General features: G+C 45.6%; 49 protein-coding genes and 1 riboswitch. Of the genes, 37 read left to right on the top strand and 12 right to left on the bottom strand.

The genetic code is table 11. The features are described 5' to 3' along the window. Positions 1-659 precede the first annotated feature (659 nt). The 6 genes from ABDZ72_RS13955 (at position 660) to ABDZ72_RS13930 (ending at position 8,576) form a co-directional block, all read left to right on the top strand. Positions 660-2,375 (top strand): hypothetical protein, encoded by a 1,716-nt coding sequence (locus ABDZ72_RS13955; RefSeq protein WP_343754208.1) that lies wholly within the window; start codon positions 660-662, stop codon positions 2,373-2,375. After that, positions 2,372-3,391, top strand: coding sequence for a membrane dipeptidase (locus tag ABDZ72_RS13950; RefSeq protein ID WP_343754206.1), 1,020 nt, complete (start codon positions 2,372-2,374; stop codon positions 3,389-3,391). The genes ABDZ72_RS13955 and ABDZ72_RS13950 overlap by 4 nt, the downstream gene beginning before the upstream one ends. Further along, positions 3,373-4,179, top strand: a complete 807-nt coding sequence (locus ABDZ72_RS13945; RefSeq protein WP_343754204.1) for a DUF3726 domain-containing protein — start codon at positions 3,373-3,375, stop codon at positions 4,177-4,179. Before ABDZ72_RS13950 ends, ABDZ72_RS13945 begins: the two co-directional genes overlap by 19 nt. A gap of 36 nt (positions 4,180-4,215) precedes the next feature. Next, positions 4,216-5,679 carry an aldehyde dehydrogenase family protein gene (locus tag ABDZ72_RS13940; RefSeq protein WP_343754202.1) on the top strand — a complete coding sequence of 488 codons (1,464 nt, stop codon included), beginning with the start codon at positions 4,216-4,218 and terminating at the stop codon, positions 5,677-5,679. 345 nt (positions 5,680-6,024) lie between these two features. Continuing rightward, positions 6,025-7,587 carry a BCCT family transporter gene (locus tag ABDZ72_RS13935; protein WP_343754201.1) on the top strand — a complete coding sequence of 521 codons (1,563 nt, stop codon included), beginning with the start codon at positions 6,025-6,027 and terminating at the stop codon, positions 7,585-7,587. Between the two features lie 251 nt (positions 7,588-7,838). Then, positions 7,839-8,576, top strand: coding sequence for an IclR family transcriptional regulator (locus ABDZ72_RS13930; protein WP_343754199.1), 738 nt, complete (start codon positions 7,839-7,841; stop codon positions 8,574-8,576). A 159-nt stretch (positions 8,577-8,735) separates the two neighbouring features. On the opposite strand, the gene ABDZ72_RS13925 is transcribed toward ABDZ72_RS13930, so the two are convergent. From ABDZ72_RS13925 to htpX, 3 genes are all read right to left on the bottom strand, one after another. After that, the gene (locus ABDZ72_RS13925) at positions 8,736-8,861 is read right to left on the bottom strand and encodes a hypothetical protein (RefSeq protein ID WP_343754197.1); all 126 of its coding nucleotides are present in this window, start codon (positions 8,859-8,861) and stop codon (positions 8,736-8,738) included. A 36-nt stretch (positions 8,862-8,897) separates the two neighbouring features. Next, positions 8,898-10,352, bottom strand: a complete 1,455-nt coding sequence (locus ABDZ72_RS13920) for an aryl-sulfate sulfotransferase (protein ID WP_343754195.1) — start codon at positions 10,350-10,352, stop codon at positions 8,898-8,900. Positions 10,353-10,440: 88 nt separating this feature from the next. After that, positions 10,441-11,358, bottom strand: a complete 918-nt coding sequence (gene htpX, locus ABDZ72_RS13915) for a protease HtpX (protein WP_343754193.1) — start codon at positions 11,356-11,358, stop codon at positions 10,441-10,443. Positions 11,359-11,625: 267 nt separating this feature from the next. Here htpX and ABDZ72_RS13910 point away from each other — a divergent pair, with 267 nt between their 5' ends. The 3 genes from ABDZ72_RS13910 (at position 11,626) to ABDZ72_RS13900 (ending at position 14,818) form a co-directional block, all read left to right on the top strand. Next, entirely contained in the window at positions 11,626-12,558 is a 933-nt protein-coding gene (locus tag ABDZ72_RS13910) for an aldo/keto reductase (RefSeq protein ID WP_343754191.1), read from the top strand. 339 nt (positions 12,559-12,897) lie between these two features. Next, positions 12,898-13,488, top strand: coding sequence for a ribonuclease H1 domain-containing protein (locus tag ABDZ72_RS13905; RefSeq protein ID WP_343754189.1), 591 nt, complete (start codon positions 12,898-12,900; stop codon positions 13,486-13,488). A gap of 214 nt (positions 13,489-13,702) precedes the next feature. Further along, the gene (locus ABDZ72_RS13900) at positions 13,703-14,818 is read left to right on the top strand and encodes an NAD(P)/FAD-dependent oxidoreductase (RefSeq protein WP_343754187.1); all 1,116 of its coding nucleotides are present in this window, start codon (positions 13,703-13,705) and stop codon (positions 14,816-14,818) included. Between the two features lie 202 nt (positions 14,819-15,020). On the opposite strand, the gene ABDZ72_RS13895 is transcribed toward ABDZ72_RS13900, so the two are convergent. Next, positions 15,021-15,932 carry a DMT family transporter gene (locus ABDZ72_RS13895; protein WP_343754185.1) on the bottom strand — a complete coding sequence of 304 codons (912 nt, stop codon included), beginning with the start codon at positions 15,930-15,932 and terminating at the stop codon, positions 15,021-15,023. A 126-nt stretch (positions 15,933-16,058) separates the two neighbouring features. Here ABDZ72_RS13895 and pdxR point away from each other — a divergent pair, with 126 nt between their 5' ends. Continuing rightward, complete coding sequence (gene pdxR, locus ABDZ72_RS13890) at positions 16,059-17,468, top strand: MocR-like pyridoxine biosynthesis transcription factor PdxR (RefSeq protein WP_343754183.1); 1,410 nt, start codon at positions 16,059-16,061, stop codon at positions 17,466-17,468. 80 nt (positions 17,469-17,548) lie between these two features. Here pdxR and ABDZ72_RS13885 read toward each other — a convergent pair whose 3' ends face one another. Further along, positions 17,549-18,418, bottom strand: a complete 870-nt coding sequence (locus ABDZ72_RS13885) for a LysR family transcriptional regulator (protein WP_343754181.1) — start codon at positions 18,416-18,418, stop codon at positions 17,549-17,551. Between the two features lie 177 nt (positions 18,419-18,595). Between ABDZ72_RS13885 and mmgD the strand changes: the two genes are divergently transcribed. From mmgD to ABDZ72_RS13865, 4 genes are all read left to right on the top strand, one after another. After that, positions 18,596-19,702 (top strand): citrate synthase, encoded by a 1,107-nt coding sequence (gene mmgD, locus ABDZ72_RS13880; protein WP_343754179.1) that lies wholly within the window; start codon positions 18,596-18,598, stop codon positions 19,700-19,702. Between the two features lie 91 nt (positions 19,703-19,793). After that, positions 19,794-21,230, top strand: a complete 1,437-nt coding sequence (locus tag ABDZ72_RS13875) for a bifunctional 2-methylcitrate dehydratase/aconitate hydratase (protein WP_343754177.1) — start codon at positions 19,794-19,796, stop codon at positions 21,228-21,230. A gap of 15 nt (positions 21,231-21,245) precedes the next feature. Then, on the top strand, positions 21,246-22,157 hold the full coding sequence (prpB, locus tag ABDZ72_RS13870) for a methylisocitrate lyase (RefSeq protein WP_343754175.1): 912 nt from the start codon (positions 21,246-21,248) through the stop codon (positions 22,155-22,157). 167 nt (positions 22,158-22,324) lie between these two features. Continuing rightward, a complete protein-coding gene (locus ABDZ72_RS13865; RefSeq protein ID WP_343754173.1) occupies positions 22,325-23,650 on the top strand; it encodes an Rpn family recombination-promoting nuclease/putative transposase in 1,326 nt (441 codons plus the stop codon). A gap of 397 nt (positions 23,651-24,047) precedes the next feature. Here ABDZ72_RS13865 and ABDZ72_RS13860 read toward each other — a convergent pair whose 3' ends face one another. Together ABDZ72_RS13860 and ABDZ72_RS13855 are read right to left on the bottom strand one after the other, a co-directional pair. After that, positions 24,048-25,439 (bottom strand): NAD-dependent succinate-semialdehyde dehydrogenase, encoded by a 1,392-nt coding sequence (locus ABDZ72_RS13860; protein ID WP_343754171.1) that lies wholly within the window; start codon positions 25,437-25,439, stop codon positions 24,048-24,050. Next, positions 25,375-26,805: an APC family permease gene (locus ABDZ72_RS13855; protein WP_343754169.1), complete on the bottom strand. Its 1,431-nt coding sequence runs from the start codon at positions 26,803-26,805 to the stop codon at positions 25,375-25,377. The genes ABDZ72_RS13860 and ABDZ72_RS13855 overlap by 65 nt, the downstream gene beginning before the upstream one ends. Before the next feature lie 189 nt (positions 26,806-26,994). Between ABDZ72_RS13855 and gabR the strand changes: the two genes are divergently transcribed. The 7 genes from gabR to ABDZ72_RS13820 all read left to right on the top strand — a co-directional run bounded on the left by gabR (position 26,995) and on the right by ABDZ72_RS13820 (position 35,813). Beyond that, positions 26,995-28,398 (top strand): MocR-like transcriptional regulator GabR, encoded by a 1,404-nt coding sequence (gene gabR / locus ABDZ72_RS13850; protein ID WP_343754167.1) that lies wholly within the window; start codon positions 26,995-26,997, stop codon positions 28,396-28,398. 214 nt (positions 28,399-28,612) lie between these two features. After that, positions 28,613-29,947 (top strand): aminotransferase family protein, encoded by a 1,335-nt coding sequence (locus ABDZ72_RS13845; RefSeq protein WP_343754165.1) that lies wholly within the window; start codon positions 28,613-28,615, stop codon positions 29,945-29,947. A 75-nt stretch (positions 29,948-30,022) separates the two neighbouring features. Beyond that, positions 30,023-31,354, top strand: coding sequence for an APC family permease (locus ABDZ72_RS13840; protein ID WP_343754163.1), 1,332 nt, complete (start codon positions 30,023-30,025; stop codon positions 31,352-31,354). Between the two features lie 40 nt (positions 31,355-31,394). After that, positions 31,395-32,201, top strand: coding sequence for a carbon-nitrogen hydrolase family protein (locus ABDZ72_RS13835; RefSeq protein WP_343754161.1), 807 nt, complete (start codon positions 31,395-31,397; stop codon positions 32,199-32,201). 224 nt (positions 32,202-32,425) lie between these two features. Next, entirely contained in the window at positions 32,426-33,538 is a 1,113-nt protein-coding gene (locus tag ABDZ72_RS13830; protein ID WP_343754159.1) for a class II histone deacetylase, read from the top strand. A 331-nt stretch (positions 33,539-33,869) separates the two neighbouring features. Continuing rightward, a complete protein-coding gene (locus tag ABDZ72_RS13825) occupies positions 33,870-35,222 on the top strand; it encodes a YjiH family protein (RefSeq protein WP_343754157.1) in 1,353 nt (450 codons plus the stop codon). Positions 35,223-35,363: 141 nt separating this feature from the next. Then, positions 35,364-35,813: a small multi-drug export protein gene (locus ABDZ72_RS13820; RefSeq protein ID WP_343754155.1), complete on the top strand. Its 450-nt coding sequence runs from the start codon at positions 35,364-35,366 to the stop codon at positions 35,811-35,813. 63 nt (positions 35,814-35,876) lie between these two features. Here the strand turns inward: ABDZ72_RS13820 and ABDZ72_RS13815 are convergent, their stop codons facing one another. The 3 genes from ABDZ72_RS13815 to ABDZ72_RS13805 all read right to left on the bottom strand — a co-directional run bounded on the left by ABDZ72_RS13815 (position 35,877) and on the right by ABDZ72_RS13805 (position 37,851). Continuing rightward, positions 35,877-36,191 (bottom strand): DMT family transporter, encoded by a 315-nt coding sequence (locus ABDZ72_RS13815; protein WP_343754154.1) that lies wholly within the window; start codon positions 36,189-36,191, stop codon positions 35,877-35,879. A gap of 2 nt (positions 36,192-36,193) precedes the next feature. After that, positions 36,194-36,532: a DMT family transporter gene (locus ABDZ72_RS13810; protein ID WP_343754152.1), complete on the bottom strand. Its 339-nt coding sequence runs from the start codon at positions 36,530-36,532 to the stop codon at positions 36,194-36,196. A gap of 305 nt (positions 36,533-36,837) precedes the next feature. Next, positions 36,838-37,851, bottom strand: a complete 1,014-nt coding sequence (locus ABDZ72_RS13805) for a prepilin-type N-terminal cleavage/methylation domain-containing protein (RefSeq protein WP_343754150.1) — start codon at positions 37,849-37,851, stop codon at positions 36,838-36,840. A 101-nt stretch (positions 37,852-37,952) separates the two neighbouring features. Between ABDZ72_RS13805 and ABDZ72_RS13800 the strand changes: the two genes are divergently transcribed. The 14 genes from ABDZ72_RS13800 (at position 37,953) to ABDZ72_RS13735 (ending at position 52,542) form a co-directional block, all read left to right on the top strand. Beyond that, a complete protein-coding gene (locus ABDZ72_RS13800) occupies positions 37,953-38,372 on the top strand; it encodes a type II secretion system protein (RefSeq protein WP_343754148.1) in 420 nt (139 codons plus the stop codon). Further along, positions 38,369-38,782 (top strand): hypothetical protein, encoded by a 414-nt coding sequence (locus tag ABDZ72_RS13795; protein WP_343754146.1) that lies wholly within the window; start codon positions 38,369-38,371, stop codon positions 38,780-38,782. Before ABDZ72_RS13800 ends, ABDZ72_RS13795 begins: the two co-directional genes overlap by 4 nt. Before the next feature lie 54 nt (positions 38,783-38,836). Continuing rightward, positions 38,837-40,459: a GspE/PulE family protein gene (locus ABDZ72_RS13790; protein ID WP_343754144.1), complete on the top strand. Its 1,623-nt coding sequence runs from the start codon at positions 38,837-38,839 to the stop codon at positions 40,457-40,459. A gap of 15 nt (positions 40,460-40,474) precedes the next feature. Then, complete coding sequence (locus tag ABDZ72_RS13785) at positions 40,475-41,515, top strand: type IV pilus twitching motility protein PilT (protein WP_343754142.1); 1,041 nt, start codon at positions 40,475-40,477, stop codon at positions 41,513-41,515. A 66-nt stretch (positions 41,516-41,581) separates the two neighbouring features. Next, positions 41,582-42,781: a type II secretion system F family protein gene (locus ABDZ72_RS13780; protein ID WP_343754139.1), complete on the top strand. Its 1,200-nt coding sequence runs from the start codon at positions 41,582-41,584 to the stop codon at positions 42,779-42,781. Between the two features lie 55 nt (positions 42,782-42,836). Then, positions 42,837-42,920: riboswitch (cyclic di-GMP riboswitch) on the top strand. A gap of 28 nt (positions 42,921-42,948) precedes the next feature. Continuing rightward, positions 42,949-43,428, top strand: coding sequence for a competence type IV pilus major pilin ComGC (locus tag ABDZ72_RS13775; protein WP_343754137.1), 480 nt, complete (start codon positions 42,949-42,951; stop codon positions 43,426-43,428). 388 nt (positions 43,429-43,816) lie between these two features. Further along, on the top strand, positions 43,817-44,722 hold the full coding sequence (gene pilM, locus ABDZ72_RS13770; protein ID WP_343754135.1) for a type IV pilus biogenesis protein PilM: 906 nt from the start codon (positions 43,817-43,819) through the stop codon (positions 44,720-44,722). A 13-nt stretch (positions 44,723-44,735) separates the two neighbouring features. Continuing rightward, the gene (locus ABDZ72_RS13765) at positions 44,736-45,281 is read left to right on the top strand and encodes a hypothetical protein (RefSeq protein ID WP_343754133.1); all 546 of its coding nucleotides are present in this window, start codon (positions 44,736-44,738) and stop codon (positions 45,279-45,281) included. Next, a complete protein-coding gene (gene pilO, locus ABDZ72_RS13760; RefSeq protein WP_343754131.1) occupies positions 45,271-45,783 on the top strand; it encodes a type 4a pilus biogenesis protein PilO in 513 nt (170 codons plus the stop codon). Before ABDZ72_RS13765 ends, pilO begins: the two co-directional genes overlap by 11 nt. Before the next feature lie 549 nt (positions 45,784-46,332). After that, the gene (locus ABDZ72_RS13755; RefSeq protein ID WP_343754129.1) at positions 46,333-48,621 is read left to right on the top strand and encodes a YhgE/Pip domain-containing protein; all 2,289 of its coding nucleotides are present in this window, start codon (positions 46,333-46,335) and stop codon (positions 48,619-48,621) included. Positions 48,622-48,660: 39 nt separating this feature from the next. Next, the gene (locus ABDZ72_RS13750) at positions 48,661-49,338 is read left to right on the top strand and encodes a response regulator transcription factor (protein ID WP_343754127.1); all 678 of its coding nucleotides are present in this window, start codon (positions 48,661-48,663) and stop codon (positions 49,336-49,338) included. Positions 49,339-49,355: 17 nt separating this feature from the next. After that, positions 49,356-50,738 (top strand): sensor histidine kinase, encoded by a 1,383-nt coding sequence (locus tag ABDZ72_RS13745; RefSeq protein ID WP_343754125.1) that lies wholly within the window; start codon positions 49,356-49,358, stop codon positions 50,736-50,738. 74 nt (positions 50,739-50,812) lie between these two features. Further along, complete coding sequence (locus tag ABDZ72_RS13740) at positions 50,813-51,862, top strand: ABC transporter permease (protein WP_343754124.1); 1,050 nt, start codon at positions 50,813-50,815, stop codon at positions 51,860-51,862. A gap of 2 nt (positions 51,863-51,864) precedes the next feature. Next, on the top strand, positions 51,865-52,542 hold the full coding sequence (locus ABDZ72_RS13735) for an ABC transporter ATP-binding protein (RefSeq protein ID WP_343754122.1): 678 nt from the start codon (positions 51,865-51,867) through the stop codon (positions 52,540-52,542). 278 nt (positions 52,543-52,820) lie between these two features. Here ABDZ72_RS13735 and ABDZ72_RS13730 read toward each other — a convergent pair whose 3' ends face one another. After that, positions 52,821-53,435, bottom strand: a complete 615-nt coding sequence (locus ABDZ72_RS13730; protein WP_343754120.1) for an RraA family protein — start codon at positions 53,433-53,435, stop codon at positions 52,821-52,823. Between the two features lie 176 nt (positions 53,436-53,611). Between ABDZ72_RS13730 and ABDZ72_RS13725 the strand changes: the two genes are divergently transcribed. Further along, entirely contained in the window at positions 53,612-54,130 is a 519-nt protein-coding gene (locus ABDZ72_RS13725) for a YcxB family protein (RefSeq protein WP_343754118.1), read from the top strand. A 41-nt stretch (positions 54,131-54,171) separates the two neighbouring features. Here ABDZ72_RS13725 and ABDZ72_RS13720 read toward each other — a convergent pair whose 3' ends face one another. Further along, positions 54,172-55,326 (bottom strand): MFS transporter, encoded by a 1,155-nt coding sequence (locus tag ABDZ72_RS13720; RefSeq protein WP_343754116.1) that lies wholly within the window; start codon positions 55,324-55,326, stop codon positions 54,172-54,174. 197 nt (positions 55,327-55,523) lie between these two features. On the opposite strand from ABDZ72_RS13720, the gene ABDZ72_RS13715 reads away from it, so the two are divergent. Next, on the top strand, positions 55,524-56,113 hold a 590-nt coding region (locus ABDZ72_RS13715), incomplete at its 3' end, for an LCP family glycopolymer transferase (protein ID WP_343754114.1).

Here is a 56,113-nt window from a genome sequence, read left to right as displayed (position 1 = left end):
TATTTGATAACCTCCCGCAATTTTTAAAGAAAACATTTCTTGGCAATGAGGAATTTAACGCACAAGCAGCATAGTCAGTTTGGTTTAGATCAAGGCATATCAAGGGTTACAGGCTCATTCTGCGGTGCGAAAGTTGAGTTATTAATTTGGAACCTGGGGTGATTAACGAATTAGGTGTGTTCACACTGGAGGAGGATTTAGCTATAACCGACGATGGCTGTGAACTCCTGTCCGGCGGAAGCAGAGCGCTGCATTCGGTATAACGCTCGATGCCGATTCTCCAAAATGAATGATCCTTCTGAAAAGCTGCCGGTTTCACCAAACTGGCGGCTTTTGTTATGTAACATGGAATTTAAAAAATCAGAAAATTAATGGTAAATAAAATATTGACAATGGTCCTTATTTAATTTATGATAAAGACAAATAACGGTATAGGATTCCGATAAACGGTATAACATGTTTATTTCCTAGGTTCATTTGTTTTCCGTTTTATTATCGTTATTTGTGTAAACGTTTACTTAACGATTTATTACAAATCAAACGAATGGGAATTGAAAAGTGGAAATAAGATGAAGACTTTTTCGGCATGACATGGCCTGATTAACAGTGATTCGATAATAGATTGCCAGTCTTAAGGGGATTTCTGGGAGGTGAACAGCATGATGGCGGTAGAGAATATTGAGCATCCATTACGCCCGGCTTCAGAAGTGATGAAACTGGAACGCATTGGGGCATTCCGACTAACCAGCTTAAGTTTTTTGCGCATTCTGATGCGGCATATGATGCGGGAAAATTGGACCATTCAGTGCACCGCGTTTGAATTGGATGATGACGGGCACGGTCACGCGATTTACCGTATTCAAACACCGACACACGAGTTTTCATTTCTGACCATTTCATCCAATATCAGTGATGAGGAACGAAGCGACCGCGTCATTTCGAAACAATGGGATGTGACGTTTGCTCTAAGTGAAGGCACCATATCAGAAGAGAAATTGAACCGAATGAAAACCAATTTGCCAAAACAAGAAGCCGGACGCGGAGAAGCCTCTGACCTCGTCTGGTCACGGGCGAACAAGAGCAATCGTATCTTTGATTATGTGATCGATTGTTTAACAGCTGGAGAACAACCGGATCCGAAAGTCCTGAATGAGGTTGGGTATTTGCTGCGGACGACAGCGGTTTATGGCAACGGAAAATTCGGGATCGCCCCGTATGAAAAATTGAAGGAAAAACACCCATTCAATGGTCCGTTTCAGGCGCAAATGTTTGCCGTGTATATGCTACGTCATTTCAGCTTTGATTTGGTTGAGCATATTGCCAAGCGGCAACAACCGGAAGCTGTTTCACTTGATCCGGAAGTGAAACGTTTTATCGGAACCGGCAATGCGACAGGTCTTGGGATGGCACCGTTTCTCATATCTCACCCCCGGTTGATCCATCAGTGGATCTATGTGCGAGAGAAGGCGATTGCCAGAGTGAAGGATATCAAACCGTCGCAGGATGATTTGATGCTGCTGATTCATTGGCTGGACCGTGTTGCCAACTATTTCGATGAGTCCCGGTTAATCGACAGACAAATATATGTCAAACCGGAAAAATTAGCTGAGCAAAGCCGCTTTCTTAAACAGCGTGTGTTGGAATATTTGGAGATTGGCACGTTTGCCGGCCTTCCAGTGACCGATGTATGGGAAGGATTATCCGAAACAGCCGTTGAAACGGTTTCGATTGAGATGCAGGAATTATTGCATACTGTCCTGCTTGAAATATACGCCGATCATGTCATTGACCTTGAGGAATGCATGAACGTGGAGGAGACGTATCAAATCGTACCCCGCATGACCATTCAGGAATTGACAGACCTGATTAACCGGCAGTACCAATGGGCGTTCCAGTACAATTTCACCGATCCAGATGAAAAATATTACTTCTGGTATCGTTCGGAGGAAAAAGAGGAACCACGTTTAGGCGTACGCGGCGAAGAACCGGGCGAAGATCTGGAAATGCCTATGAATATTGCCGAACAAGTGCAGGGGCTCTATAAAATGATACAACATGCACCGCCGACCGAGATGGTTGCCACGTTCATTTTAAGACATCCGCGCTATAAAGGAATTATCCAGCGCATTCAATCACTTGACGGATATGAGTACGGGGAAATCCAGGCAAACCTATTGAGCAAAGATTTCATGCCGCTTCACCTATTACGATGCAAGCTATCGTTTTTCGGAGCTGAGCGGTTTAATCCGAAATCCAACCGCTGGGTGCGCATTACCTTGTTTCAAGGAGCACCACTTGTCGAAGAAATCGGGGAGACATTCCCGGATAACTGGGTTTTCCCACACTTACCTACGATGGAGGGAGATAAATCATGAGTTATCAACACGAACAAATCGTTATCGATGCATTGGAGTTAAGCAACTGGGACCGCGACTTCCTGCATTTACTGCAACAAGGTGGTGTCACCTGTGTTCATGCGTGTTGCGGTTTATGGGAAAATGCCCGGGAAACGCTTAGTAAAGTAGGAGCGTGGCATAAATTTTTCAAAGAAAACGACGATTTGGTGATGCAGGTTCATCATGGTGATGACATTTTGCAAGCAAAAAAAGAAGGGAAAATTGGTGTCGTTCTCGGTACGCAAAACACGTCAGCTCTGGAAGATGAACTGTCTCTCGTTTCGGTGTTTAATCAGCTTGGCATTAAAGTGATGCAACTAACCTATAACAATCAAAACCTTGTCGGGAGCAGTTGCTATGAAGCACGCGATGTTGGTCTTTCGCGTTACGGTAAGCTCGTCGTTGAGGAGATGAATCGGGTGGGCATGGTCGTTGATCTTTCCCACGTTGGTGAGCAGACGTCGCTCGATGCTATCCATACCTCAACCAGACCGGTTGCTATTACCCATGCGAACCCGGATTGGATTTATCCGACGAAACGCAATAAATCCCCCGAGGTGCTCGCGGCATTGCGGGATAATGGTGGTGTTCTCGGTTTGTGTGCCTACCCGCACTTGGTCAACGGTCAGCAGACAACACTTGATGAGTTCTCCGACATGATTGTACGTACCATTGACTTTATGGGCATTGATCAGGTCGGCTTGGGAACTGATTTGACGTTGAACATGTCGATCGACTTCCTGCACTGGATGCGAATGGGCCGTTGGACACATGAAATTGATTATGGCGCCGGATCCAAAGATAATCCGTCTTGGCCGGAATGGCCGTCCTGGTTCAAGACACCGGCGGATTTCCCGAATATTGCGAAGGGGTTGTCGCAAAAAGGACTGACGAGCGACGAGGTAGACAAAGTGATGGGAGGAAACTGGTTGCGCTTCTTCACGGATGGTTTCAAAGCCGAAAAGGAGGCGGAACAATGCGTGTATCCTTTGTAGAATTATTTATCCATTGTAAAAAGGTGTTCCGTGCATGCGGCATTCCCTATGGCTGTGCTGATGATGGAGCGGAAGTAGTCACATGGAGTGAATTTATTGGTCTTAAAGGCATGCACGTATTGCAGCAGGAAATTCCAAATATGTACCCACCGGGCATGAGAAGTGTGGATTTGCTTCTGGAAGATGATAATGGGCTGTTTCGTTTTGATGGCAACAAACAAAGCGCCATTATTCTCGGGAAATTAATGGCTGACTATGCTCTCGCGCTGGCGGAAACAAGGGAGACAGTCCGTGTGCACATGACAAACACGACCAGGTCGCATCTGTTGGCACAGCCCGCCCATTACATTGCATCACGAAACAGGGGGTGTCTCATTAATTACAAAACAAAGAATGGCGAGCCGATGTGGATTTTATCCACCCCGGAGATTGCGTATCCGGTTTTTGCAGAAGGAAATAGCGCCGAGGAAATGGTACAGCATAGCCTGACAGCGGAACTTGGGCAGTATGAAACAACCAACTTGAAGTCTGATGATTTCTGGCTTGTATGCACGACCGAAACGAACTTAATTACGTCATGCATACGAAATCTTAGACACGAAGCTAAAAAAGGGGCCATTCATTTAACTGAATCCGCCAAATTAAAAGCAACCTTTGACAAAAATTATAACAACGGTCTGGAAGTGGATGATCAGGCGTGGAAAGAACTGGGTGACATCGGCGATCAAACACTTGTTGAAGCAACTGAGGCATCCAGACAACGCGGTGCAGGCGAAATGGCTCAGTAAATAATATAGATAAACATAATTGAAGGAGGATGTATCATGGCAACAAAAACAGCGACAACATTGAAAAATTTTGTGAATGGGGAATGGGTAACACCATCCGGTGAACTGAAAGAAGGGGTAAATCCAGCCAATACAAGGGAAGTTGTTTCATCGTTTCGCCAGTCTACTTCCGAAGACGTCAAACAGGCGATCGATACAGCTTCAGAAACATTTCAATCATGGAGGAACACGCCCGCTCCACAACGTGGCGACTATTTATTTAAAATCGCCGCATTAATGGAAGAAGAAAAAGACGATCTTGCGAAAACCATCGTGCAGGAAGAAGGGAAAACCTACAATGACGCAGCCAAAGAAGTCGGCTATGCAGCGGGAATCGTCAAGTATTATGCCGGGGAATGCCGCCGCCTGAAAGGGACATTGCAGGAAGCGGATATGCCGAACGTCCAAATCGAGACAAAACCCGACCCACTTGGTGTCGTACTCGTTGTCACACCTTGGAACTTCCCAATGTCGATTCCGGCCTGGAAAACAGCACCGGCCATCGCCAGTGGGAACACAGTGGTCTTGAAGCCTTCATCTGAGACACCGTTAACCGTGATGAAATTTATGGATATTGTTCAACGGGCCGGTGTACCAGCAGGCGTTGTCAACCAAGTAACGGCGCCAGGCAAGCTTGTCCCGGAAATGGTTCATCATCCGGCCGTAAAAGCTGTCACCTTTACAGGATCAAATTCTGTTGGAAAAACGATTTACGAAGAAGCAGCGAAAGGCATGAAACGTTGCTTGTTGGAAATGGGTGGAAAAAATCCGCTGATTGTGATGGATGATGCGGATGTCGATCAAGCTGTGCAGCTGGCCGTAGCGGGTGCTTATGGCCAGACAGGACAGGCTTGTACCGCAACAGGTCGGGTCATCGTTCACGAAAAGATAGCGAAAGAATTCACCGATAAGCTTGTTAAGCGAACCCAAGAATTGAAGATAGGAAATGGATTGGAAGAAGGCATCGACATTGGACCACAAGTTAACCAGTCCGAGCTACAATCCACCCTGGATTTAATTCAGAGTGCAAGAGACGAGGGTGCCACCATTTTAACCGGTGGAAAAGCGCCGGACACACCAGAAACAGAACACGGTTACTTCGTCGAGCCAACGGTCATCAGTGGTGTGAAGCCATCCATGACGATTGCTCAGCAGGAAGTATTCGGTCCGGTCAACAATATCATTGAAGTGAACGATATAGACGAAGCGATTGCGGTTGCCAATAACGTGGATTATGGATTGTCATCGGCTATATGCACCAAAAATCTGGAATATATGAACCAAGCGCTTGACGAAATTGAAGCAGGCGTTATCAAAGTGAACTTAACAACAACGGGTACGTTTTTCCAAGCCCCATTCGGCGGTTATAAGCAATCAAGTACAGGAACCTTTAAAGAACTTGGCAGCGAAGCACTGGACTTTTACTGCCAGTACAAAACCCACTATATCAAAAGTAAGTAAATGATTCTTTAGCATAAGCAGTGCATAAGGCTGTATCGGAGTCTTGTGCGCTGCTTTTTACCAAACAGAGGTTGTCGGAGCGATCAACGAGCAACGACATTCTTCGAAATGAATGATCCCTCTAATGTCGTATGGATCCCAAATGGTCAGAAAAGTGGCTATACATTAAATATTGACAATGGTTTTTATTTAAGTTATTCTGCATAGAATAACGGTATATGATTCCGATAAACGGCATACCGCTTTAATTAGGATTTATACGTTATCTATCTGACTATCGTTATTTGTGTGAACGTTTATTTAACGATTCATACAGCCTTAAAAATTAAGTGAGGAGGAAGGTTATTGGAGAATGAAAAGCAACATAAAAAACAGTCGGTAGATTTGCCGGTTCTAGTGATTAGTGGAGGGTTGTTGCTGATCTTTGTTGTGGCAGCCCTGATTAATCAACAATTCATTACCGACGTCGTCAATAGCTCATTTAGCTTTTCGGTAAAATATTTTGGACCGGTTTATCAGTTGGTTATGATTGGCACGTTTTTCATCGCTTTATATCTTGGTTTTTCCAAATATGGGCGCATCAAGCTTGGGAATTTGGATAAACCGGAAATGAGTACATTTAAATGGGTGTCTATCATCATGTGTACATTGCTTGCCGGCGGAGGCGTGTTTTGGGCGGCCGCGGAACCGCTTAATCATTTTCTGACGGTACCACCCCATTTTGGCGATATCTCTGCCGGATCTGAAAAAGCTGTGACACCGGCTTTGGCAACAAGTTTTGTTGATTGGGGATTTCTGGCATGGGCGATTCTCGGCACACTTGGAACATTCGTATTTATGTATGCACATTATCACAAAGGGGCTCCTCTTAAACCGAGAGCCTTGTTATATCCGTTTTTCGGGAATAAAATCATGAAGAATAGTGCGCTTGGGACATTTGTCGATGCGTTTTCGATTATATCGGTTGCAGCAGGCACGATTGGCCCGATTGGATTTTTAGGGTTGCAGGCAGGTTACGGTGTTAATGCTCTGTTTAATATTCCAAATACATTCTTTGTTCAATCATTGATCATTATTGTTCTAGTGGCTATTGCTGCTATTTCCGCCGTAACCGGTATTCATAAAGGTATTCAATTTCTGAGCCGTTATAATGTTATTTTAGCCTTATTTTTGGTAGGTACTGTATTGGTCGTGGGACCTGGGTTGTTTCTATTTAATTCGTACCTGGAGTCATTTGGTATGTATGTGCAAAATTTCATTACCATGAGTACTTTTCGCGGTGACGGAGCATGGCTGAGTGGTTGGACGGTCTTTTTCTTTGCATGGTTTTTAGGTTATGGACCGATGATGGCCATCTTTGTCGGTCGCATTTCCCGAGGCCGTACTATACGGGAAATCGTAACAGCGGTTGCCGTCATAGCACCGGTGGTTACAACCATTTGGTTTACGGTTGTTGGCGGAACTGGGATTTTTCAGGAAATGGCAAATCCGGGATCGGTTTCGGACGCGTTATCCAGTAACGGTGCACCGGCAGCTATGGTAGCTATTACACAGCAATTGCCATTTGGTACGATACTAGGAATTCTGTTCCTTATCGCAACCATTGTATTTGTGCTTACGACAACGGACTCGATGTCGCTGACCATTTCCATGGCTATCTCCGGGCATGGTCATCCGTCAAGATATCTGCGTGTCTTCTGGGCGATTTTAATGGGTATGGTTGCGACTGTTTTATTAGCGATTGGCGAAAGCAGTATCAGTGCGTTGCAATCCTTTATTGTGGTAACAGCTGTACCGGTTTCATTATTGCTGTTGACCACGTTTTGGACGGCGCCACATGTGTGCAAAATACTGGCTAAGGAACAAGGCATTGACAAATCAAAAAAAGATGAGGACTATGCGGCATAACACTGCCTGATCGATAGTAGTGTTAAATCATTTATGATGATTGCTCAGCAGGAAGCATTCGGTCCTGTATATCAAACGTAAATAAATTTCTTGCATAAGCAGTGCATAAGGTTGTATCGGAGTCTTGTGCGCTGCTTACTTTTATCATGCATAAAACGAGCCGCTACACGCTACCAATCCAGATTCGTTCTAATAGGGAAGACGCGTCATGTTATTATGTTACAATTGTAAAAAATAAACGGGGGGATGCTATGACAGCCAAAACAGATGTTTCTGCAACAGTATTGCGAGCGATTCGTATATTAAATTATTTAAAGGATACCCCCGGGCCGCAAAGTGTCAGTTATATCAGCAATGCATTAGACCTGTCTCCTACCATTGTTCATCGCTTATTGACAACCTTGAAAACGGAAGGGTTTGTTTTTCAGGATGCCCAATCCAAACAGTATTCTCTCGGTGCTGTTTTTTTGGAATATGCGAATAAATTGTTAACGGATTTGCCATTTGCTCCTCTTGTTGAGCCGTGGCTTAGTCATTTACGCAATAGGACCGGAGAAACAGCAGGGTTTTATATACCGAGCGGCAATACACGTGTATGTGTCATGGAATACGAAAGTCAGCAGGAGATACGGCGCTCTGTTGGGGTAGGCAATCAGCACCTGATCCACGCTGGTGCGACAGGTCGGGCGATTCTTGCTTTTCAATCGGAAGACATGCAACAACGTATGCTGGAACGGGTATCGCTGGAAGAACGGGATGCATTGGCGCAAAAATTGCAGGCGACAAGGGATCACGGTTATGCCATTAGCGTCGAAGAAATCAATGCGAATGTGTCTGCGCTATCGGCACCTGTGTTTGATCGGCAGCAGCAAGTGGTTGGTGCTGTTTCCGTTTCGGGGCCGACATTCCGCTTTAACGATGAAATGGTTGAAAAGCATATTCCGACATTGCTTCATGCGACGACCGCGATAACCAACGCGCTGGTATAGTGGTGTCAGATGCGTGATCGAATGAGGATGACTCAGGCAGGACGAGATGTCAACGATCGAAGCTAGCCCGAGGGTAGGAGCGATATTTGAGTCTGACAACGTACTTTTCAAGTCCAAAAGCCTGCTTAGAATTAACAGGCACGTCCGATAGATGGTCTTTCAGGCCGAATCCACTAAAAAAGCTGCTGGTTTCATTATTCCGGCAGCTTTTTTACGGTACATAGGGTTGTCAGTAAAATGACCAACTCTGTCCTGTTGGCTCATCAGCTTTTTCGTCCAACTCATGCGACGTGCCCCTGGTGCACATGTCCGTTCTTCTGATTAAATGGTCAGTCTTGCCGCCCGGAATACGTGTTGTTTGCTTTCCGGTGCAAAACCGGAGATGGTGGCTTCAAACACCTCTTCTCCCGGCTGGTTATTGGTTACTTCGACCACTTTCGACGATCGCCCGTTGCCTGTTTTGATATAGCCGGACGTAATCAGGCGGTTGTTTGTTTCCGGCAGCCAATCCGCATCCCCCACAATGGGTGAAAAGAATGCTCCGCCCCGCTCGTTTCCATACGTCCACACTTCTTCAACCGTTTTGTTTGTTTCATGGATGCGGTATTGCACGGCACGGCTGAATGTCTCACTGACGTGCTGATCTCCCCGCATGAGGACTTTATTGTTGTCAAACAGCAAAATATCAATGGTTTCCGGATTGCCGTCCTGATCAGGAAGTGTCATAACCGCATGAGGTCCACCCGGGTATTTAAAAGAATCGCTTATCGGTGTCAACAAATGGTTTTCCCATGACGCTGGCCAGTTTTCAGGCGAGGCAAGAATCCAATTTATGTCGCCTTCCGGAAAACGGTGTTTCATGACCATATCTTGCTGTCTTGCTGTCATGATAATGGTATGGTCATTCACATCCATCCATATGGAATTGTTATGCAGCCAGTCACCTCCGTTTTGCGACAACGTACCCGGAAAGAGCGATTGATAATGAAGGCTGCGTACGTGTTGACCTGTTTCCCGGTCGACTTCGGTCAGTTTGTCCGCCACGGAATCGGCCGTTTCTTCATGGGTGGTAACAAGCAGGTTGTTGTTGGAAAGTTCCACCGCATCCGTATTAATTGCCGTTTTTGGAATGTTCGGTTTGGAATAGATGGTGTGCGTATTGTAAATCTGACCGAGGAAATCTATCTCCATGATACGGTTATGTTTCGTCTCTTTATTCGTTTTGGCATAGATCAATACATTTCCACCCGCAAGTGGCTTGAAAAGTTGTCGCACATTGATCGTGCTGTACCAGCGGACGTTTCCTTCGTGATCAATAGCAAACGGATAATGGGCGCTCGGCACGATAAACGTGAGCCCGTTTTCCATTCTTTCGGTATCTGCTTTGTTAACATTGACACGCAAAAAGTCTTTTGGCAATGATTGCGTTTTTAACCGAATGGTGTTCGTTTTCGTTTTCCCAGAATGGGTGGTGGATGTAATGGTAATCCGATTTTTCTTGTTCGCGTATAACCCGATAACTGGAATCCGGTGAATGGTATGATAGCCTGGGAACGTTTTTTCAATCGGTGTATCGCCATGAATGGTTAGCGTAATGGACGCAGGCTTTGGTGTGGTGAATTGAATGAGTGCCGTTAATGGCGCAACCTGATATGGATTCAATTGGACAAACGGTTTATCCAATGTGTGGGACCGGTGATTAAATGTTCGTTTTAATCGTTTTCTTATTTGCAGCTGCTTATGCATAGTTGGCGTGTTGCGCTGCGAAATGGCCATTATATCCCCTCCTTAAATGTATCGGTGTTGTTGTAGGTTAAATGCCAGGCACAAGCACCCTATTTTTGGCAGGTGCCTGGCACGAGAATTATTTTTGTTCCAAACGCTTAATGCGGTCATCAATGTCCGGATGCGAGGAAAAGAGCGTGATAAGCGCGCTTTTTCCATTGATTTTCATAGTCTGGACAGCCGCATCATCGTTCTGGTTGTTAAGTTGAGCCACCCCAGTGCGGGATTTTAACGACTCAAGCGCGTGAATCATTTTATCGCGGCCGGCCAAGTCGGCACCGCCATGGTCGGCACGGTATTCCCGGTATCGGGAAAATGCGCTGACAACGATGCTTCCCAGTATGGAAAAGAGAATTTGGAAAACAATGACCGCAGCGAAACGCACAACAAACTCCAGCTCGGAGCGCACCAGACGTGACACGAGAATGGCGGCCACACGTGATAAAAAGACGACGAATGTGTTCACAATGCCTTGCAGAAGCGTCATCGTCACCATGTCTCCGTTGGCCACGTGGGTGATCTCATGAGCGATAACCCCTTCGGTCGCGTTATCATCCAATTGCTGCAATAACCCACTGGATACGGCGACAAGCGACCGTTTTTTCGTCGGGCCGGTCGCAAACGCATTAACCTCTCCTGACTTGTAAATCCCGACTTCCGGCATATGCATAAGTCCCGCAGCACGGGATAAGCGATGCACTTTGTCGACAACAGCACGTTCCTGTTGCGAAAGGGATGCATTTGGATCGAGTACTTTGACGTTCATCATTTTTTTGGCAATCCAGCGTGAGATCGCCAGTGAGAAAAAGGATCCAATAAAACCGACGAGCAGACTGAATAAAAGCAGCGTGCCGTAATTAATGCCCTCCAGGCCGCCAGCGCCGTTTTCAAAGGAACCACTGATTCCTGTGACCGATGTAATAATCGACCACACGATGACAATGGTGGTTAAAACGAGAATGTTGGTTAGTAGAAATAAAAGAATTCGTTTAGCCATTGGTTTCCTCCTCGTTGTTTATTGTTTAGGCAAGATATAAAGAAACGTTTTAGCCGAATGGATTATCCGGTCTATGTTTTAAAAGCATGATTCGAACTTACCCTCATTCTATATTATACATGATTGGGCGGTCATATAGAAGGAAATTGTTTTGCATTATTCATAGGTGTCTTTTATATGGAAGGATTAGCCTCACACCATACGTTTGATAAACAAGAAAAAGTGGGAAATTGATATAGGAGATAGAAAGAGAAAGGAGACGTTGACATGCGTGAACAGGTTAAACTGGGTCAATCAGACATCCGTGTGTTTCCGGTAGGTCTCGGTACGAATGCTGTTGGAGGTCATAACATATATCCCGACATGCTGGATGAAGAACAAGGGAAACATATGGTCCGGGCATCTCTTGATGAGGGGATGAATATGCTTGATACGGCTTATATGTATGGGTTTGGACGTTCCGAGGAGCTTATCGGTGATGTTATGACGGAATATAAACGGGAAGATGCTGTTTTGGCCACGAAAGCCGCACATGAATTCGTCGGTGGAGACGTCATTATGAATAACCGTCCAACGTTTTTAAAACAGCAGGTGGAGAAGAGTTTGCGCCGCTTGCAGACCGATTATATTGATTTGTTTTATATTCATTATCCGGATAACGATACACCGAAATACGAAGCGGTTGGGGTGTTAAAAGAATTACGTGATGAAGGTAAGATCCGCTCAATTGGTGTGTCCAACTTTTCTCTGGATGAACTGAAAGAAGCCAATCAGGATGGTTACGTCGATGTGGTGCAGGCGGAGTATAATCTGCTGAACCGGGAAGCCGAGGATGCGATGATACCTTATACCGCTGAAAAAGGTATCACATTCATCCCGTATTTCCCATTGGAATCCGGGTTGTTAGCGGGGAAATATGACACTTCGTCCACCTTCACTGACATTCGGGCGAACAAGCCGAGTTTTCAGGGAAAGGTGTTCAAGGAAAACTTGAAAAAAGTGGATAAACTGCGTGAGATTGCGAACGACTATGGCGAAGAGGTGGCTCATATCGTGCTCGCCTGGTACTTCTCCCGCCCGTCGCTGGATGTCGTGATTCCTGGTGCGAAACGGACAAGCCAGGTGATCGATAATAAACGTGCCGGAGAGATTCAGCTCACACCGGAAACGATAAACACAATTGATCGTTTATTCAGCTAATGGATCGGTGCTAGGTACACGTGTATGTGCCTAGCATCAGATAAACATTTAAATGTTGGCCGGATACATATGGATGGATTTTAAATAGACGCACGCAAACGGGTGATTTTAGATGATCAATAATTGCTTAAAAAGGCATTTTGACGGGATGGTAAGAGAATTTGTCTAATTGCCCACGATAATTATGCGTGGTATACTTTTCCCGACTTAATACGGAGTTTACTGGAATTTCACCTGTAATAACAATAGGCAAACCACTCACTCTATATCAATTTGTAAAGACAACGACTGCTAAAGCAACCAGTATGAGCCATATAAATCTAATTTGGAGGTTATTAAATGGCAAAGTTTTACGCCGTTCGTGCCGGCAGACAAACGGGCGTGTTTACGACGTGGGCGGAATGCGAAGCCCAGGTGAAAGGGTATAAGGGGGCCGAGTACAAGCGTTTTCCTACCCAAGAAGCGGCCGAGGATTATTTGCGTGGTGGCTCTGGGAAGTCTGAAGCGCAACCATCGTCCGCACCTAAAGATCAAATCGATGTTTATGTCGATGGCAGTTATGCAAAAGGACGCTACAGCTGGGCGTTAGCTGTCTATGACAAGGACGGGCTGATTCATAGTGATGCCGGTATAGGGACCGACGCGAAAGCCGGATCAATGAATAATGTCGCAGGGGAACTAGCGGCAGCCATGCGTGCAGCCAAATGGGCCAGATCCAACGATAAATCCATTGTGATTCATCACGATTATCAAGGAATTTCCAGCTGGGTGGACGGATCGTGGCGGGCAAAAAATGATATGACACAAGCGTATCAATCGTTTATGACCAACTACCGTGATATTGTATCCTTTAACAAGGTTGCCGGACATACCGGTGTGGAAGGCAATGAACTCGCTGATCGGTTAGCCAGAGAAGCACTTGGGATTTGATCGCATACCAGTACCAGTCAATCTTTCAACGCTATGAGAAATTGTACTCGGCTATAACAACCTTGTATCAGGAGGCACCGGACGAATCGTGAACGTATTTTCCTTCCTTGTCACCCCATGTTTCGATATGAGGGTATAGTAGCCCCAATTCCCTCCTTTTTTTCGATAGTAGAGTGACCAAACAAAAAATCATGAACGGAAAAGGTGCTATTTTATGCCAACATTTATTATCATTGGAGCGGGGATTCTCGGTGCTTCTACGGCCTATCACTTAGCAAAACAAGGAGCAGACGTGACATTAATCGACCGGAATGATCCGTCTCAGGCAACAGCTGCTGCGGCCGGGATTGTATGCCCGTGGCTGACCAATCGCCGCAACAAACCTTGGTATCGCTTGGTAACAGAAGGCGCCAAGTATTACCCCGCGCTAATACAAAAATTAGAGAACGATGGGGAAATGGAAACGGGGTATGCCAGGGTTGGAGCGATCAATATTTTCGACACGAAAGAAAAGTTAAATAATAAAATGGATCTAGCCCGTCAGCGCCAAGCGAACACACCGGAAATGGGCGATGTCACGGCATTATCCCCCGCTGAAACCAAGGCATTATTTCCACCAGTGTCCGACGGCTATCGGGCCGTGCACATAAGTGGTGCCGCCCGGGTCAATGGAAGTGCTCTGTGTGATGCCCTGATCCGCGGTGCTGAGAAAAACGGAGCTTCTGTTATTCGTGGCAATGCTTCGCTCATGTCTCAGGGGTCGACAATAACGGGGGCAACAGTAAACGGCGAAAACTATTATGCTGATCAGGTGATCGTAACCGGTGGAGCGTGGGCCAAAGATTTACTGACCCCTCTTGGTAAAAACGTGTTAGTAACCCCGCAAAAAGCGCAGATCGTCCATTTGAATATACCGCATACCGATACCGCATCTTGGTCCGTTTTGATGCCTCCTTATAACCAATACATGCTCACATTTGGAGGCGGAAAAGTCGTTGTCGGTGCTACCCAGGAAGATAATGCAGGATTTGATGAACGGGTGACCATGGGGGCGGTGCACGAAATGTTTGATAAAGCGTTAAAGGTAGCGCCCGGTTTATCGTCAAGTACGTATGTGGAAACAAGAGTGGGATTCAGACCATTCACGCCGGGACATTTGCCGATTATTGGTCCGGTTCCCCATACGGAAGGTTTACTGATCGCCAATGGCCTTGGTGCTTCCGGTTTAACAAGCGGCCCTTATTTGGGACTGGAGTTAGCTAAGTTAGCACTCGGCCAGCCGACCGATTTGGATTTAGACGATTATGACGTGACAAGCGCATTTGGCTAGAAAAGATTATTTCATTGCTATTTGTAAAAAGTGCCATGTGTCGAACCGGATGATGTATGGCACTTTTTTAATTCAATAGACGATGATATAAGTGAGTATCCATTCCTTCAACAGATTTCCTTTTAATGGAATAGCTTCTCCCCTTTCGATAAGAGGCTCGAACCAAATATCCTGTAATCAGGCGGCAAGAAGGTTATCTTTATCAATCAGAAACCGCTTCCCGCTCCTCATTTTCCATCTGTTGCTCACTAGGCATGTTGGATACAAATACGCCCAGCAATGTAATAATGCCGCCTACGATAGCCGATACAGCAGGTGTTTCCCCTAACCAAAACCAAGCGATGAGAAAGGCAAACACTGGCGTTAGGTACAGGGAGCTTGTGGCTTCGGCGGCCCCTGTTTTGGATGTCACATACGCGATGGCAAAGTACGGTATCACCGTCGGAAAGAGGCCCAAATAAACAACGACCATCGTAACGTCCAAGGGAGCCTGGATGATTTCCGAGCCAAGCCCAGGGGAAAAGATTAGCATACAAATCGTGCCGCCCCAAATGGTATACATGGTGAACGGGAAGAAGCCATATTTTGTTAAATACGCATTTTGGAAAACGAAATAGATGCTTTCGGACAGAGCAGCTATCAAGATGAGAATGACGCCTGTATTAAACGACAAGTCACCCAAAGAACCGCCCAAAGAAATAAACGCGACGCCGATGATGGCAATACAGGCGCCAATCCATCCGTGCATTTTAAACCGTTCCCGAAAAAAGATAACCGCCATAATCGCCGTAAAAATCGGTGTTGTGGAAACGAGCAGACTCGCTGGCCCGGCGCTGACGGTTCGTTCGCCATAATTTAGCGCGACATGATAAACGGCAAATGCTAAAAAGCCGAGCAATAGAATGATAGGAACGTCTTTTATTTTCGGTAGAGGAATTTTTATAAACCAAGCAACCACCAGTAAAGCAAGCGACGCAACCAGTAAGCGCAGCAGAGAAACGTGGGTTGGTGTATAAGCTGTGAGCGCCATTCGGATACCGGGAAATGCCGAAGCCCACAGGATAATAATGAGCAAATGGGCGATGATAATATTGAATCGAAATGTCGTCTGCATCGGATTGACCTCCCTCTTTTAGCAACCACTTTATTCAGATATTTCTCATTTTAGGGCGGGTTTGGTAAAATGTCTGCAACCAGTTAATACGTAAAAACCCAACCAGTTACCAAAGGGAGTTCACATATGAGCAAGCCGAAATACGCCGTCATTGTCGAGTATATTAAGGATAAAATTGCGAAAGCGGAATGGGCGATTGGCAGTCAAATCCCGAGTCAGCGGGAACTTGCCAGCCAATTTCAAGTCAACCGGAGCACGGTCATTACGGCCCTGGACGAATTGATGGCTGACGGGCTGATTGAAGGAGTGGCCGGTAAAGGAACTATTATTACCAATAATACGTGGACGCTGATGGGGCGCCACGCTGCTGTTAACTGGAATGACAATGTTGCCTTAGGGATTCATCAAGCCAGCATGAACATGGTACAGGAAATCAATGAGGCGGAATCGGATCCACATTTTATCCAGTTAAGCAAAGGCGAGCTGTCCCCGGACATGTTTCCATTGCAAACAATGAAATCGATTGTTCGGAACGTTTCAGAGAAGCTCATCCCGTTTGGCTATGAGGAACCACAAGGAAATCGATTTCTGCGGGAGTCGATTGCCGATTACTTGAGCGAGAGAGGGGTGGATGTATCCCCGTCGTCCGTTCTAGTCGTATCAGGGGCGCTGCAAGCACTGCATCTCATTTCGATTGGTCTGCTGCAGCAAGGCTCAACGGTGTTTTTGGAGAAACCGTCGTACGTGCAATCTCTGTCTGTTTTCCAATCGGCGGGAATGACCTTGAAGCCGATACCAATGGATGCGGAAGGGTTGCGTCTGGACATGACTTCACCGGTCAAGCAAAAAGGCAAACACGTTTTGTACACGAATCCGACTTTCCATAACCCGACCGGTACCCTAATGCCTGAACAAAGGCGGCGGGAACTTATGGCCGTTTGTGAAAAACAACAGCTGCCCATTATCGAGGACGACGTTTACCGTGATTTATGGATCGATGCGCCACCACCGCCATCATTAAAATCCAACGATAACTATGGCAATGTGCTGCATCTTGGCAGTCTGTCGAAAACGTTGAGTCCCGGTTTGCGCATCGGCTGGGTGGTCGGCCCGGAATCTGTCATTTCCCGGTTGGCGGATTTGAAAATGCAATCGGATTATGGGTCAAGCACCTTATCGCAGCTCGTTGCAGCGGAATGGCTGGCCAGTGGTGCTTACGATGATCACCTCGGTCATGTACGAAACGACCTGACCATTCGCCGTCGCGCTGTTTTGGAAGCGCTGGAAACCTATTTGGGGGATGATGCCGAATGGGAGATTCCCCGAGGCGGCTTTTTCATTTGGGTACGACTCAACGCAGCCCATCACACCGGCCGCTTATTCCAAAAGGCCTATGCCAGGGGGATCATTCTTAATCCCGGAAGCATCTATGCCGCCCCAAACGGGCAGTACATACGAATGTCTTACGCAAACGCCGGGCTCGAGGAATTGGAGGAAGGCATCTACCAATTGGGACAGCTGATGAAACAGGGGTGAGCGAACCTATCGCAGGATGTCGTCGGATAAGGGCCCGGCACGCGGTTGATTAAGACCTCGCCATCCGTTTGTTTCCCTTGTTACAGCACCTTCACATCCAACGTGCGGATAAAGGTGACAAAAGCGTTAATGATATTCATTTGCAGCGAATCTTCATGATAATACATCCACGTTTTGCGTGTGATTGGGTTGCCGGACGGATGATGCAGCGGTTTTACGACCAATTCCGGATAGGGCCGCACAACAAGGTTGGCCAATACCGCATAGCCAAGCCCGTTGATAACCATTTCTTTGCACGTTTCCACCTGGTTGACCTGTATGTTGATATTGGGATGCTGCTTATAGGTGTTGTACCACCAGCTGTCGATGATATGCCGCATTTTGTCGTCGGTGTCATAGTCGATGCGCGGCAAATGGGGCAGATCCTCCCATGTAAATTCCCACGGCGATGCGATGCATATATCTTCTTCGTACAACAAATCTTTATGGCTTTTCCAGCTGTAATCCCCTTTGATGAAGCTTATATGGACGTCATGATTCAGAATGAGCCGGTACATGTCGCTGCTCCAGCCGGTGACGACTTCGAACTCGACATTGGGATACGTTTGTTTGAACAGACGCAGCAACTTGGGCATTTTATTTCGTGCAAAAAAATTGGAAACCCCTACCCTTAACGTACCGGCGACATGCGATTTCATGTTGTTCAGTTTTTCCTCGATTTTCATTTGTTCCTGAAGCATATGTCTCCCGTGACGGGCAAGCACTTCTCCCTCGGGGGTAAAGGCAATGCCTTTTTGTTTCCGGAGGACGAGTTTAACCCCGTAGTATTCCTCAAGGTTTCGAATTCGTGACGTTAATGTAGGTTGGGATAAAAACAGATGTCTGGCGGCCTGTGTGATATTTTCTGTCGTATATAGCGCATCGAGCATTTCCCAATCTTGACGTTTCATGTTAATCCCCCTTGGCTTCACAGGTATAGAAAAACATAATGGCTAATAATTAAAATTATATATTTTTCTGATTGCTATTTCAATTGTATAATAGATTCAACAATTATTTGCCGTAACAGTTGGGGTTTCTTTTTGTGACGTGAAAAGGGGTGCAACAATAAATAGAGGAGGTTCATCATGCAAAAAGATGATGCTTTTGTACCAGGATTGGAAGGCGTTATTGCGTCGGAAACAGCTATTTCGCTTTTGGATACGGAACAGGAGCAAATTATTATCAGGGGTCATGACTTGATTGATTTGTCTGCACAAAAGACATATGCAGATCTGGTGTATTTGCTGCTCGAGGGAACCTTGCCGTCGGATGCTGAGCGTCAGGCGGTGGAAGAAACGTTGAAAGCCAATTATAAGGTGCCTGACACGGTTACGGACATTCTGCAATTGCTACCGAAAGGAACCCACCCGATGGACGGGCAACGTACCGCTATATCGGTCTCGGCCGGATATGACACGACACTTGATGACCGCTCGCTCGAGGCGAATAAGAAACGGGCCTACGATATTTTGGGTCAGCTGCCGGCGATAACCGTGAACAGCTACCGGATTCTTAATCAAATGGAACCAATCGATCCGGATCCGACCCTTCCATACAGCGCCAATTTTCTATACATGATCACAGGTAAACAACCGACAGCTTTGGAAGCGTCTATATTTGACCGATCGCTTCTATTATATAGTGAGCACGAGATGCCTAATTCCACATTTACATCCCGGGTCATTGCATCGACGCATTCCGATATGTATGGGGCGCTGACGGGAGCGGTCGCGTCATTAAAAGGCGATTTGCACGGCGGCGCCAATGAGGCAGTGATGACGATGCTTCGTGACGCTGAATCGGTGGATGGTTTTGTCCATCGTCTTCAGGAAAAACTGAAGCGCAAGGAAAAGATTATGGGCTTTGGGCATCGTGTGTATATGAAAAAAATGGACCCGCGTGCGCTGAAAATGAAAGAATCGCTGAAGCAGCTGTGCGATCAACAAGGCGACTCGCTGCTCTTGGATATGTGTGAAGCCGGCGAAGAGCTCATGGCCCAGGAAAAGGGGCTGTATCCGAATTTGGATTACTACGCTGCGCCGGTCTATTGGATGCTTGGTGTTCCGATTCCGTTGTACACACCCATCTTTTTCAGTTCGAGAACGGCCGGGCTGTGTGCGCACATTTTGGAACAACATGAAAACAATCGGCTGTTCCGGCCAAGGGTGAAATACACTGGCGAACGGAATTGATAGAGACATAGATTCCCATTTACAAACAATGAGAAGACCAGTGAGGTGCACTGAATTAGGGATCAACTCACCTGGAGAAAGGAAGCTGACGATGGCAGAAATAAAAGAAAAACAGACAACAGATGCTCTATTGGAAGAGATTGCTGACTATGTGTTAAACAAAAATATTACGAGCGACGAGGCGTTTTCAACAGCTCATTATGTACTGATGGACACATTGGGATGTGGTATTCTGTCGCTGAATTATCCGGAATGTACAAAACTGCTGGGGCCGATTGTACCGGGGACAGTAGTGCCTAAAGGGACACGTGTGCCTGGGACACCGCACGTCCTTGATCCGGTACAGGGGGCATTCAATATTGGCACCATGATTCGCTGGCTTGATTATAATGATACGTGGCTGGCCGCAGAATGGGGGCACCCATCTGATAATCTCGGTGGTATTCTGGCCGTTGCGGATTATGTGAGCCGGGAACGTGCTGCTAGAGGTCAGGTGCCGATCAAGGTGAGAGATGTGCTGGAGATGATGATCAAAACGCATGAAATCCAGGGCATTCTCGCTTTGGAAAACAGTCTGAACCGCGTCGGACTGGATCACGTATTATTTGTTAAGGTGGCGACAACGGCCATGGTCACGAAGATGCTCGGTGGCGGGTATCAGGAAATTATTAATGCGATATCCAACGCTTGGATTGATAATGCCAGCCTGCGTACGTATCGTCATGCACCGAATGCCGGTTCCCGCAAATCATGGGCTGCCGGAGATGCCACCAGCAGAGGTGTCCGTCTCGCTATGATGGCGGTTAATGGGGAAATGGGCTATGCAACAGCTTTAACAGCACCGGACTGGGGCTTTCAGGATGTCCTCTTTAACAAGCAGGACCTCACACTCAGTCAGCCGCTTGATAGCTATGTGATGGAAAATGTTCTATTCAAAGTATCTTACCCAGCGGAATTCCATGCGCAGACAGCTGCTGAAGCCGCTATACAGTTGCATCCGCACGTGAAAGATCGCTTGAATGATATTGAGCGGATCACCATTACCACGCATGAATCGGCCATAAGGATCATCGATAAACAAGGCCCCCTCCATAACCCGGCGGACCGTGATCACTGCATCCAGTATATTACAGCCATCGGTTTGTTAAAGGGCGATTTAACAGCGGATGATTATGAAGCTGAAGCAGCCGCTGACCCGGCAATCGATGCATTACGGGAGAAAATGGTTTTGCAGGAAGATGAGGCCTATACGAACGATTATTTGAATCCGGATAAACGTTCCATCGCCAATGCGGTTCAGGTTCATTTTAACGATGGGACGGCTACCGAAAATATTGCCATTGAGTATCCATTGGGGCATCGTTTTCGCCGGGAAGAAGCCTTACCGAAAATACGGGAAAAATTTGCATACAATTTGTCCACAATATATGCGCAAAAGCAATTGGATGATATCCAGGAAACAAGCGTTGACTACGAAAAACTGACAGCAATGCATGTTCATAATTTTATGGATTTGTTCGTCCATTAACAAGGAGGCTGCAATATGGTATGGATTGTCGATCAGTCATCGTCACAGGAAGAACTGGCCAATCAATTCAAAACATTAATCAAACAGGAATCGATTTTACAAATCCCCGGCGCCCATGATGCGATGGCCGCGCTCGTCGCCAAAAAGACCGGATTTTCATCGCTGTACCTATCCGGTGGTGCCTACACAGCTAGCCAGGGACTGCCTGATTTGGGCATCGTTACTTCTACTGAAATGGCCGAACGTGCCAAGGAATTGGTCCGGGCTGCCAATTTGCCGGTTCTCGTTGATATTGATACCGGATTCGGGGAAGTCCTGAACGTCGCCCGCACGGCAGTGGAAATGGTGGAGGCCAAAGTCGCAGCCGTACAGATTGAAGATCAACAGCTCCCGAAAAAATGCGGTCATCTCAACGGCAAACAACTGGTAACGAAAGAAGAAATGGCGCAAAAAATCAAGGCGATCAAAAAAGCGGCACCGTCGTTGGTGGTCGTTGCCCGCACCGATGCGAAGGCGATCGAAGGAATTGACGCGGCCGCTGAACGGGCGGCATTTTACGCGGAATCCGGCGCTGATGCCATTTTCCCGGAAGCCCTGAAGACAGAAGACGAGTTTCGTATATTTGCCGAGAAGCTGGATATTCCGCTGCTTGCCAATATGACCGAATTTGGCAAGACACCGTATTTCACGGCACAACAATTTGAGGATATGGGCTTCAGCATGGTCATTTATCCAGTCACCTCGTTACGTGTGGCGGCCAAAGCGTACGAGCGCATATTCCAGCTCATCATGGACGAAGGCACTCAGAAAAACGGGCTTTCCGACATGCAGACGCGTGAGGAATTGTACGAGATCAATTCATTGGCCGAATTTGAAGCCCTTGATGACACGATTGCCCGAACCGTTCTGGATGATGAACATAAGTAATTTTTAAACGGCGTAGTTGCTCTCCAACATAGCAGCTGCGTCGTTTGAATATGTTTTCCGTTATTAAAAATTAAACAGGAACATTTGTTTGCCAAATTGTTTCATGTTACAATCAAGTTAGACATACATCCTTGTATTGCTCCTATCATATATAAGGACGTGATCGAGTGACACGAGTTGCCCTGTACAATCCTGGAAGCGCAAGCCACGTAAAAGAGGACCAAAACCACTACGCTAAGGAAAGGAAGGAGAATGACGGTAGGAAACAGTCAAAGGTGCTTAAACGCATCCCGCTGGAACGACTCATGGATTTAAAGGTGGATTACGCTTTTAAGCAACTTTTCGGGAATGAAAAAAATAAAGACTTGACCGTTATTTTCCTGAACGCGATTTTGCAGAAAACGGGGCGGAATCGAATTAAGGACATATCCTTTGAAAATACGGAAATCGCCGGGGAATACATGGATGATAAGCAATCACGATTGGACCTGTTGGTTGTGACCGAAGCAGACGAGTGGATAAACGTAGAGATTCAATTCACCAATCAGTATGATATGGTGAAACGATCGCTGTATTATTGGTCCAAAGCGTACGTTCATCCCTTGGAAAAAGGCATGGCTTATTCGGAGTTACGTCCTGTCATTGCCATCAATATTTTAAACTTTAATCTGTTTCGTGAGACGGAGCGCTTCCATACCTCGTATCATTTGTACGACGATGAGCATCAAGTCAAATTGACTAATGTGATGGAGTTTCATTTTATAGAAATGAGTAAATTAATAAACGATTGGAAACGGGATGAATTGGATCCATGGAACAGTGTACTGGCAAGATGGCTGCTTTTGCTTGGTATGGTTGATCACCGAAACGGGAAAATCTATGATGATATTTACCATGAATTGGAGGAGATCGCGTTGACGGATGAATCATTGCGGGAAACGTTCCATAATTGGGAAGAGCTGAGTTCGACACAGGAACAGCGCCTAAAGTACGATTCGCGGTTAAAACAGATTATGGATGAAGAAGCAGCAAAGCGTGAACACGAATTGCGAATGCAACAGGCAGAGCAAGAGAAACAAGAGGCAGAACGAAGGATGCAAGAGGCAGAGCAAAGCAAGCAAGAGGCAAAGCAAAGCAAGCAAGAGGCAGAGCAAAGCAAGCAAGAGGCAGAACGAAGAAAACAAGAGGCAGAACAAAGTAAGCAAGAAGCAGAACAAAGAAAACAAGAGTTCGAACGGGGTAAACAAGAAGCAGAACAAAGGAAACAAGAGCTGGAGGAAAAGGAACAAACACTGAGAGAAAAGCAACAAGAGCTGCAAAGGAAACAGAAAGCAGGGCCAATAGAACAACACGACCGAACGGCAGAACAAAGCACAAAAGAAGGCATCGCCCGTAACCTGCTTGAACAAGGAATGGACTTAACGTTCATTGCAGATTCCACAGGTTTGAGCTGGGATACCATTACAGATATCGAACGTGGCATGAAAAAATAAGCCAGTGCTTCTTTTCATTCCAAATTTATTTGCATCACAAAAAAGGCTGGGATAAAAGACGTTTAGCCAAATGAAAATCCGAACTATGATTCGCAAAAGATCTGAATCAGTTCGGATTTTTCATTTAGCGTAGGAAAAACACGGAGACTCCTGCGGGATGAAAAGCCTAGATAAGACCCCGCAGTGCGATAAGCACGAGGAGGCTTATCAGCGCCCGCGGCAAAGAAGACACTGTGAAAGCGACCAAAGGAAGCTTGAACAGATGTCGCGCTTGTGCCTGGCAAGGTGAAAGCGTAGTGTTTTTCCGGAGCGGTGACTACGTCTTAACTATATTGTTCGTGTTTAGAAGTAATTTGTTTAGTTATGTCCCAGCCCCTGTTTATATCTTTTCTCGTAACTACAAATTCCCGATCGACAGGTATTTCGTTTCCAGGTAAGGTTCGATACCTTCCTGCCCGCCTTCACGCCCAAGGCCGCTTTCTTTCATGCCGCCGAATGGAGCGTGTGCCGCAGATGGTCCGCCGTCATTCCATCCAACAATGCCGAAGTTCAGATGGTCATGCAAGTACGTGCCGTTGCGGTAGTCGTTCGTAAAGAAATAGGCTGCCAGTCCATATGGCGTGCCATTGGCAATGTCTATCGCTTCATCCAATGTGGAGAAACTCATAATGGGAGCAACCGGACCAAATGTCTCTTCATGCATGATGGTCATGTCCATGTTGATATTTTTCAACACCGTTGGTTTGATAAAGTAGTAACCTTTTTTCTCGTCGGCATCGGTTTCGTTGCCTGTTAGAACTTCAGCACCCTCATTAACAGCATTTTCAATCTGTGCCGTTATTTTATCATACCCTTGTTTGTTAATAATCGGACCGACATCCGTATCGTCTTCCATACCGTTGCCGACCGTCAGCTCTTTCGTTGCTTTCGTCAATTTTTCGGCAAATTCGTCCACGATACTGTCGTGAACAAGAATGCGGTTGGCACACACGCAGGTTTGTCCAGCGTTGCGGAATTTCGCACCAACCGTCTGGGCAACCGCATAATCGATATCGGCATCGTTTGCAACGATAAGTGGCGCATGACCACCCAGTTCCATCGTGACATGTTTGATGGTGTCGGCGCTGTCTTTAATCAATGTTTTACCGACAGGCGTTGACCCGGTAAACGTAATCTTTCGAACGTAATCACTGCCAGTAAATAGATTGCCGACAACTCGTCCACCACCATGGACATATTGAATGGCGTCTTTTGGTATACCAGCCTCATGAGCAAGGTCGATGAATTTCATACCTGATAGCGGCGTTTCTGAAGCCAGTTTAACGATAAAGGTACAACCTGCTGCCAGAGCCGGTGCAGCTTTTCGTGCCATCATGGCTGTTGGGAAATTCCATGGTGTGATAGCTGCAACCAGACCGATTGGCTGATGACTGACAATGATACGCTTGGATTCTTTGTTGGCTGGAATGGTTTTGCCGTAGACCCGTTTAGCTTCTTCAGCGTACCAATCCAAGTAGTCCGTCGAATAAATAACTTCGCCCCGGGACTCTTTCATAGGTTTGCCATTTTCCAATGTCATAAGGTGAGCAATTTCTTCTTTGTTTTCTTTTACCAAGTCGGACCATTGGCGAATGCGTCTCGCCCGCTCGTGCGCATTGATGCTGGACCATTCTTTAAAAGCCTCGTGTCCATTTTCCAAAGCTTGTTTGATTTCTGCCTCCGAGTTATTGCTGACTTCCTGAATAGCTTCCCCGGTTGCGGGATTCGTTACCGTAAATTGATTGGACATGTGTATTCGCTCCTTTATTGTAGTGTTTAACCTGTGTCACATAAAGTGCTAATCCGATGAGGCACCATCCTCCAAGAATAAACCATTCCATAGGCCAAGCCAACGATGAAGGCATGCCAGGAAGATAAAGGGATATAAACGCTATACTTAGAATGATTGCTAATCCCCCAACGGTTCTACCGTATTTAATTTTGTACGGACGTGGTAATGCCGGCTCCGTTTTCCGGAGCTGTAAAAATGATAATGAGACAATCAGATAACCAACAACTATACCGACACCACCGGCATTTACAATCCATTGTAAAGCTGGACGCCCAAGTAATGGTGCTAAAAAGGCGAGAATGCCAAGAAACATAATGGCGTGGGTTGGTGTTTTGTATTTTGGATGAACATAGGCAAACCACTTCGGTATCATGTCACGCGTAGCCATCGCATACAAGATTCGGCTCGCACCAATGATAAAAGCATTCCAGCTCGTGATGATGCCTGCTACTCCTCCAAGAACAAGAATGGTACCGAATAACTGACTGTTAAACAAATTAACCATTGCATCTGCCGTAGCTAATTGGGTGATCCCGAGCTCTTCCTGTGTTAGACCAGTCGTTACACCAAATACAATCAGCAAATAAAAGATAACAGAGGTAATAATGGATACAACAAGGATCGTTCCAATAATCTTCTGTGACGACTTAATTTCGGCAGCCACTTGAGGAATGACGTCAAAGCCGACAAATAGAAAGGGGATCATAATCAGTACGGACATGGTGCCACCCATTCCATTATTAAATAAAGGTTTGACATTTGCAAAATCCCCGCTTGTAAAAGCTCCGAAAACGAGCAACAGGCCAACTGCTACAATAACAATGGTAAAAATGGTCTGCAGAATGGTTGCCGGTTTAATACCAAAGTAGTTTAATCCTGCCATTAATAGGGCACCGATCGAACCGATTAAAGCCCATGTCAGGTATACGTCCCAGCCCCCCAATGTCCATAAATACCCTTGATGGTCCATGGGTAAAATGTAGTCAATGACAGTGGGCAATGCGACTGCTTCGAATGTTATAACGGAAACATAACCAAATAGAACAGCCCATGCTGCTATGAAACCGCTTCTTTTTCCAAAAGCTCTCAATACGAAAATGAGGCCGCCACCGGTTTCTGGGATGGCCGCAGCCAGTTCCGCATAGGTTAAGCCAATAAAGATAACTAATAAACCGCCAATGACAAATGCGATCGTACTACCAATAAATCCAGCTTTTATAATCCATTCACCAGAGAGGACGACCCATCCCCACCCGAGCATAGCACCCATGGCAAGAAAGAGCACGTCCATAATTGACATGGACTTCGAAAATTGGTTGCTCATCTGCTCAACTCCTTTTTGATAAACGATTTAATGAAAGCCTTTTCCAATATGCTCAGACCTTTAAACTGGCCATCAGACAATAGACCTCCCATGTTTCAAATCATAGTAAACAGTATCACAATGATCTGGTATAATGAAAAGGACCAGATAAAACTTTTTTAGGGACCAGATAGAGGTGTGTATATGTTCATGGCAATTGATAAATATAAAGGACAACAGTATATCTATCAGAACATTTACAATGAATTTAAACGGATGATTTTAGATGGACGGTTTAAAGCTGACGAGAAGTTGCCATCTAAACGAAAGCTGGCTGAGCAACTCGATGTAGGTATTAATACCATCACCAATTCGTATGAGCAACTGTTGGCGGAAGGGTATATTTATACACAGGAACGCAAAGGTTATTTTGTGGAAGCCATTACTCAGTTTGCAGGAAGTGGTATGGAGGAATATGCGTTTCCTGAGGATTTAAAGGAAGCGCCGCTCGCTAACGGCAATTGGTTATCTTTTTCGCACATGACAGCAGATGTGTCGGCTTTTCCATTCTCGGCGTGGATGAAATGCGGTCAAAAAGCAATCGCGAATCACAAGCAAGAGCTGTCTGAGATACCGCACCCACAAGGACCATATCAGGTCAGAGAAAGCATTGCCCGGATGATTGCGCTGTCACGTGGTGTGATTTGTGAGCCGGAACAGATTGTCGTTGGAGCAGGAAGTCAATTACTGGTACGACAGTTAATGGAAATGCAGTCGCAGCAAACGACAGCTGCTGTGGAAGACCCGGGTTATTCACGGTTTTATACGTTACTGAGGCGAATGGGCATCAATGTCAACACGGTTCCTATCGACAATAACGGTGCCGACGTTAACGGACTGGAAGAAAAAGATATTCGCTTTTTGTTCATAACACCGTCCCATCAATTTCCAACCGGGAACATCATGCCGATATCCCGGCGTATTGAATGGCTTAATTGGTCAGCCCGTCATCCCCATCGCTACATTGTGGAAGATGACTACGATAGTGAATTTAAGTATGAGACAGACCATATTCCATCGTTGCAAAGTCTTGATAAACATCAACGGGTTATATATATTGGGACGTTTTCAAAAACGATCCTACCGGGTATGCGGATCAGTTATATGGTTCTCCCGCCGGAAATCCTGCGCGCCTATCAAAACTATCATATTGATGCCATGCAAAGCAGCAACATATTAGAACTGTATACATTGCATTATTTTATCGAATCAGGGGAATATACCAAACATCTGAAACGGATGAATCATTACTACGAGAAAAAACGCAAATGTTTAATTCAGGAACTGAAACAACGGTTCGAGAGTAATGTAACAATCGATGATATCCCGGCTGGATTGCACTTTTTGGCGCGGTTTCAAACGTCAAAAACGTACGATATGGTGGAGAAGAAGGCAAAAGAAGAGAAGTTGGAAATCTACACTATTAGGCGGTTTACGCTGGAACGCACCCTGGAGATGGATAATATCGTCATTTTAACGTTGGGGTTTGCAACCATTCAAGAAGAAGAGATCCCCGAAGCAGTGGACCGACTATATCGGGTGATCTACGCGTAGACAAACAATGAGGAAACAATCTATCTATTATGCATGTGGTCTTTTATTAACGGAAAATGAAATTATATATCTGGTCCCATGATTATATTATTTCTGGTTCTTTCCATCATACCAATCAACGATCATAATAACAGTTAAACAACGTGTTTGTGACTGTTTTGTGAAAAGAAAACGATTACTTAAAGGATGTTCAAATAAGAAGGGAGATCACTGTATGTCTGATAAATTAGTTGACTTGGATCAGAAGCATTTCATCCATCCAACGTCGTCCGTTCAACAGCAACAACAGGAAGGTCCGGCCTTCATTTTTGAAAAAGGCGAGGGTATTTATTTAACCGATACCAAAGGAGAAACATATATAGATGCCATGTCTTCGTTATGGAATGTCAATATCGGCCACGGACGCAGCGAGTTAGCTGAAGCGTCCAAAGCCCAAATGGAAAAGCTGGCCTTTAGTTCAGCGTTCTCGACATTCAGTCATGAGCCGGCTATACGTCTTGCTGAAAAAATTGCGTCAATAGCTCCCGAGAGTTTGAGCGCGGTGTTTTTTACATCAGGTGGTTCTGAAGCAAATGATTCCGCTTTCAAACTGGCGCGTCATTATTGGCGGCTAAAAGGTGAGCCTGAACGCCGCAAAATTCTTTCTCGTAAAAAGGCGTATCATGGCGTGGCTGCTGCTTCAACAAGTGCAACAGGCATTCCGGAATTTTGGGACATGGCGGGCACGTTTATGCCTGATTTTATCCACGCGGAAACGCCATATGAAAAAAGCACGAAGGAAGCCATTGATTCGATGCGTCAAGTGATTGAAGATGAAGGACCGGAAACGATTGCTGCGTTTATAGCCGAGCCTGTACAAGGGGCTGGTGGGGTTATTATTCCGCCTGATGATTATTTTAAGGAAGTTCGTAAGCTTTGTGATGAATACGGGATTTTGTTCATCGCTGACGAAATCATTACCGGTTTTGCCAGAACCGGAACAATGTTCGGCATGGAAAACTGGGGCGTTACACCTGACTTGATGACGTTTGCCAAAGGCGTGACAAGCGGTTATATACCATTCGGTGGTGTTATTATCTCTGACGCTATTCATGAGATGCTGAAACAGTCAAGCGGCACCCTTTTCCACGGATTCACTTACAGCGGGCATCCGACCAGCAGTGCGGTAGCTTTGAAAAACATTGAAATTCTGGAAGAGGAAAACCTCGCGGAAAACTCACGAAAAATGGGCGAGCGTTTATTGAAAGGGTTCCAACAAGTTAAAGAAAACACGAATATTGTCGGCGATGTTCGCGCCATTGGATTGCTGGGAGCCGTGGAACTCGTTAAAGACCCTGCAACCAATGAACACTTCCCGGCCGATTGGAAGGTTGTGTCCAAGGCGATTAAAGCGTTACACAATCGAGGCATTATTTGTCGCTCTGTTGCATTCGATGATACCGACATCATTTGTTTTTCACCACCATTGATTATCAACGAAGACCAAATTGATACAATTATCGAAAACGTACAGGAAGCCGTTTTGGAAGTGGAGAAGGAGATTAAGTAAAGCAATATTGAATGATTCAATAATTCTCAAAATACCAAGTTGGAATTTTAAGTATATTGAAAGGACATTGAAATAATGGCTGAGGAAGCTAAATTAAAACGAACATTAACGTTATATCAAGTTGTGCTATTTGGTCTTGCATACATGACTCCTATGATTGTTTTTGGAACTTACGGAGTTTTGGCTGAAACAACGAATGGGTTTGTTCCAACAGCTTATGCAGTAGCTCTTATTGCAATGCTTTTCACCGCCTACAGTTATGGAAGAATGGTTAAGGCATTTCCAGTATCAGGTTCTGCTTACACTTATACAAGAAAATCCATCGGACCTGAATTAGGCTTTATGGTTGGATGGGCCGTTTTATTGGACTATTTCTTTTTACCTATGGTCATATGGTTAATAGGGGGGGCATATTTGAATGCAGCATTCCCTGTTGTACCTTCATGGGTATGGATAGTATCATTTATATTAGTGACAACTGTAATCAATTTAATTGGTATTAATGTTACTACAAACGTGAATTTAGTAATGATGGTTTTTCAGCTGCTTGTTCTTGCCATTTTTATTATAATGAGCATTGTTAGTTTGTTACAAGGAATGGGAACAGGAACTATTTTTTCTATCGATCCACTTTTAAGCAGTGATTTAAATATATTATCAGTAGTTGCAGGTGCTTCTGTGGCTGCCTACTCGTTTCTGGGTTTTGATGCTATAACAACATTATCTGAAGAAACCATTAATCCTAAGAAAACTTTACCAAAAGCAATATTTTTAATCACTGCTATCGGTGGTTTAATCTTTGTAATCACTTCTTACTTTTTGGATTTAGTTTATCCGAATTTCAGTGAATTTCCGAATACAGACACAGCTGCCTATGAAATTGCTCTTGAAATTGGAGGTAATATCCTTGGTGCTATTTTCTTGGCAGGTTTAATAATTGCGCAATTTGCTTCGGGACTTTCAGCACAAACCAGTGCCGCACGTTTATTATATGCTATGGGAAGAGATGGCGTTTTGCCCAAAAAAATCTTTGGCTTTGTTAGTTCGACTACAAAAACTCCAGCGTTTAATTTAATAATGGTGGGTATTATTGGTTTAGTGGCCTTAACCATGGACGTAGCGACGTCAACATCTTTTATAAATTTCGGGGCCTTCATAACATTCACTATGGTTAACGTTTCAGTGATTGCTTATTATTTTGTTAAAGGACAAAAACGATCAGGAAAAAATATTATCCTTTATTTAATTTTACCTTTAATTGGTGTTGGGTTTGATATTGGTTTGTTTGTAAACCTAAGCAGCAATGCCTTGATTTTAGGATCCATTTGGGTGGTAATTGGTTTTGTTTATCTGCTGTACTTAACAAAATTCTTTAAACAGAGACCACCAGACTTAGATATGGGATAATATTTACAAACCATGATAACTTTTGAAAGGGATGACTACTTTGGACAAGATTAATGTCACATTAGCTCAAATGACTCCAAAACTGAAGGATAAGAGCTATAATTTATCCCAAATAAAAAATGCTATGGAAGAAGCCAATAAGAATCAATCCGATCTAATCGTCTTTCCAGAACTATTTTTAACAGGATATTCTGTGGGGGATAAATTAAATGAGCAGGCGGAAAAAGTTGATGGACCCAGCATTAACGAAATAAAGAAATTATGTAAATCATTATCGTTATATACAGTGTTCGGGTTTCCTGAGTCAGGAGATGGCGAAACCAATTTTATCTCATCAGCCTTAATAGATAATCAAGGAGAGTTGTTAGGGCTATATAGAAAAACGCATCTTTTTGATCAGGAACAGAAGTTTTTTGAATCCGGTTCTAATTTTGAAGTTATTCCTACACCAATGGGGAACATCGGTTTAATGATTTGTTTTGATTTAGAATTCCCTGAAGTGGCAAGATCACTAAAACTTATGGGCGCTGATATTCTCGTTATAGTTAATGCTAATATGGATCCTTATAAGGAGCATCATTACATTTATGCTAAATCCCGAGCAATGGAAAATGAAATCCCTGTCGTTATATGTAATCGATTAGGCCAAGAAGATGATCTTAATTTTTGTGGTGATAGTTTAGTGCTTGATTCATGGGGTAATGAATTATTATCAATGAAAGATTCAGAAGGGATTGAGACGGCTAAGCTGCCACTATCGTCTGTAATGGATTCTAAAATGGACTATGTGTTCCGTCGAAAGGAAGATTTGTATTCAATATTGACTGACTCTCAGCACCGTGAATGAGCTGTTTGTAATTTGTGAGCAGACGCAGTAATAAGCCACTTCTAAGTCCAAAAAGTTAATTTCTGTTTCACCGTTATAAATAATGATTTTTTAACCTCTTTTGAACGAGAGTGTATTTTTACTTTACATTGAAAATTGCTTCAAAAAAGGAATTCCAACAGTTCTGGATAGTTGTAGTCAAATGATAGTTCCAAATTTCCGATCTAATCAGGGGAGGGATACCGATGTCTGAAAAAACAGGTTTTATAAATCATGAAAGTTATTTTTGGCACCAAACTGGAAGTGGCGCTTTGAATTTGCGGTCCGGGGGTTCGATTCAGGCTGACACTCATGCTGAGAATCCAGAGACGAAGCGACGAGTGAAAAATTTGCTGGAACGGACCGATGAGATGGATACATTGGAGCAAATAGCGCCACGATCGGCAACCCGGTCAGAAATCGAAATGAATCACCAAACAGAATACATTGACCATGTGAAACAATTGAGTGATTCTGGCGGTGGTGATGCTGGTGTCCATGCTATTGTCGGACCGGACTCCTATGAAATTGCCATGAAGTCAGCAGGAGGGGCCATAACCGCTGTTGATGCGGTAATGAACGATACGGTGCAAACCGCTTATGCATTGGTTCGTCCGCCGGGCCATCATGCTGAACCGAATGAGGGGTCTGGCTTTTGCCTGTTCAACAATGTTGCGATTGCAGCTAACTATGCCCGTAAACAATTTGGCTTGAAACGCATCGCCATTTTAGATTGGGACGTACACCATGGCAATGGAACCGAAACCGCTTTTTATGATGATCCGGACGTTTTGTTCCTTTCCATTCATCAAGAAAATATCTTTCCGAAAGGCCGCGGAGTGATAACAGATGTTGGAGAAGGCGATGCCAAGGGAAACAATGTCAATGTGGAGCTTCCCGCCGGTACCGGGGATGATGGTTACCTCTACACGTTTGATCATGTGATCGAGCCGATTATTGACCAATTTCAGCCTGAGTTGATTCTGATATCAGCGGGTCAGGATGCTAGCCGCTTTGATCCGTTGGGCCGGATGCTGGTGACTGCTGAAGGCTACTACACCATGACAACCAAGATAAAATCGTTAGCCGATAAGCATTGTCATGGCCGTCTAGTTGCCTGTCATGAAGGCGGATACAGCACAGCCTATGTTCCGTTTTGCACATTGCGGATCATAGAAGCACTGCGCGGAGAAAGAAGCCGAATCGAGGATCCGTTCGACTTAGGGTTTCACGAGGGACCGATTTATCCGCATCAGAAGGAAGCTGTTCATCAAGCCATCACTGTTCAATCAGCGTACTGGCACCTTGGAAATGCGTAAGTAAGTTCAATAGATTAATAGTTTCTGAATAGGAAATGTAAAATGGTAAAAACGGTTTAATTGCTGGAAATGATTAATGCATTAAACCGTTATTTTTTTGTGTTAAGATGAAAAAATGTATATCAATTCCACACAACCCCTATGCCTGCTATAAACCAATTTTGACTATGTAAAAATGTGCCCGAATCTGGTATGATAACGTGGAATGGGGATAGTTTTGATAGTGTAATCAATTACAATCAATCAGTCACAATGGTAGACTTTTAGATGCTTTTAAACAATCAATTCACCAACGAAAGACGTTGTACTATGAAGGAGATGAGATGAAACCATGAGCGATGACCATTCATATACCATCGGCAATTATTTAAAATTTATTATACCATCGTTGTTGGGTGCCTTTTTGTTAATGGTTCCAATACCTGTCAATGGGGAAGTTACGTTAATTGTTGCCGTCTGGGATAATTTTATTCAAACGTATTTGGGTACTGCTATGCCCGCCATTGCAGTAGCGTTAATCAGTCTGTCTTTTGTTATGGCTTTAATAACTGTTACAACACGTCCTCAATTTATTTTGCAGAATCATTTTCTAAGAAAGCTGTTTTACGTTGGTCCGATTGCCCTTTTGACGAAAGGGCTAGCGACGTTTTTCGGGTTACTGACTCTTTTTCAAATTGGACCTGAATGGATTTGGTCCGATGCTACGGGCGGGAATATTTTATTTGGATTACTGACGACCCTGGTTGCCATCTTCTTTTTCGCTGGTTATATTTTGCCGTTATTGCTGGACTTTGGATTATTGGAATTGATAGGGACGATTATGAAAAAAATTATGCGTCCTATTTTTACGCTACCGGGTCGTTCGACGGTGGACAGTCTCGTTTCCTGGTTGGGCGATGGGACGATTGGCGTTATGTTGACGAACAATCAATATGAGGAAGGCTATTATACAAAACGGGAAGCGGCTGTGATTGGGACAACATTTTCGCTCGTATCGATCGACTTTACGATTGTTGTTTTACTGGAACTTGATTTAGGCCATTTGTTTTTACCATATTATGGGACCATTATTATTGCAGGACTCGTTGCAGCCCTGATTATGCCTCGTATTCCGCCATTATCCAGGAAAGTGGATGCCTTTTATGAAGAAGCAGAAGCGCGTGAACAGGAGACGTATCCGGAGAATATGTCGTTGGTTAAATGGGGGATGCACCAAGCGGCTGATCGTGCCAAACGTATGACGAGTGTGGTTCCGGTCATAAGAGGTGGAACGCAAAATGTGCTGACAATGTGGCTGGAAGTTGTACCGGTTGTTATGGCCATTGGTACCATTGCGACCATTATTGCCGAATACACGCCTATTTTTGCTTGGCTTGGAGCGCCATTTATTCCATTATTAAATGTGTTGCAAGTTCCGGAAGCAACCGAGGCTGCGCAAACCGTTGTTGTTGGTTTTGCAGATATGTTCCTGCCGGCTATTTTGGGAAGTGGAATTGAAAGTGAAATGACCCGGTTTATTATTGCGTGTTTATCTGTTACACAATTAATTTATATGTCGGAAGTAGGGGCTTTATTAATAGGCTCCAAATTGCCATTAAATATGAAGGATTTAATTATTATTTTCCTATTGCGCACGTTGATTACACTGCCGATTATCGCGCTGATAGCACATATGATATTTTGACGCAGACGTATGATTTTCACACGTATCTGTATCAAGTGTGTTTGCCATTTCAGGTTTTGTCGGCTTCCCTTACCATTCTTACATCGTGTATTCTCAAAAGGGAATATCCTCATCGTATGGCTGTAATAGGAGGGATGCTGGATGATTTATAAGTATATGCTTGTATTTTTGGGGGCAGCTATTCCGTGGCTGGAAGTGATGGCGGTTGTCCCCGTAGGCATTGTTTGGGGACTGGCGCCGTTCTGGGTCATGGTTGTGGCGTTTGTGGGCAATATGCTGTCCGTACTTGTTGTGATTGTTGGGTTCGATAAGTTGAAGCGTTGGTATATCAGGCGGCGAGAAGCGAAAGGAAAACAGCCTTCCAAAGGCAGCCGGCGAGCGGTTACGTTTTTCCACAAATACGGGCTGATAGGTCTGGCATTTTTGGGTCCGGTTCTAATCGGTACCCATATCGCCGTTTTTATCGGTATGGCACTCGGTGCATCGAAACGGGCCATGAGTGTTTGGATTGGAATCAGCATTGCTTTATGGATCGTTATTTTTGGCGTGACAACCGCACTCGGGTTTGATTTTTTCAAGAAAAATATATAGGGGTTTCGTCGTCTGATTGAAAATTAGAGTACAGGACGCGCCCATTGATAGGCAAGAGCGATTTTATTCAATTGCCTTCAAGCCCACCGCCCCGGCAATAATGCACAGCAAAAAGGCGATTCGTTTCCAACCGGCCGATTCGTTGAAAAATAGGATGCCGATGAGAACGGCACCGGCTGCTCCCAGACCAGTCCAAATGGCATAAGCGGTCCCGAGCGGAATGTCGCGCATGGCGAGTGATAAAAATATAAATCCGCCTGCAAATGAGAGTACAATCGGGATGACCCGGATGATATGTTTTTGGCGGAGAAACAGGTTGATGCTCATCATGCCGAATATCTCCCCAAAACTGGCAATGACTAAAAATACCCACGCCATGCTCATTTCCCTCCTTCTTCAGCCGCTTCCTCTGTGTCATCCGTCATTTTGATTCCGATCACACCGGCAATTATTAATGCGATAAACAATGCTTTCATCACTGAAAATCCAGCCCCGAATATGAGAAAATCAATCAATACAATGGCGGCAGCACCTGACCCGGTGAAGACAGCATACACGGTGCCGGATGGGATCATCTCACACGCCTTGACGACTAAAATGAAACTGAACACGATGGCAATAGTTGTGCCGCTCCATTCCAACACAGTATTGGAATATTTCAAGCCAACGACCCAAAACACTTCCACAATCGCTGCAAACAGTACGTAAAGCCAACCCAATCCAAATGGCCTCCTTCTACTTATGTGAAATAGTTTCTCCGTTTAAAATCATCCATTCGATTGTAGCATATATTTTGTGTTGTCTGTCAGTTTTCGATTTGTGGGAGGGGTGGTGGGAACTCGAGCGACAACCCTCAACTCGAGAAGCAGCACCCCCATACCTAAAAGACGATTTTCGGCAGCCGCCGAAAATCATCCTAGTTAATGTATACTTTTGACTGTCTTACACTAAATCGGCTAAAAAACAATAACGGAAGCAATTAGCAAGGAATAATCAATAACGTGTCTAACAATCACGAAGTAACCTAGTTCTCAAAAGATTCATCTCCCTCAATGCTTATGGTTCCCTTATTTTTAACTGTGCTTTTAAAAGTGCCATCGCCCACTATGTTTATGTATGATTTATTTTTCAAAACAACGTTACGCTCAAATGTGCCATCCCCTTCTATCGATATAAAAGCTGAATTCTTTAATTCATCAACTTCACCTTCAAACATTCCATTCCCTTCTATAGTTATAGAAGCACTATTCTTAAAACCAACGCTGCCTTTAAAAATTCCGGTTTCTTCAATGTCTATCGAAGCACCATTTGCAAGTGCAACGTTTTCGTCAGCAAATAAATCCTGTTCGACTTGCACGGAATAATCGTTCTGTTTACCCTTCTGATCCATCTCCCCTGTAATCCACAGCGCGCCTTGAATGTCATAGTTATCTTCATCACATTTTTTTTCGTATTTTTCCCCAGTCCACTTAACATTTCCATCACTGTAACAAGGAAGTACGTCAACTTCTACCGGCCATTCATAATCTTCTTCATCATCCTCGCCGTCTTCCTCGTCGTCTTCCTCGTCGTCTTCCTCGTCGTCATCATCTTCTTCCCATTTCTCCAACACAATCTCCTCCCCCTCCGTAGGCCGCCACGTTGTTTCCAGGCTCACAGTCTGACCGTCATCGGACTCGGTGGTCATCTGGATAGTCAGGGGTTTATCGAAATTAACGTCCCTGATAGGGGAAACATCACTATCGTTCTTGTCCCCATCATTCGTCACCGTCATTTTTTCAATGTTTAGTTTATCCGTGTCCACCTGAAAAGGCAGATCCCCCTCTCCCGATCGTTCGTAATACGCCTGCCGCATCTCGCTGATCAGGACGTTCGTGTTTTGCTGGAGAGAGATGTCATTGCTGGCGGCTTGTTGGTTCTGTCCCATGGAAACGATCAGACCGGTCGACAGTGCGATCATAAGTGAAAGCAGGGCGAGTGTCGCGAGGAGTTCAACGAGTGTTACGCCTTGTTCATGGTTGAATCGGTATGGAAACATATCATCACGTCCGTTATCATGGTATAATAAGTTTAAAGCCAGTATGGAAAAAAGTCCCGCCGACGTTCTTTACTAACGTTCTTTTGCCAGGAGTGAGATCGATGCCTGAACAAATGTCATCTAATGAAAAAAATGGTTTCACGCTTATTGAAATTATAACATCCATTGCGCTTTTGACCATGATTATTGCTGTGATGTTACCCATTTTTCCGCAGATTTTAAACTGGTCGTCCCAGTCGGAGGAGAATTTGACCGCAAGTAATCTATTAGGCCGCGTAGCCAGTGATGCGCAAGAAAATGCCGGAAGATTGCCGCTCGACGACGTTCCCGTTTGTTCCGACGGTAAAAAAATACTTCCGGCGAAAAATTTAAATGCCCTTCCATCCTATACATATAGCGTAAAACTGAATGTGTGCAAAGAAGAGACCGTTGATTTATATCGAACGAACATTCAGATTCTTTCTGACAACGACCAATTGGCTGAATCCTACACCTATATTGAGGCAGGTGGGTCCGGATGAACCGTCTGAGGAATGAACGCGGCGCAGCACTTGTTCTGACCCTGATGATGATTACGCTCATTCTCTTATTCGTGCTGACTCTGCTTTATCAAGTGACCAATACGACCAGGCAAATAACGACAATGGATGAAAATATAGACGCGCATTTGGTGGCAGAGATGGGCGTTGATTACTACCAGACGCTCGTGCATGAACGCGTCAAAGGTCAGGCTGTCGAAAAGGTGCAGGACATTGACTGGCCGGAGACACCGACGAACTACCCAATTGATGACAATCGAACTTTCTCAATTAAAATTGACCAACGGGATAATACTAATAAGGAAAAAACGGAGATTGAATTTACCAGCGAAGGAAAGGCGCACGGCCGCACAGAGACGATAGAACAAAGCATAACGATAACGCTGGAATAGTTATATAGATTTCCTGAATGGAAGCTTATTAAGCGAAAGGCGGAGGGGGATATTATGGCACCACGCAAACGGCTGGGTGATTTACTGAAGGATGCAGGAATCATAACAGAAGCGCAAGTGGAAGACGTACTTGCTCATAAAAAACCGGATCAAAAATTAGGAGACGCACTGCTCGATCACGGATTTATTACGGAAAAACAGCTGATCGACGTACTGGAATATCAGCTCGGCATTGCACATGTGTCACTGTATCAGTATCCGATTGAGGAGCGGGTGCTTGGTTATGTGTCGCATGCATTTGCTCAGAATAAATACGTTATGCCGCTGCAAATCAAGGATCATGAACTGGTCGTCGCAATGCAGGACCCGATGGATTATTATGTTATTGATGATTTGGAGCTGTCGACAGGCTTCACCATTTATCCGGTGATTGCTACAAGAGATGATATTTTATATGCGATCAATAAACATTATTTTAAACAGGGAGATGAATACGCGGCGACAACGGAGGAGGGAACAGGAGCGTCAGTCGTCAGTCTGCTTGATCAACTTTTGACAACCGGGATTCAATTGAAAGCAAGTGACGTTCATCTGGATCCCCAGGAAACACATGTCGATGTGCGCTACCGGATTGACGGACAGCTCCGCAAAGATAAAACGCTCGCGAAAGAGTTGCAGAACCCGCTGGTAGCCCGTATCAAAATTCTTGCCGATTTGGATATCACGCAGACGCGCCTGCCCCAGGACGGGCGGATTAAAACGACGATCGGTGTGACACCGGTGGACTTGCGTATCTCCTGTTTGCCCACAGTAAATGGCGAAAAAATCGTCATCCGGGTGTTAAATTTGGCCAATGCGCTTCGTAAAATAAATGATCTCGGATTTTCCGAGGAGAATAGGCAAAAATACGTGGATTTGCTGAATCGGCCGTCTGGTTTGGTGTTGCTTACGGGTCCGACTGGGTCGGGAAAAACGTCCACCCTATACGGGTCGATCCATCATCTGAACCAGGACCATATTAATATGGTGACCATTGAGGATCCGGTTGAGTTTCAAATGGAAGGGGTCAACCAAGTGCAAGTGAATGCGAATGTTGGCCTCACCTTTGCAACCGGACTGCGCTCGATTTTGCGACAGGATCCGAATACCATCATGGTCGGGGAAGTCCGTGATCAGGAAACGGCGGAAATTGCTATCCGAGCCTCGCTCACCGGGCATTTGGTGTTCAGTACGTTGCATACGAACAGTGCGGTCGATGCCATCCCGCGCCTGATCGATATGGGCATTGAGCCGTATCTCGTCGTCTCCTCCCTGAAAGGTGTGGTAGCCCAACGCCTCGTCCGGAAAATTTGCCCGGATTGCAAGGTAGGCCGCGAACCGACACCGATGGAACGGGATATTTTCCATAACCATGACGTAAGCGTCGATCATATCTATGAAGGAAACGGATGTGACAGCTGTCATTACTTGGGTTACCGCGGTCGACTGGCTGTGCATGAAGTGGTCACGATGGATGAAGGGATGAAACACTTGTTGTTGAACCAAGGGTCGATGGCCGATTTACACACACATGCTGCCGATAAGGGGACGTCGTTTCTCATTCATGACGGGTTGGAAAAAGTGAAAAATGGCGAAACAACGCTTCAAGAAGTGATGCAGCTGTCAATTGCGTTGTAAAGGAGGAAACAGATATTGGATGATACATTGCAGCAATGGCTGACAGAAGCGGTTCATCAACAAGCGTCCGATGTGCATTTAACCGTCGGCAAACCTCCCGTATGTCGTATTAATGGGTTGCTTCTCGAACAGGATTGGCCGGTCTTGCAGCCGTCTGATACCGAGCGGATGAGCCGTTCGTTGTTAAATGATCACGATTGGCACGTGTTGAATGATAAGCGGGAAATGGATCTTTCCTGTGGTATCAGCGGCGTATCCCGATTTCGTGTCAATCTGTTTTACCAACGTGGGGCGTTGTCGCTTGCCTTTCGGATTGTACCGAGGCATATTCCATCGATTGAGGAGCTTCATTTGCCGCCCATTACCCACGAGTTGACGACTGAACGGCAGGGGCTGATGCTTGTTACCGGACCGACCGGGAGCGGGAAAAGCACGATCTTGGCGGCAATGCTTGATTTTATGAACCAAACGATGCGCCGACATATGATCACGCTGGAAGACCCGATTGAGTATGTACATACGCACCATCATTCGATCATTGATCAACGTGAGGTTGGCCTCGATACGACCAGTTTTCTTACCGGACTGCGGGCAAGTCTTCGCCAGGATCCGGATGTCATTTTGGTTGGGGAACTGCGTGATCTCGAAACGATATCCACGGCGATAACAGCGGCAGAAACCGGGCATCTCGTCCTTGGCACACTGCACACGAGCAGCGCGGTTTCTACGATTGAGCGTATAATCGACGTGTTCCCACCCCAGCAGCAGACACAAATCCGTATTCAATTGTCGTCGATGTTAAAGGCGGTCATTGCCCAGCAGCTGCTTCCAACGAAAGACGGGACGAGCCGGCGTGCGGCCACAGAAGTGCTGATTAACACACCGGCTGTTAAAAATCTCATCACCAATGAAAAACTGCACCAGATTCAGAACGTGTTGCAGACGTCCAAAGCACAAGGCATGCACACGATGGATATGGATTTAAAAAAGCTGCTTCGAGAGGATGTTGTAGCGTATGAGACCGTTGCACCATTTTTGGAAATGAGAGAAATCTAACGTCTAAGCCGCACGCATCATGGCGCTTTTTGATCCGCTGTGGACCGGCATGAAAGGAGGCATCCTGTGAATTTTGACTATAGCGGTAAACGGTTTTCCGGTGAACGGGTGAAGGGGCAAATGGAGGCGGAAACGAAAAACGAAGCACTGAATGAGTTGGAACAAGGCGGCATCATCGTTGTTTCCATTACCGAGACGAAACCGTGGAACAAAGATATTTCATGGAATCGACGGTTGAAAAACAAAGACTTCGTTGTATTTCTCCGGCAATATGCGACGCTGATTCACGCCGGCATTTCTATTTCAGAAGCGACGAAAACGATGGGGCGGCAAACGGGAAATGCGACGCTCCAATCCGCGCTGGAAGACATTGATAAGCAGTTAGAACGGGGGGAAGGTCTGTCTGTGGCAGCCGATCGTCATCCGGATGTTTTTCCGGAGCTGCTTGTCAACATGATTCATGCCGGGGAAGCGAGCGGTAAGTTGGATGAGATTTTGAACGAAATGGCCGACTACTATGAAAAAGAACACTCAAACCGGCGCAAGCTCGTCTCCGCCTTAATGTATCCCAGCATTGTCGGGATCATTACTTTGTTGTTAACAATGTTTTTGCTCATGTTCGTCGTGCCGCAATTTGTCAGTATGTTTGAATCGTTCGGGGAAGATATCCCGGCTTATACGCAATTGGTCCTGTCCTTGAGTGATTGGGTGAGTGCCTATTGGTGGATGTTGCTCGTTCTCGTGGTTGTAGGCGTGCTCGTGTACAAATATGCCGTGCAGTTTCCGGCTGTCGTCTACCGGATGGATTATTTTAAAATGAAATGTCCGTTTCTCGGCAGGCTGGCACACAAAGCTGTACTCGTTCGCATGACACAGACGCTCTCTACACTCGTCAACAGCTCCGTTCCGATTCTTCAGGCGTTGGAAATCACTGAGAGGGTTGTCGGCAATAAAGTGATGCAACACGTTTTAGCAGACGCCCGTGAGTCGCTCGAATCCGGGGAATCGATGACCCGGGCGATGGAGGATCACTGGGCTTTCCCGCCGCTGGTAGTACAGATGGTACAGATCGGCGAAAAAACCGGGACACTCGACCATATGCTGCAAAAAGCGGCCAAATTTTACGAAGAAGACCTTGATCAGATGGCAAATCGGATTCAAACATTAATTGAACCAATCATGATTATTCTATTGACGGTAATTGTTGGAAGTGTTATTGTATCTGTGGTTTTGCCGATGTTCTCATTATTTGAAAACATTCAGTGACCATTTTGGTAACATGTGGTATTGGTACCTATTATCTAGTATACTAGTACCAGAAGAAAAGCAGTGGTGTGATGAACGTCTGTCTGTATATGGGCACTTGGACAGTCAGGAGCAATTAGTGCAACCGACGCTCTATTACCTTATTTAACTAAAAAGGAGAGGGTCTTATGTTGGAACGTATGAAAAGGAAGTTTAAACAACAGGAAGGGTTCACACTGGTTGAGTTGCTGGCTGTCTTGGCCATTCTGGGGATAGTGTTGGCGATTGCCGTTCCCAGTGTTTCGGGTGTTATAAGTAGCTCGGAAGACGACGCTGATGAGTCGAATAGAGAATTGATGGAGAATGCGGCCAGGTTGGCGAATGCAAGTGACATTGATCCAAAAGGTGAGAATGGTGATACTTATTCGTTAGACAATCTAGTTAGTGAGGGTTTTCTTGAAGAAAAACCTACTAATCCTAATACAGATAATGATTACAATGGTACTGTTAAAGTGACAAATGCGGCTGATGATGATTCTAAAGTAGATGATTATACGTTTAAATACGTACCTGGTGACGGGGAAGAAGAAATTAGTGATGACACCAGTGACGGTGGTGAATCTGGAGGCGGCGATGACGGAACCGGTGGCTCTGGTAATAAGGACTAATAATAAAAATAACTAACCGAGCTAAACATAATCACTAACTAAACGCCTTGCACGTTTTTGCTGCAGGGCGTTTTTACGAATGAATTTCATAAATGCTAAATGCTTTTCTGTTTAATATGAACATGTAACTTGTAATACACTTAATCATTCGTTGAATATATACTTCAACTTAGAAGATTGGAACGGAAGGCGGACGACTCCTGCGGGATAAGAGGCCTAGATGAGACCCCACAAGGCGTCAGCCTGAGGAGGCTCATCAGCCGCCCGCGGAAAGCGTCCGCCTGAAGTGGAAATCAAAAGCAATAACCTATCGTTCGTATTTTAAAGGCAGATATCTAATTTTGAAATTCAATCAGATTCATAACTTTTTACCTAAGCAGGTGGTCGTGTGAACATTCTCAACAACGGCAGGGTCAATATGGTGATCACGAACCGGGTGATCCGCTATGCCTTTCACAAAAATACATCCCCTAATAGCATTGTCACTTATGGCGACGTCGAACTGCCGGTGGGTACGATGCAGAACGGCACCATAGCGGATGCACAGGCGTTTCAACGTGTCATTCGGCAATTGGTGCAGGAAAACCGCTGGCGACGGAAAAAAATCGCTTTCTGCTTGGTGGACGATACGGTCGTTATCCGGGATTTGTCCATTCCGGGAACACTATCGAAGGATGAGGCAATTGGTTACATCCGCACGCAGATCGGCCATTCGTTTTATTTGCCGTTCGACAATCCAGCGCTCGCTATTGATGTGCTGAGAAACGATGAGGAAACGACCGATGTCCGGTTGTATGCGTATCCGAAAGAAAAAATCGATCAGTTTAAGCACGTTTTTTCAGCGGCGGGGCTTCATCCGATCATCGCCGATTTGACGGCCTTGTCGGTGTACCGTTATTATGTTCAAACAGCCGAAACAGCATCCGACCATACACTGCTCATTCATTGGAATCATGACGCGCTGTTTTTGACCGCCTTTCAACACCATAAAGCCGTGTTCAATAGACATATAAAAATCGCCATGGATGACGAACCGGCGCAGGAGACGGCTGAGGGCATGATCGATCATTATATGACAGAGATCAATCGGATGGTCGACTTTTACCAGTATTCGATCACCAAGGGGGAATCGCGCATCGAGCAGCTGATTGTATCCGGGGATTTTCCCTATTTGTCCACGGCTAAACGTCATCTCGCTGACCGTTTGGAGCTGCCGATTTATGAATTTCCCGACGAAAATATGTCCCCCACGTATGTTGATTTGATGGGACTGGGCTTAAAGAATGGCGGATGAAGGTGGGTGTGCAATGAATACGGAAATCAATTTTTTGGAAAAAGAAACGAAGCGTATGAGCATACCGCTCTTTCTCTTGTTGGTGTTCCTGCTGCTGCTTATCGCTGTAGCTGCTGTTCTGCTGATACAGCGGGGTGGGCTGGCGAGTGCGATCGATCAGGAAAAAGCGACGATGACGGCGCTTGAAGATCAAATGGCAAAGCTGGAAGAGGACACCGGTCATATGCAACAGCTGAAACAGACGAAGGAAGCGTTGGCATCGATCGAGACCCGGACGGTTCCGCGTGTTGCCTTGTATAAGCAGATGCTTGGCATGCTGGGTGACTCGGGGCAGCTGGAGTCGTTTACATATGAGAGCGGCGAGTTATTTCAGCTGGAGGTGGCGTTTGATTCGCTATCGTCTGTATCGGATTATACGGATAAAATGCTGCAGCAACCCTATTTGCTCAATGTGAAACTTGCGGATGTTTCAAAGGCTGGCGATGGGTATGACGCGTCGTTCGCGGTGACTATTGACGCGGATGTGTTGCGGGAGGAGATGAGTACCGATGCCGACTAACTGGAACCGAAGCCATACGTTAATCCTTATTGTATTCGTTGCTCTTGCTGCTTTAATCTATTTGGCCGGTTATCGGACAATGATTCAGCCGATGCAGAGTGATCTCGCCTCCACCGAAGAACAAGTTGATTTATACGAACAACAAGTAAAACAGCTCAAAAATCAGGACGGGCGCTTGGACGAATCGTTGCAGCAAATCACCGAACAGGTGCCGGCTGACAAAAAGCCTGACGCAGTGTTGAACGAGCTTCGCCAAATGGCTGACAAGACGAATGTCGACATTGATTCGATCTCCTCCTCAGGTGCCGGTGGTGATAATGATAGTGACCTGAACAGTGCCGGATACAACCTCGACGTGACCGGCGCCAACATTCAAGACGTCAATGCGTTTCTCGACGCCGTTCAAAAGGGCGATCGTTTCATGAGAATTGACTCTATTTCGATTGAGCAGGACGGCTCAGCAGACCTCTCACTTGCGTTATCGACGTTTTATAGCGGGTGAAAAAGGAGGGGTGAACTTGAGCGACGGCATACCCGACCCGAGCAAGAACCGCCTCAACTCGAGTAGCCCACCCATATCAAAATGCCAATTTTCGGCAGCCGCCGAAAATCAACCCCCATTAAAAAACGAGACGAGGAGATCGCTCAGTTTGAGCAGAAACGCGCGCAGCTCAGGGCAAATATCGCGCAACTTGGGTAAAAACTCGCGCAACTCAGGGGGGATGTCGCGCGATCCAAGGCCCAACTCGCGCGATCCAGGCCAGAGTCGCGCAGCTTAGGGCCAAACGCGCGCAACGCTACACCAAATTCGCGCGACCCGATATTTGGTTTCTTACTTTCCATACACCAGCATCCCTCCTCCGTTCTTCTCGATCTCTATTTTTGATCAGCATTATCTGCCATGCGATAGCCTCATTTTTTCAACTTGTATAGTTATTCCTGTTTGATGGTGCAATATGTTGTTTTTTCTTTTTCAGTAACGGTATGATATCATACGTCAATAAAGAGGCGTTTGTTATACATATCATGTAGCATCACAAGGAGCACAGCCATGAAAAACAGTTGGTACATTTATTCTCAGGACATGAAAAATATCACACGCAATTGGGTAACCATCCTATTAATCGGTGGTCTGATTCTTCTGCCATCATTATACGCTTGGTTCAATATTGAAGCTTCATGGAATCCGTATGGTCAGACGGATCAAATGCCTATTGGAGTCGTGAATGAAGACTCCGGCTCCCAAGTCAGAGGAGATGACATAGATGTCGGCAGTGACTTGGTGGATACTCTCAAGCAAAGTGATGCCATGGACTGGCATTTTACCAACCGTGACGACGCCATGAATAAACTGAAACATGGTGATTATTTTGCTGTTATTGTCATTCCGGAAGATTTTTCGGCAAAATTGGCGACCGTTGTATCCGGCAGTCCTGAAAAAAGCAAGATCGACTATTACGTCAACGAAAAAATAAACGCTATATCACCGAAAATTACCGATAAAGGTGCAAGCAGGATAGTGGAGCAGGTCAGCAGTGAGTTCACCTCCACTGTGAATGGCGTTATTTTTGATATGTTCAATGACATCGGTGTGGAACTGAACAAACACTTGCCTGACATTAAGACGTTTGAGGAATACGTCTTTACTATGGAGGACAAACTGCCGGAAATTCATGACTTACTGAAAAATGGCATGCAGGATGCGAACGATGCCCAGTCCATTATCAATAAAGCACAAAAGAAACTTCCGAAGGCCGAGCGCACAACAGCGAACGGGCTTTCCACTGTGAACGATACCGCTGAATTATTATCAAAAGCGCAAAATCGCCTGAATGAGCTGGCACCAAAGGTAAAAGACGATTTGAAGAAAGCGCAGGGCACGGCCAAGGATATTCATCAGCTGATGGAAGATGCGCAGAATCAGGACATCGATTTCAGCAAAGGCAAGCAACTTCAAGAGGCGATCAATGCTTCATTGAATGATGCCATCAGTCGGATTAATGGTATAGAAGAAAAATTGAAAAAGCTTCAAAAGATGAGTCAGCAACAACAGCCTGGAGTGCCATCCGAAAATGAAAATGGGGATGACAGCACCGGAAATGAATCGGATGATCATGGCGATGCCGCAAACGAAACGGAACAAGACGGAAGTAACAACTCGTCCGATCCAAGTAACAGCGTAAAAGATCAAGTGATTCATGCGGCGATCCAACGACTGGAAACGCTGCGGGGGGCACTGGAAGAAACGAAGGAAAACGGCAATACGATAACGTTCTTCATTGCGAATAAGCAACAGAAAGTCGATTCTATCATTGCAGATATGAAGGAACTGTCCGGCGATACGGCAAACCGAATCGGGGATTTTCTGAAAGACTATAAGGAAACGATAGCCCCTGAAGTGAAACAACATATTAATCAGGCACAGGGAACATTAGCCAATGCTAAGGACATATTAAACGGCATTCAATCAACCATCCCCGAGGTAAAACGGGTGTTGGCCACTACAGACGATCATATTGGCCAGGGACAGGAAATGCTGAATAAAGTCTTGGGAGAATATCCATATGTCCATGACAAAGTCAATCAACTTGCTGATAGGATACGTGATATTCAGGGTGAAACGGACATCAACGAGATGATTGAACTGCTGAAAAATAATCCTGAAGCTGAGCGCGGTTTTTTCTCCGAGCCTGTTCAACTCAATAAGAATGATGTTTTTCCCATTCCGAATTATGGTTCCGGTATGACACCATTCTATACGGTTCTTGCCATATGGGTTGGTGGATTGCTCCTCATTTCGTTGCTGGCCTCAGATGTTCATCAAGGGGAAGGGTTGACAGGCAGGGAGCGATACACCGGTAAGCTATTCACATTTGTGACGTTTGGCCTGCTGCAGACATTCATTGTAACATTTGGAAACCTATTTCTCGTTGATGTTTACGCAGCGCATCCTGTATGGTTGGTTATATTTGGGTTATTGATCAGTATCGTGTTCATGCTGATTATCTATACGCTCGTTTCTCTTTTTGGTGATGTCGGCAAGGCTGGAGTGATTGTTTTGCTTGTTCTGCAGATTGCCGGATCAGGTGGTACTTATCCAGTGGCGTTGCTTCCTGAGTTTTTCCAAGTCATCAACCCATTCCTTCCGTTCACCTATGCGATTGATTTAATGCGTGAAGCAGTAGGTGGCATTATTTGGGAATCAACCATATATGATATCATGGTACTGACATGTATCGGGGTTGGATGTTTACTGTTCGGACTGCTGTTTAAAAATATCGTTAATAAACAAACGGAAAAAATGATGAAAAAATCCAGAGAAACCGGCCTGTTTCATTAAGTTTCAAATCTCTCCCCGCAAGGAAGAGGTGTCATACGATTGGTTACGATTTTGGTTGTTGATGATGATCCACATATTCGTGAGCTGTTACGGTTCTATTTGCAGAAAGAGGGGTATCGTACGCTGGAAGCTGCTGATGGCGAAGAGGCTTCCACGATACTGGAAACCGATCATGTACAGTTGGCGATCGTTGACATTATGATGCCGCATGTCGATGGGTATGAGCTTTGCAACGACGTCCGGACCGATTACGATATTCCCGTCATGATGGTGACGGCCAAGGGTCATATTACCGATAAAGAAAAAGCGTTTAACGCCGGTACAGATGATTATATTGTTAAACCCTTTGAACCGAAAGAAATTCTCTACCGGATCAAGGCCTTATTGCGACGGTTTCATATTGCGAGCGAGGACATGATTCAGCTGGGCCATACGGTGATCAACCGTCGAAATTACGAAGTCAGTACCCATGGCAAAACGGTCATTCTTCCGTTAAAAGAGTTTGAGTTGCTGGCCCAATTGGCAAGTTTCCCTGACCGGATTTTCACACGCGAGGAACTAATTGAACTGGTTTGGGGCTACGATTTTGCCGGCTACGACCGAACCGTTGATGTCCACATTAAACGGTTGCGCGAACGTTTTGCCGGCAATGGGGAAGATTTCAGTATACAAACGATGCGGGGTAAAGGATATAAATTGACCGTCGCTGATCAATAATCTGGAGGCAGTGACTGATGCGGACTCTTTATATGCGGATTATCGTCGTGACCATGTTGATCATGATTTTAAGCGGTATGGCAGCATTTTTGGTGACGAATGGGTATTATCAATTTTATTTAAAACCGGTGAACGATGAAAAAGTGACGGGGATTGCCAATGATATTGTGACCATTTATGAAAAAAATGCGTCGCAGTCGATTGGGAGTTTTTTAAATGACATGACCGAACTGGGTTACCAGTTTTATTTAGCGGATGGCTCGGGGAACACCCAGTTATTCGGTAAACCGTTTGATTCAACGGATATACCGCCGGACACCGTTGATCATGTTTTAAACGGCAACACGTATCACGGCATTAAAACGTTTCCATGGAGACCGTTTATTACCGGTTTTTTTGATAACAAATTGACAAATACAATCGGTGTTCCGATTCAGGCGAATAATGACACGTCCTATGCGTTATTTCTCCGACAGAACACACAACAGCAGTTTGGCGAGATGCGTCTATTCTTATCGGTTATGCTGGTCTTGATGATTGTATTAAGCTTTTTGATGGTTCTCGTCAGTACACGTTTTCTCGTTAAGCCGATTGATAAGCTGACCAAGGCAACCCGAAAGATTTCAGGTGGTAATTACCATATTAAGTTGAATGTGAGTCGCCGTGATGAAATTGGCCGTCTTGCTCGTGATTTTCAACAAATGAGTGATAATCTCGAACAAACGGAAGAGAAACGGCAGGAATTTGTCTCCAATGTATCCCACGAGATTCAGTCGCCATTGTCGTCCATACAAGGGTTTTCCCAACTTTTGCGTGAAGAAGAGATGACCGAAGAGGAACGTAAGCGGTATTTATCCATCATTGAAAACGAAAGCCGACGTCTGTCACAACTAAGTCGGCAGCTTCTGACGCTTTCTTCTCTCGATGACGATGCAAAAGCGTCGGAGAAAACATCCATTCCGTTGAACGAACAACTGAAGGATGTTGTTGCCGCCTCTGAATGGCTTTGGCGGGAGAAGGGTGTTGCTGTGGAACTTGAGCACGTGCCGGGACGTATTTATGGCTATCCTAAACTGCTGCATCAAGTCTGGACCAACTTGCTGACGAATGCCATTCGTTATACCGAATCCGGAGGCACGATTCAAATTCATGGAAAAACGGATAAAAACGCGGTCGTCGTCACTGTGGAAGATACCGGCGCCGGCATCCGGGAAACCGATATTCCGCATTTGTTCGAACGGTTTTATAAATCGGATAAAGCACGAACCAGAACGGAAAAAAGCTCAGGACTCGGCCTATCCATTGTTAAAAAAATTATCGAATTGCACGACGGTACCATTACGGTAGAAAGCACCATTGGCGAAGGGTCTAAATTTCACGTGATGCTGCCGAAAATGTAACGAATCGTTCATTCTCTGTTCATATACCATCGTTAAACTGGACGTTGGATAAGGAAAGGGAGTGAACGATTATTATGTTTCTGGCGATAAGAGAATTGCTTCATACGAAGTTGCGGTATATGTTAATTGGTTTAATCATGGTTCTAATAGCCATGCTCATTTTCATCATCTCAGGACTTGCGAACGGATTGTCGGCCGATAATGCAGGATCCATTCAAACGATGCACACTGATCGACTAGTCATTGAAAAAGATGTGGAGCAACAATTGACCAAATCATTTTTGCCGGAGTCAGCCACTGATGACGTGAAGCAGGCGGACGGTGTTATCGAAGCCGCTCCACTGACTGTCCGGATGTCGGGCGTGTCTCAGCAAGGAACGGATCAGCAAACGGATGTGGCGGTTTTCGGCACGGATTTACAGGGGATGCTTATCCCCGAAGTGATTCAAGGGACCAAGCCGACTGATCCGGATGACGTCCTGGCAGATGAATCATTGCAGCAGAAAGGTTTCGATGTGGGCGATCGCATCGTTTTCAATGGGAATGATACGGCCTATACGATTGCAGGCTTTGCGCAAAACCAGCGATTCAGCCATGCACCGGTGATTTACCGGACCATTAATCGTGACAAGATAACAGCCGTGGCCATTCGGACAGACGGCGATACAGGAGAAGGCCTGAATGCATCGTATGATGTGTTGTCAAAGGGTGAAGTACTGCAAGGGATACCGAGTTATTCCCAGGAGCAGGCATCACTCAACATGATGATTGTCTTCCTGTTTGTGATTGCAGCATTCGTTCTTGCAGTGTTCTTCTATGTCATTACCATGCAAAAAAAATCCCAGTTCGGTATTTTGAAAGCATTGGGTATACAGACGTCGTATATCATTCGCAATCTCATGTTCCAGATGGTCGCTATTTCCATTGTTTGTATCGGTGTTGCCATAGGCATTACGTATGGTGTAAAACTCATACTTCCGGATGACATGCCATTTATCATGAACACACTCAACATGCTTAAGGTATCATCTTTATTGCTGGTTGTATCGGTGCTCGGCTCGCTCATATCGCTGTTCCAGGTTGTCAAAGTTGATCCGATCCAAGCCATTGAAGGAGGCGAATAATCATGCCATTGACGATGACGCATGTATCCAAAGTTTTTAAAGACGGTCCCCATGAATTCAAAGCGCTCGACGATGTGTCCATGGACGTGAAAAGCGGCGAATTTGTTGCTGTCATTGGTCCTTCGGGATCTGGCAAGAGCACCTTTTTATCAACAGCTGGTGCGCTATTGTCACCAACCACCGGAACGATTGAAATGGACGGAAAAAATGTAGGGGATTTGTCCAACAAAGAAAAAACGACATTGCGTTTAGACAAGATAGGGTTTGTGTTCCAGACGGCCAATCTCATTCCTTATTTGAACGTAACCGATCAGCTGCGTATGATTTATGTCGCAGCGAAAAATGATCAACACACGGGCAATGAGGCAGAATTGCTAAAGCACTTTGGACTGGGACACCGTATGAAAAATTTTCCGAGTGAGCTTTCCGGCGGGGAACGCCAGCGGGTGGCTATTGCGCGTGCTTTAGTCCATGATCCTGAGCTTATTTTGGCTGATGAGCCGACCGCGAGTCTTGATTCCGCACGAGGCAGGGACGTTGTCGAACTGCTTGCAAATGAAATTCATGACCGCGGAAAAGCGGGGGTGATGGTAACCCACGACGAACGCGTATTGGACTTATGTGACCGGGTTTTGGAGATGAAAGACGGTCAATTAATGGAAGCTGAAGCTGTTCATTAAACAGCTCATTGAACGACGAGGAGCACGTCGTCCAACGCGCGCGGTTCGAGTGTCAAGTCGCGCAGTTCGAACGGGAAGTTGCGCAGCTCATCTGTCAACTCGCGTAGCTCAAAACCCAACGCGCGCGATAATGGGGTAATGTTGCGCAATCCGGGTCAAAACTCGCGCAATAGTATGGTCAACTCGCACTGTTTGTCTATATCAAAAAGACGATTTTCGGCCAGCCGCCGAAAATCCGCCCTATAAAAGGCGGACACCCCAATGTGTCCGCCTTTCTATCATTTAAGCATGCGGTCGATATAAGCGTGGATTTCCTCTGGCTTTCCGGACACCTTTTCATCACGATCATTGTCTTTAGCTATTTTCTCCGTCGCCTTATCGAGCACGTCTTGTTCCGTCGATTGCGGCACAACGACGACACCATCGGCATCCCCGATGATCAGATCACCGGGCTGAACGGATACCCCGCCACAGGCAATCGTCTCATTAACGTCGCCCACGCCGGTTTTTCCGCTGGAGGCTACCGTCGTACCTTTACAAAACACCGGAAAATCCAGTGCTTTTATATCGGAAATATCGCGAATAACCCCATCAACGACCAAACCACCCAGTCCCATCGTCTGCATCATGCCGGCTACAAAATCCCCGGCAATGGCGCGGTATTGTTCGCCTTGTGCATCGACGACCAATATATCCCCGGGTTGCGCTTCTTTGATGGCCTTTAACACAGCCAGGTTATCGCCGGCTGGCAGTTTAACGGTGAAGGCCCGTCCTGCCATTTGGTAGGTTTCCTTTAATGGCTTGATAGACGGATCGAGATTATTCAACCCATTCGAAGCATCCGAGGCGCTTGTTGTCGGTATGTTTTGAAACGCCTGCAACATATCATCCATACAATCATCCTTTTTTGAAAATTGATAGTTTTTGCATTCAGTATACATGATCGCTCGAACTGTGTATAATAACAATTTTTTATCAAAAACGATTTGCTTTTTTAAAGTGATGAAAAGCAATCGCTATGATAGACGTGCTATAATACAGAAACATAGGATGAAAGGGAGGTACATCTATGACGATTCATTACCAACTTGTCTATGACGATGTGCTCGCACTGCAAAGAGATGTTATCCAACACTCAAATACACATCATATTAAACGAATGTATACGAAATGGATAACGGCCATTCTCCTTTTTTTGGCCATCTTGTATTTGTTTCAGCTGTCCTGGCTTTCTGCGGCGGTGAGTGCCGTCATAACGGTTATCTACTTTTTTACTTTTCCGGCTTTATATGCGAAAGTAGCCTTGTCACGTGCCAACAGCCGGATGCAAAAGCAAGATTATTCGCATATACTCGGTCCAACTGAGATGACGTTCTCAGAGGACGGGATAAAACGCGATATCAACGGTACGATCACGTATTTTACTTGGGAACAGTTTATGAAACGCGGCGAGGACAGTAACCATTATTTTTTATATGAATCGGACTTGCAGGGGTTGATTCTGCCCAAGCGGCCGTCTGATAAACACCCGGAAGACGTAGCTGCTTATCAAGCATACATTCAAACTCACGTCCATCTGCCTGACTGACGTGCAACTAGTTTCGATGAACGCGTCCCGCAAACGCCGTGTCAGCGTTCCTCCGTAGGGGCCAGAAAGAGTTTGCTGCAGGCCACCATAGCCGCGAGCAGAAATATCCATTTATATCCGGTGACTGTAAGCATCCCGCCAAAGAATGCCGGTCCGATAATCGTCCCCATGTTTAAAATGACGACGCTGATGCTGAATCCTTGAGCGGGTGCATTCGGAAATACTTCCGCGCTCCAAATCGGCAGAAAGGCTGCGTACATCATAAACGTGAGACCAAACAAAAAACCGGACAGACCGATCGCCGCCCATGACTGCGATACAAACAGGATGAACATGCTTAACGCATATACCAGTACTGTGAGAAAAAAGCTTTTGCGAAATCCCAAGTAGTTAATGAGTTCGCCGGCCCATAATCCCGCAATGCCTCCAACGCCTGTAATCAGGAAAAATAGGGCATTCGAGGCATCCATATGAAATGACTGCTCCGCAAAATCAGCAGCATACGTCCAATACGTAGCCTCCGTGACGCCAAAAATAATCGCCGCGGTAAACAAATGCACCGAATGTTTATGGAAAGATGGAAGCCTCGGGCGCTTAATGTCGTGTGGCGACGGCGACTCAGCACCAGACGGAACGGTTTTGAGAACGACGAGCAGCAAAACCAGACCGATAATCCCACCAATGATCCATAACAAGCGCCAGCTTCCTTCGGGAAAAACCAAATACAGCGCGCAAATAACCACCAGACCAATGGATGACCCCGTACTAATAACGGCTAACGATCGTTTTTGCAATCTCTCTCTGACATAATTGCTGACACTCTCGGAAAACGGTGCCCAGCATAGCCCTGGACATAGCCCGGCAATCACACAGCCAATCGAAAACAACAGCCCGCTTTGTGCGAAAGCGGCCGTCAACAAACCAACCGACGCCGCTGCAAGGCCGCTCACGATAAACATTTTCGGACCCCATTTTGCAATAAAAAAGGTGACCAATAATGCACCGACGAGAAATGATAAAAAGGAAAGACTAGAAATCATACCGAGCGTTGTTTTTGATAAATGGAAGTCCGCTTGAAAGTCGGGAAGCAGCAGACCATAGCCGTATCGGACCCAGCCGAATACAATGGACATCGCCAGCAAACCCACCATTGAAATCAGCGGAACTTCCCCTTTTACTCTTGCAAGCAGCGACATGGCAAACCCCCTTGTACGTTATAGAAAGACGTATCTGTTCACTTACAATCCTATTCACAAGTTGCTTGACTCATAAACGTCCATAGAGAATAATGGACAATACATGTTATAATATCGTTTGTGAAGACGAAACGTGGACGGTTTGTCGGAGTGCTTAACCGTAGTACCCTGATGCAGCCATAGTGGGAGTGAAGGTCGTGGCGAAAAGGCGAGATGTCCATAAGAAAAAGAAGAAAAAGTGGCTATGGATAACGATGGCGATGATCCTGCTTGTCATTGGCGGCGGGAGTCCTTATGCCTATTCCGTCCTCCATAACGTTCAAAACACGGTGGACAACGAACTGCATAAGCCCATCGAAGGCATTGATCCCGAATTCACCAAGAAAAAGGTGGAAAAGGAAGAACCCATTAACATTCTTCTGCTCGGGGTCGATGAACGCGCGTATGACAAAGGGCGCTCCGACACTATGATCGTTATGACGCTTGACCCAGCTCATAATCAAATGCAGCTGTTAAGTATTCCGCGTGACACCCGTACAGACATTATCGGCCATGGAACCGTGGATAAAATCAATCATTCCTACGCTTTTGGAGATAGTGAGATGGCGGTTGCGACAGTGGAGAGCTTTTTGGATATTGATATGGATTATTATGTGCGCATGAATATGCAAGGCCTGCAGCAGTTAGTTGGCGCTGTCGGTGGTATTACTGTTACGAACAACGACCAGGCATTCGACCAGGGCGGGCATACCTTTCCAACCGGTGAGCTGCAGCTGAACGGCGATGA

Source organism: Lentibacillus halophilus, from assembly GCF_039522485.1.
GTDB classification, from domain to species: Bacteria; Bacillota; Bacilli; order Bacillales; family Amphibacillaceae; genus Lentibacillus; species Lentibacillus halophilus.
This window is presented reverse-complemented; position numbering and strand designations above follow the sequence as displayed.

Bases quoted from the DNA above. Each gene is read 5' to 3' on its own strand.
- ABDZ72_RS13955 (WP_343754208.1), top strand. From the start codon at position 660: ATGATGGCGGTAGAGAATATTGAGCATCCATTACGCCCGGCTTCAGAA.
- ABDZ72_RS13950 (WP_343754206.1), top strand. From the start codon at position 2,372: ATGAGTTATCAACACGAACAAATCGTTATCGATGCATTGGAGTTAAGC.
- ABDZ72_RS13945 (WP_343754204.1), top strand. From the start codon at position 3,373: ATGCGTGTATCCTTTGTAGAATTATTTATCCATTGTAAAAAGGTGTTC.
- ABDZ72_RS13940 (WP_343754202.1), top strand. From the start codon at position 4,216: ATGGCAACAAAAACAGCGACAACATTGAAAAATTTTGTGAATGGGGAA.
- ABDZ72_RS13930 (WP_343754199.1), top strand. From the start codon at position 7,839: ATGACAGCCAAAACAGATGTTTCTGCAACAGTATTGCGAGCGATTCGT.
- ABDZ72_RS13925 (WP_343754197.1), bottom strand. From the start codon at position 8,861: ATGAGTTGGACGAAAAAGCTGATGAGCCAACAGGACAGAGTTGGTCAT.
- ABDZ72_RS13920 (WP_343754195.1), bottom strand. From the start codon at position 10,352: ATGGCCATTTCGCAGCGCAACACGCCAACTATGCATAAGCAGCTGCAA.
- htpX (WP_343754193.1), bottom strand. From the start codon at position 11,358: ATGGCTAAACGAATTCTTTTATTTCTACTAACCAACATTCTCGTTTTA.
- ABDZ72_RS13910 (WP_343754191.1), top strand. From the start codon at position 11,626: ATGCGTGAACAGGTTAAACTGGGTCAATCAGACATCCGTGTGTTTCCG.
- ABDZ72_RS13905 (WP_343754189.1), top strand. From the start codon at position 12,898: ATGGCAAAGTTTTACGCCGTTCGTGCCGGCAGACAAACGGGCGTGTTT.
- ABDZ72_RS13900 (WP_343754187.1), top strand. From the start codon at position 13,703: ATGCCAACATTTATTATCATTGGAGCGGGGATTCTCGGTGCTTCTACG.
- ABDZ72_RS13895 (WP_343754185.1), bottom strand. From the start codon at position 15,932: ATGCAGACGACATTTCGATTCAATATTATCATCGCCCATTTGCTCATT.
- pdxR (WP_343754183.1), top strand. From the start codon at position 16,059: ATGAGCAAGCCGAAATACGCCGTCATTGTCGAGTATATTAAGGATAAA.
- ABDZ72_RS13885 (WP_343754181.1), bottom strand. From the start codon at position 18,418: ATGAAACGTCAAGATTGGGAAATGCTCGATGCGCTATATACGACAGAA.
- mmgD (WP_343754179.1), top strand. From the start codon at position 18,596: ATGCAAAAAGATGATGCTTTTGTACCAGGATTGGAAGGCGTTATTGCG.
- ABDZ72_RS13875 (WP_343754177.1), top strand. From the start codon at position 19,794: ATGGCAGAAATAAAAGAAAAACAGACAACAGATGCTCTATTGGAAGAG.
- prpB (WP_343754175.1), top strand. From the start codon at position 21,246: ATGGTATGGATTGTCGATCAGTCATCGTCACAGGAAGAACTGGCCAAT.
- ABDZ72_RS13860 (WP_343754171.1), bottom strand. From the start codon at position 25,439: ATGTCCAATCAATTTACGGTAACGAATCCCGCAACCGGGGAAGCTATT.
- ABDZ72_RS13855 (WP_343754169.1), bottom strand. From the start codon at position 26,805: ATGAGCAACCAATTTTCGAAGTCCATGTCAATTATGGACGTGCTCTTT.
- gabR (WP_343754167.1), top strand. From the start codon at position 26,995: ATGGCAATTGATAAATATAAAGGACAACAGTATATCTATCAGAACATT.
- ABDZ72_RS13845 (WP_343754165.1), top strand. From the start codon at position 28,613: ATGTCTGATAAATTAGTTGACTTGGATCAGAAGCATTTCATCCATCCA.
- ABDZ72_RS13840 (WP_343754163.1), top strand. From the start codon at position 30,023: ATGGCTGAGGAAGCTAAATTAAAACGAACATTAACGTTATATCAAGTT.
- ABDZ72_RS13830 (WP_343754159.1), top strand. From the start codon at position 32,426: ATGTCTGAAAAAACAGGTTTTATAAATCATGAAAGTTATTTTTGGCAC.
- ABDZ72_RS13825 (WP_343754157.1), top strand. From the start codon at position 33,870: ATGAGCGATGACCATTCATATACCATCGGCAATTATTTAAAATTTATT.
- ABDZ72_RS13820 (WP_343754155.1), top strand. From the start codon at position 35,364: ATGATTTATAAGTATATGCTTGTATTTTTGGGGGCAGCTATTCCGTGG.
- ABDZ72_RS13815 (WP_343754154.1), bottom strand. From the start codon at position 36,191: ATGGCGTGGGTATTTTTAGTCATTGCCAGTTTTGGGGAGATATTCGGC.
- ABDZ72_RS13805 (WP_343754150.1), bottom strand. From the start codon at position 37,851: ATGTTTCCATACCGATTCAACCATGAACAAGGCGTAACACTCGTTGAA.
- ABDZ72_RS13800 (WP_343754148.1), top strand. From the start codon at position 37,953: ATGCCTGAACAAATGTCATCTAATGAAAAAAATGGTTTCACGCTTATT.
- ABDZ72_RS13795 (WP_343754146.1), top strand. From the start codon at position 38,369: ATGAACCGTCTGAGGAATGAACGCGGCGCAGCACTTGTTCTGACCCTG.
- ABDZ72_RS13790 (WP_343754144.1), top strand. From the start codon at position 38,837: ATGGCACCACGCAAACGGCTGGGTGATTTACTGAAGGATGCAGGAATC.
- ABDZ72_RS13775 (WP_343754137.1), top strand. From the start codon at position 42,949: ATGTTGGAACGTATGAAAAGGAAGTTTAAACAACAGGAAGGGTTCACA.
- ABDZ72_RS13765 (WP_343754133.1), top strand. From the start codon at position 44,736: ATGAATACGGAAATCAATTTTTTGGAAAAAGAAACGAAGCGTATGAGC.
- pilO (WP_343754131.1), top strand. From the start codon at position 45,271: ATGCCGACTAACTGGAACCGAAGCCATACGTTAATCCTTATTGTATTC.
- ABDZ72_RS13755 (WP_343754129.1), top strand. From the start codon at position 46,333: ATGAAAAACAGTTGGTACATTTATTCTCAGGACATGAAAAATATCACA.
- ABDZ72_RS13745 (WP_343754125.1), top strand. From the start codon at position 49,356: ATGCGGACTCTTTATATGCGGATTATCGTCGTGACCATGTTGATCATG.
- ABDZ72_RS13740 (WP_343754124.1), top strand. From the start codon at position 50,813: ATGTTTCTGGCGATAAGAGAATTGCTTCATACGAAGTTGCGGTATATG.
- ABDZ72_RS13735 (WP_343754122.1), top strand. From the start codon at position 51,865: ATGCCATTGACGATGACGCATGTATCCAAAGTTTTTAAAGACGGTCCC.
- ABDZ72_RS13730 (WP_343754120.1), bottom strand. From the start codon at position 53,435: ATGGATGATATGTTGCAGGCGTTTCAAAACATACCGACAACAAGCGCC.
- ABDZ72_RS13725 (WP_343754118.1), top strand. From the start codon at position 53,612: ATGACGATTCATTACCAACTTGTCTATGACGATGTGCTCGCACTGCAA.
- ABDZ72_RS13720 (WP_343754116.1), bottom strand. From the start codon at position 55,326: ATGTCGCTGCTTGCAAGAGTAAAAGGGGAAGTTCCGCTGATTTCAATG.